Source organism: Maritimibacter sp. 55A14 (genome assembly GCF_003122205.1).
Classification (GTDB): domain Bacteria; phylum Pseudomonadota; class Alphaproteobacteria; order Rhodobacterales; family Rhodobacteraceae; genus QEYE01.
This window is the reverse complement of record NZ_QEYE01000023.1, coordinates 1-52,588: the sequence shown is the minus strand read 5'-3', so window position 1 is coordinate 52,588 and position 52,588 is coordinate 1. Positions and strand designations below refer to the sequence as shown.

Below are 52,588 nucleotides of genomic sequence, written 5' to 3'. Positions count from 1 at the left end.
GCGTCAACGTGACCGGGGCGCTCAACCTGATCGAGGCGGCGCTGGCCGCCGGCTGCCGGCGCTTCGTCTTCTCGTCGACCTGCGCCACCTATGGCGACCAGGACGGGGTGATCCTGGACGAGGACACGCCGCAGTACCCGATCAACGCCTATGGCGGCTCGAAACGCGCGATCGAGGACATGCTGCGCGATTTCGGCGCCAGCGACGGGCTGGAATCGGTGATCTTTCGCTATTTCAACGTCGCCGGGGCCGACCCGGAGGCCGAGATCGGCGAACAGCACCGGCCCGAGACCCATCTCATCCCGCTGGTGCTCGACGCCATCGCGGGACGGCGCGGGGCGCTGACGGTCTTCGGTCGCGACTATGACACGCCCGACGGCACCTGCATCCGCGACTATGTCCATGTCAGCGATCTGGCCCGGGCGCATCTGGCGGGGCTGACCCGGCTCCTGGCGGGGCAGGGGGGCGGGGTCTATTGCCTGGGCACCGGCCGCGGCTTCTCGGTGCGCGAGGTGATCGCGGCGGCCGAGAAGGTGACCGGCGCGCCGGTGCCGCTGGAGGAGGGGCCGCGGCGTCCGGGCGACGCGGCGCGCCTGGTCTCGGGTTCGGCGCGGGCGCGGGCGGAGCTGGGCTGGACGCCCGAGCGATCGGACATGGAGACGATGATCGCTGATGCCGCGGCCTGGCTGAACGGCCCCGGCTACGCTCACTGATCCCGGGCCGCCGCCAGCGCGGCGATCCCCGCTGCCCCGACGGCGCGCGCGGAATCCGGGTCCGCAACCGCCGGGGCCTTCCATTCGAGTTCAGGCACGGCGCTTCCCGTCGATCAGCGCACGGGCTTCGCGCACCACTTGGTCATGCGGCGTGACCGGGCGGGTGTTGTTTGACACTTAGACCTGGCATCGGCGGGAAAAGGTGGGATTTGGTGAGAAAGCGTGAGAAGGAAAGCGAAAACAGGGCGGTAGAGCTAGAGAGCGCGTGCGGGCGCCGAGGTGGCGTTGACACTTGAACTTGGCATCGAGGCGCGAGTCTGACACTTGAAGCTGGAATCCGGGACGAAGGGGCCGAAGCGTTTTAAAGGCGCATTAGAACGGCTGTAGAGGACCGGAAAGGCCGTTTTAACAGGCGCTTAAAGCAGATGCGGCGAGAGGCGGGCGGACTGAAAAGGACGCTCGCGGGTGCCAAGAATGCGGCACTGCGGAAAATGATTGAACCGTTAAACCAGTTTTAGGGCGCGATGGTCGAAAAAACTATCAGTACAGAGGTTTACGGCAAATCCGGCCGAGGTCCGCCGCGGAACTGATTTCGGGTCGGATTCGAGCCGCTGAGGCGCGCTTGCAAGCCGCCCAAAATGTCGCCACGATGGGGCACCCAAAACCGGAAGGATCGGACACGCCATGCCGTCGCTGAAGCTGCTTGCCTGGATCGCTTATGGACTGGCCGCCTTGTGCGCCCTCGCCGGCCTTGGAACCGAAGACATTCTATTCGTCGTGCCCGCGGTCGCGGCGGCAATCAGCGGTGTCCTCTTCACGGCGCTTGAGAAGATCATCGAGGCGCTGCATGCGATCCGCGATGCGCTTCAACCAGGTATCGCGGCGCCGAGCGAAGACACCAACGGTCAGGTCGACCGTGCGCCGACGAAGAGTCTTGAGGAACTCAAAGGGGATATCGATCGCCTGAAGGCTAAAGCCTCCGCCGGGTGATCGCGAAGGCCGGGAGGCGACCTAGTGTTCGCCACCTGACAAAAGGTTCCCAGGCTGCCTCTGGGGCGCCCTCGGTCGCTATGCGCTCAGATCGCTTCGATCCACTGCGCGATGGTCAGCAAATGGTTCAGATAGGTCCGACCGTAGAGTGCCAGCACATTCCCGAGATAGGTCCAGACCAACCAGAAAAAGCAGTAGAGCGCCGTGAACGGCAAGAGCAGCGCCACCCCGGCTGCGCAGGGGGCAAGGACCGAGGCAATCCCCGGGTCCCGGGCTTGGCGGATCAGTTTGGCGAAGGGCTGGCGTAGAAATGGCAGAGCCATCCGCTCCAGGCTAATGAGGGTCAGGACAAGGTGGAACAGGGTCGGTACCAGCGTCGAGAAGACCATAAAATAGGCCCATGCGATCGTGGTTGACCACCCCTGGCTGATTTGTCCGAGAATGCCGCCGATATCGGCGATTTGCCCGCTAGACAGTCGATTGAGCAGGGCGGTCGTAACGACCAATGCCGCGCCAAGGGCGAAGAACAGGGCGCCGGCGATAAACAGGTCCAAAAGGCCCAGAAGGAACGCGGGCCAGCGTTTCATCCGCAGCCCAAGGCGCACCAGCGCAACAGTCACCGCGTAGGACAACAGGTCGAACAGTGCGTTCAGAATAGGAAAGACCCCGAAGAACAGGAAAACGGCGGTCTTAAACGGCGGCACATCCGCCCAGGGCAGGGTGTAGGCTGCCATCGCCAGGACCGCCACGAGCAAACAGGTCAGTGCGCGATGGGCCAGTGCCGGATACCCGCGGAGATACATCCACCCGAGTGCGGCTATGACTGCGACAGTGACTAAGACCGTGACTGCGGCTGCAGCTGCGCTTGGGACTGAGACTTCGGCTGCGGCTATGACTGCGGTTGCGGCTGCGACTGTTACTGCGGCTGCGCCTGCGACTGTGACTGCGGCTGCGCCTGCGGCTGTGATTGCGGCTGTGACTGCGATTGCGGTTGCGCCTGCGGCTAGGACTGTGATTGCGACTCCGCCTGCGGCTGTGACTGCGGCTGTGACTGCGGCTGGCACAATTTCCAACCATGCCAAACCAAACGTCACAGCAAGAGCGGCAAAAAGCAGAATATCAGTGCGGGTCACACCCTTCGCGCGCCGATATTCTGGCCGAAGCCAATAAACGATCGCGACGAAAAACATGGCAATTATGCCAAGTGTCGCGATATGCGACAAGCTATAGCGCGGAATCGCCTTTAGCACTGGCACGGCGCCCAACCCGGTTTCCTTCCCGGTCACTGCCCAGGGCAGGACCAACGCCAAGATCGGGTATAAGACGGCGATGAGCAGCGCCAGGTCATACAGTCGCCAGGTCAGCGCCGCCCAAAGCGTGCGCAAGAACCCGGTACCCGACGGCGCCGGGTCGCAAAGACGGGTCCAGATGCGGGCCAGGCGCGGGGCGACGACCTGCCAATAGGCATTGCCGTATCCATCCCCTTCGATCCAGTCCACAAGGGCCGCGTGCTGCCGCTCGTTCTGCGCCACAGCCAGCATCAGGATTGCACCGATTGCAAAGATCGATAAGCCCAGCTTCACCGGCAGCGGCCCTTGGGTCGTCCAGGCAACAAGCGACCCGACCACACCCAGGACGAGCGTGACCGTGATGTTCAGATCCATCGATGTCTTGCCCGATCCCTCTGACACGCCTGCTTTCTTATCCGTCCGACATTCCCCCAAGTAGTGTGCGACTTGACGGTAAGTTCGCCCAATCACGCAACCGGCGCAAAGCACCGTCTTATGTCCATGCTCCGCTGTTCACGCTGAAGCGCGCACGATCGGCAGGATTGGGCTGACAACCGCCCACTGCACCTGCATCATCCGCAGACTATCCGGCCGGCAAGTAAGGGCTCCTAGCCGTCAGCTGACTGTTTCGCTCAAGGATGCTGGACCAATGCCCGATACCCTGCTTCCATCGGGTACCCTATGTCAGGTGGCGAACACTAGACAAGCTGGAAGACGTGATCAATTCTGCCCTTCTGGCGGGCCGTCTTGAGGTTGTTCACTTATCTGTCTCTGCAATCGTCATGAACTGCACGGTGCATCTGGTAAAGTTGACCACCACCATGAAGACATTGAAAAGCCAAAAGAAAACAACAAAATGCATAATCGAAAAGGCCGCAAAATCAGATGGATCGACTATCATCATTGCGTATGAGTAGCCAACCACGATAACCGACCAGACGATGGTGAACTTCAGCAACCTTAGCACCATAGAGAATGTTTTCGTGGCGGCAATCTTCTCTAGGAATCGGTTACCCTTCGTGACAATGAATACGTAGAAGGTAGCTAAGAACCCGGTAAAGATCGACGCGAGATCAAATACCCCCGCATAGATGGCGTTGGAATTGAACATCTGATCTCCCGACAGATAAAGCACAAGGAAAGACGTGGCTGCTGCGAGGATGCAGGCCTTTAAAATAGGGGCGAGAGACAGGAACGTTCCTGTGATAACTGATATGTTTCTGGAAGCTATGGCGGTCATCCGTACAACCTCTCTATGATAGGTAGATAGTCGTCGAACGCCCTCCTGAGAAGGTCGCGGCGGGCCTCATAGTTCGCATCGACATCAAGATTCTGTATCCCCGGCAAGTCCTGAACGACCTTAATTTGCTCGGAAAAAACGTCAATTGGTGATTCCTCCTCGCTGATTTTAACTGCAAATTTTTCCACGTGGTCACGGTTCCCGGTGGCCCAACGAATAGCTCTATTGAGCGATCCTCTGACCAGTGCCCTATCGTTGTTCCCCCGCGGAAAGCCAACAGATACCTCCACGCTCAAGCCGCCAAAGTTGTTTGCCATCCTAGTAAGATTCTCTTCAATTTGGCGCTCATCCGCCTCAACTGCGTCCATATTCCCTGGGCTGGCGACCCGGAAGGTCACCCGCCTTGGAGTCCCATTCCGAAGCCGATCAAGTGCGTCCTCTGTTACGACTGGAGTAAGGTAAAAGCCTTTGTGCGGTCGCAACACAGTCTTGACCAATCCATCCATGCGCATGGGCGTTACCCCGTTCTGCCTGCTCTCCAACAGGAGTGCGCGGGTCCGAGGGTGGTATCGAAACGCGCACCGATGTCCTAAAGGCCTGTCCATTCCTTCAAGTGGCTGCCCCTGCTCTGCGATGGGCGGTATGTTTTCCGTCTGCTGTCGAACGAGTTCGCCATCGACAAAGCCCCGTCTGGCCGCGTCATGGTTAGATTCATAGCGCTCCAAACGAACTCGGATGCCGCCGTGAATCGTTTGGTATCTGACGCGATCGGGGTGATCCCAAAGTTGCTCTAAGCAGTGGTAAAGAGGATCGTCATTCCCGTTGACGTTCTCCACCTGATAAAATCGCGCCTTGATCTTACTGTCCATTTCGTCCTCCCCTGAACACTAGGGCAGCCTTTCAACCTTTGCTTGATTCCTCAATGCGTGTGCTGAGAGGGCATACCACAGGCTGGCTACCTCAACTCGTGACCGGACCAGACCACTTCTCCCAGCACATTCAGGCGGTTCATGTCGCGGCCCTTGCGGCGCTCGGTCGGATAGGCCGCGTTGTCGGACTGGAGGAGCAGCTCGCCGCCGGCGCGCAGGAGGCGCTTGACGCGGGCCTCGCCATCCTCGGTGAAGGCGTAGATTCGGTCATCGCGGATATCGTCGCGGCGGGAGCGGTCGACGAGGACCAGGTCGCCGTCCTGGAGCGTGGGCGCCATGCTGTCGCCACGCACCTTGAGAAGGCAGGCCTTGTCGGCGGTCACGCCCATCTGGCGGAGCCAATCGCGTCGGAAGGCCAGGAGCTCCATCGCAACGCCGTCGCCATTTGCGCGGCCTGCGCCAGCGGCGAGCTCGGCCTCGAAGCGCGGGATCGTGGCGAAGTGGTCTTCGTCGCGCGCGGCCTGCGCCGGCGGCGTGGCGAGACGTGCGGTCTGGACGATCCGACGAACCGCGGCCGGCTCGCCGTGCTCGTCCATGACCTGTTGCACCGCTGATCGCCGCGCCGGCCCGATGTGAAGCTCAAGGCCGAGCGCGTCACATATGGCATTCACATTGCGGAAGGTCGGATCCTTGCCCCTGCGAATGTTCTGGATGAGAGCTGTGCCCGTGCTGCTCGCACGGCCAGCGCGCGCAGCGACCTCGGCCTGAGTAAGCCCAAGATCACTCCGCCTGTTCTCGATGATCCGGAGCAACTCATCCAGTTCCATAGTGCATTTATGCATTGATTCGGACTTTCGGGGTAGAGGGGGAAATTCCTACCTCGAAAGTGTACAAAGGCATTGTCGCGGAGGTGGAGTTGTGGAATAGTGTATTTATGCACTCCCATGATCTCATATCGCTCGTTCAGAAATATGCGCCGGCAGTGCGCCGGAGCGAAGCGACCGTGAGCAACTGGATTGTCGGAAACGCACGCCTCTTTCAGCGGCTGCGGGACGGTCACGGGACCACGATCCGAACCTACAACAAGGTCCTGCAATGGTTCTCGGATCACTGGCCCGAGGATCTCGACTGGCCGTCCGACATTCCCCGCCCCCGAAAATCCAAGAAGAAGGAGCAGTTCCAATGAAGGACCTTTCGAGCAGTGAGTCAGGCACGGAAGAAACGAGCGCCGACGGCAGCCAGCGGATGCTGGTCGCGATCGTCATGGCGACGGCGGCATTCTGGAGCGTGATCGCGGCCATCGCGATCCGGTGGGCGATATGAGGGCGCTTCGGGCCGTTCGCGCCTGGGTGGACCGCGTCGAGGACAGCCTGGCGGGCGATTGTCTCGGCGGGGCCTGCCTGATGGTCTTTTTCTGGCTTCTGACCGTCGTCGCGGGGGTGCTGCAATGAGCGCGTTCGACGTGAAGCGTGCCGGCCACCACCGTTATTCGGTCTACCGCAAGGCCGATGGCGCAAGGGTCTCCGGCGAGTACAGCCAATTCAGCCTGGCCGACGCCGCGCGGCTCCGGATCGAGCGCGAGTCAACCCGCCGCGCCAAGTCGCGGGCGCGGGACTGCATGACCTGCGGCACGACGTTCATGAGCGAGGGCGCCCATAACCGCATGTGCGACCCCTGCCGGACGCGCGCCGGCCGTCTGGATGCGCAGATCATGGCCCCCGCGGCCTGGCCGGAGTGGTGAGCCCATGCACCACGCATCGCTTTCCACCAGCCCCCGCCTGCAGCGCGCCCTGCATGTGCTGCAGGAGGCGCAGGGCTGGCTATCCACCCGCACGCTGATCCGCCGCGCCCATATCTGCGCGGTCAATTCGGTGATCGCCGAGTTGCGCGAGAACGGCGCGGAGATCGAGTGCGAGCAGCGCGTGGGCCCGGACGGCACGCATCGCTGGTGCTACCGCCTGACGAAGAGCCCGGAGGTCCCTAATGGCTGACTTCCGGAAGGTACCGACGCATCTTGTCGAGATGCCGGGCGACCGGCTGCGCGGCGTCGATGAAAACCATGCCAAGGCAATCGCGCTCGATGTCGAAAAACATGGCCTGATCAACCCCATAACCGTGCGCGGCCCGTTTGGGGCGAAAGGTGGGACATATTCCCTGCTCGCCGGCGCGCACCGGCTGCGCGCCGTGCAGATGCTTGGCCTCGAAGAGGTCGAGACGATGGTGGTCCATGTCAATGGCGGCTGGTCGAGCCTGCTGATCGAGATCGGCGAGAACCTTTTCCGCAACGACTTGTCGAAGCTCGACCGGGCGATGTTCGTCTCCAAGTACCGCGAAGCCTGGGAGGCGAAGTACGGCAAAGTCGGTCGCGGACGTAATTCCGCAAACATTGCGGAATTTCTCGATCAGGCCGGACTCGTCAGTTTCTCGGACCATGTCGCCACGCGAATGGGGCTCTCCAAGCGCTCGATCGAGGCGGCGCAGGAGATCGCGCAGAAACTGCATCCCGAGCTTCGGCGCGCACTGTCGGGCACGCCGGAGGCCGACAATCAGGCCGTTCTGCAGAGGTTCTGCAAGGCCTCCAGCGATGCGCAATGCGATGCGGCACGACGAATTCGCAGCGGCGCCAAGGCCAAGGACGAGCTTCGGAATGTCGGCGTTGTCCCCGACCAGAACGGATCGGCCGCTTTGGAGCGGCTCACCGCGGCGTGGGGCCGTCTGAGCAAGAAGGACCGCCGGGAATTCGTGCGCGACCATCGCGCCGAGCTGGCGGCGTTCATCGCCGAGGCGGGTGCCGATGAGTGAGTGGTTGAGCCTGGCCGAACTGCTCGATCTCGGGCATCCGTCCCTGCCGGGTTCGGATCGGGGCCTGCGCAAGCTCGCCGCCGAGAAGTGGCGGGCCGACCCCGGCCGCTACCGCGTCGAGGCCGGCGGCGTTCACTACCATGTCAGCCTGCTGCCCGGCGACGTGCGGGCCGCGTTGGCCGTCAAATCCGCGGAGGAGGCCACCGACAAGACGGCCGCGAACCCCGTTTGGGCGGGGTTCGAGCGGCTCTCGAAGCGGGCTCAGGCGGAGGCGCGCGAACGCCTCGGCGCGGTTGAGCAGATCGTGGCCCTGGAGCGGACCTCCACCCAGGCGGTGGCGATCGAGCGGGTCTCGCGGATCGTGGGCAAGTCGCCCTCCACGCTGCGCAATTGGCGTGCCCTGGTGCGCGGCGTGCCACGGCCGGACTGGCTGGCGGTGCTGGCCCCGCGCCGGGCGGGCCGCAGTGCGGTGGCGGCCTGCGATTCGCGCGCCTGGGATTTCCTGGTGGCCGATTATCTGCGGCCCGAGCAACCGGCCTTCACGGCCTGCTTTGCGCGGCTTTGCGAGGCCGCGGCCGAACACGGCTGGGCGCCGATCCCGGCCGAGCGGACGCTCAGGCGCCGGATAGAGCGCGAGATCCCGCGTGCCGCCCGCAAGCTGGCGCGGTCGGGCCGCGAGACGGCGGCGCGCATCTACCCCCATCAGACCCGCGACCGGTCGCATTTCGCGCCGCTGCAGGCCATCAACGCCGACGGGCACACATTCGACGTCTTCGTGCGCGAACCGGGCCGCGAGAAGCCTTTCCGCCCGGTGATGGTCGCGATCCAGGACCTCTATTCCGGCATGATCGTGGGCTGGCGCCTGGGACAGTCGGAATGCTGGCCGCTCGTGCGCCTGGCTTTCCTGGACATGATGAAGACCCACGGCATCCCTGAGGAAGCCTGGCTCGACAACGGGCGCGCGTTTGCCTCGAAGTGGATGACCGGCGGGCAGGTCAACCGCTTCCGCTTCAAGGTGAAGCCCGGCGAGCCCGAGGGGCTCCTGACCGATGTCGGCGTGCGCGTCCACTGGACCACGCCCTATCACGGCCAGGCCAAACCGATCGAGCGCGCCTTCCGCGATCTTTGCGAGACGATCGCCAAGCATCCCGCCTGCGCCGGCGCCTACACGGGCAACAGCCCGATGGCCAAGCCCGAGAATTACGGCAGCCGCGCAATCCCTTTTGCCGAGTTCGAGGCGCTGGTGGCCGCGGAGATCACCCGGCACAACGCGCGACCCGGCCGGCGCGCCGCCAACTGTGCCGGACGGTCCTTCGCCGAGACCTACGCGCAGGCCGCGAAGGACGCGATCATCGCGCGCGCCTCCGAGAGCCAGCTCCGGCTCTTCGCGCTGGCCTCCGACCTGGTGAGCGCGCATCGCGAGAATGGCGAGGTCCGCCTGGCCGGGAACCGGTACTGGGCGCCGCAGCTCGTGGAGCATGCCGGGCGCCGGCTGATCCTGCGCTTCGATCCGCAGGCGCTTCATGACGGTGTCGCGGCCTATGCCGTGGACGGGCGGTTCATCTGCGAGGCCGAGCTGCTTGAGGCCGGGCGTTTCGACGACATGGAGGCCGCGCGGACGCATGCCAAGGCGCGGCGTGCCTACGGGCGCGCGATCGAGGAGGTGCTCGCGGTCGAGCGGCGGCTCGATATCTCGGACGTAGCAGAAATGCTGCCCAAGGGCACGCCGGAGGCGCCGCGTGCGCAGCCCGCTGCGGTGCGGCTCGTGGCCGGCGGCGGTACCGCGCAGGCCACCGCCGCCTGGCAGGGCAACGAGGCGTTCAGCCGGGCAATCGACATGATGGATCGTGGCGTGTTGCGCATGCCCGACCGTGAGGATCGGGGCGACGAGGGGCCCTGATGGAGCTGCGGCCCGAGGCGCGTGAGGGCGCATCGGGCCGCTGGAAGCAGGCCACGGGTCACCCGCGGCCATTCGAGATGAGGAGAGCATATCAGATGACCGAGAAAGAACAATCCGCCAAGGTGGTCGAGGACACGCACAAGTGGACCCCGCCCGCGTTGACGCCCGATCTCGACTCGGCGGCGCTGGAGAACTGGCGGGTCCAGACCGAGCGGCTGCGCAAGATCGCCAAGGCCGAGGGCCTGACCATGTCCGGCGTCTCCAAAAGCTCCGGCGTGCCGGTGGGCACCCTCTCGCCCTGGTATTCGGCGAGCTACAAGGGCAAGTACGAGAACATCACCGAGCGCGTGAAGCGCTGGCTCGACAGCCATGACGAGAGCCGCCGGGCGCTGACCGGCATGCCGGCCGCACCCGAGTTCGTGGAGACGCCCACGGCGCGGCGCCTGATCGAGGCGCTGATCTACGCCCAGACGCTGCCCGAGTTCTCGGTGGTCACCACCGGCTCGGGCCTGGGCAAGACCGAGACCGCGCGCCATTACGTGGCCACCCGCCCGCATGCCTATCTCGTGACCATGCGCCCCTCGACTTCCGGCCGCCATTCGATGCTGCAGGAGCTGGCGATGGCGCTCGATGTCTCCGAGAGCAACCCCGCGCGGCTCGACCGCGCCATCGGGCAGAAGCTCCTGCGCAACGGGCGGCACACGCTCCTGATCCTCGACGAGGCGCAGAACCTCGTGGACGATGCGGTCAACCAGCTGCGCTATTTCAACGACGAGTTCGGCTGCGGCATCGCGCTTTTCGGCAACGAAGCCGTCTATCGCCGCTGGGGCAGCGCCTCGGGCGGCCGCGACAAGGACGGCTACGCCCAGGTCCACAGCCGCATCGGCCTGCGGATCCTGCAGCGGGTGCCGATGGCCGGCGATGTCGAGGCCATTCTCGACGCCTGGAAGATCACCGATCCGGAGATCCGCAAGCTCGCGACCGCGATCTCGCGCAAGCCCGGCGCCCTGCGCCAGGTCGACCGCGCTCTCAAGCTCGCCAACATGGTGGCGATCGGCGCGGGCACGGCCATGACGGCCGATCACCTCAAGCAGGCCTGGGCCAATCGCGGCGGCGAGGAGCTGAGGTCATGAGCGCGGGGGGCAAGGACTGCGAGCGCATCGTAGCGCTGGCCCTGGCGGGCGTGCCGCCGCGCAGGATCGCGGTGCAGGTGGACCGGCCGGTCAACACCGTGAGCTACGTACTCACAGCCGCGCGCAAGCGCGGGATCGCGGTGCCGCGCTTCACCGCGGCCGGCCGCCGGCCATCGAGCGGCATGACGCTGACCGTGCCGCCGCATGTGCTGGACCTGCTGCGTCCGCATGCCGAGCGCCGCCATGTCTCGCTCAGGGCGCTGATCCGCGACGTCTTGCTCATCACCGCCGAGGCGGCGCTCGTCGACGCGATCCTCGACGACGGCACGGTCACCGAGAGCATCCGGGAGGTGTGTGATGCCGATCACCGCTGACCAGTGCCGAGCTGCCCGAGGCCTGCTTGGGTGGAACCAGGCCCGCCTCGCCCGTGCCGCCGGCGTTTCCCGCGTGACCCTCTCGACCTTCGAGAGCGGCACCCGGACGCCCATTCCCAACAACCTGCGCGCCATAGCGGACTGCCTGCTCCAGGCCGGGGTCGAGTTCACCCCCGAGCAAGGCACCGCGGGCGTCGGTGTCAGGTTTCGTGCGCGCGACCGAGTCCAACAAGAGCCCCGAAAGGAGACCTCCGATGCCTAAACCGCTCACCGACGCCGAGCTGCTGGAGCGGATCCGCTCCAAGCGCCGCCACCCCGCGCCGGAGCGCTTCACCGCGCCCGGCATGCTGGTGCTGGCCGCCCGCGCCGTGGGCAAGATCGACCGCGACGGCATCCGCGGCGTGACCACGCTCAGCACCGAGGAAATCACCGCGATGGCCACGACGCTCGTGGCCTTCGGGCTGATCCCCATCCCGCCGGGCGCGGCGACCCCCGCCAAACTGATCATCGAGAGAGAGGAGACGACAGATGTCTGACTTCAAACCGCATCCGGTGCCCTCGGGCATCGTCGAGGAGAACGGCAAACGCCGGATGGTCGACGCCAAGGGCCGCGAGGTGCCGCTGGCCCTCGTGCGCCCCCAGGACCAGCTGCAGGACGAGACGGTGCGCCGGATCGCGGGCTATGCCCTCGCACTCAGCGACCAGCTCCGCCGGTTCAAGGAGCACACCTTCGACGATATCAGCGCGTTCGAGGCCATTCTGGCGCAGGAATACGAGACGCGGCTGGGCGGGGCCAAGGGCAACAAGACGCTGACCACTTATGACGGGCTCTACCAGGTGCAGGTGCAGGTGCAGGACCGGATCGACTTCGGCCCCGAGCTGCAGATCGCCAAGGGCCTGATCGACGAATGCCTCAACGAGTGGTCGGCCGACTCGCGCCCGGAAATCCAGGCGATCGTCACGCGGGCCTTCAACACCGACAAGGAGGGCCAGATCAACCGCGCGGAGATATTCATGCTCCTGCGGCTCGACATCGACGATCACCGCTGGACGCGCGCGATGGATGCGATCCGCGATGCCATGCGCGTGGTGGGCAAGGCCACCTATGTGCGCGTGAAGCACCGGCCCAATACCGAGGCGCCGTGGCTGACCGTCCCGCTCGATCTGGCGAAGCTGTGAGGCGGTCTGATGCTCAACGCGAAACCGGCCACCACGCGCCACACCGATCTGGCCGAGGCGATCATGGACACGATCACCGAGCACTCGGGCGGGCTCTCGCCCGTCGAAATCCTCGCCATCGTCGCCCAGGTCACCGGCCGCATGGTCGCGTTCCAGGACGCCCGCGCGCTGACCAGCGAGGAGGTGATGGAGGTGGTCAACGTGAACTTCCAGGCCGGCAATGTCGAGGCCGTCAAGCAGATCGAGACGCTCGGCCAGCGGCCCAACTGAGGTGAGATCATGACTTCAACACTTCAATATTGCGACGAGTACCCGGTCGAGCCCTTCGACCATGTCGAGTTGCACAAGGACGGCGCGGTCTTCCGGGGCCAGATCACGCGCATCTTCCCCCGCAAGGGCGAGGTCCGCGTGCGCTTTGCCGATCACGCCAATTGCCGCCGCGATGGCGAGCCGGTGATGCGTTCGGCTATCGCCCTTGTCCAGCAGGTCGATCTGATCGGGAGGGACGGATGAGCGCGGTCAAGACGATCTATGCCGGCGTCCGGCAGCTTGGGCTCGATGCCGAGGAGGACCGGCGCGATCTCTACGAGCGGGTGACGGGCAAGCGCCGGCTGCGCGACATGCGCCCGCGCGAGAAGGACGCCGTCGTGGAGGAGCTGCGCCGGCTGGGGTTCCGCCGTGTTTCGCGCCGGCGCAAGCTCGACGGGCCCTACGCGCCCAAGCTGCAAGCGCTCTGGATCGCGGCCTGGAACCTCGGCCTGACGAAAAGCCGGGACGACGGCGCGCTGCTGGCCTTCGTGCGCCGGCAGACGGGCATCGACCACACCCGCTTCCTGCGCGACCCGAAGGATGCGGCCCGCGCTATCGAGGGGCTCAAGGCGTGGCTCGCGCGCGACGGCGGGGTCGACTGGTCGGAGGCGAAGGATATCCCGGCCTGGGCTCGCCCGCCGGGTGCCAAGGTGGCGCTGGCGCAGTTCGCAAGGCTCAATGGCGGCAATCGCGAGCAGTTCCCTGCGTTCTGGCGCGCGGTGCAGGACGTGCTGGGACCGCGAAGCAATCCCGGCCACCTGGGCCGCACCGACTGGCAGAAGGTGATGAACGCGCTCGGGGAACGGGTCCGGGCGGAGAGCGATCCGGCATGACGGACTGGCCCTTCGACACGCTCACGCCGATGAAATACGGCGCGATCCTGGCCGATCCGCCTTGGGCCTATGCGATGCGATCGCCCAAGGGCTACGGGAAATCGCCCGAGGCGCATTACGAGACCATGCCGATCGAGGCGATCCGCGCGCTGCCGGTCTCGCAGCTGGCCGGGCCGGATTGCCTGCTCTTCCTGTGGTCGACCTGGCCGCATCTGGACCAGGCGATGGGCGCGATGGCCGCCTGGGGTTTCCGCTACATCACCGGCGGCGCGTGGATCAAGCGTACCCCGAAAGGCAAGCTCGGCTTCGGCGGGGGCTATGTCCTGCGCTCGTCGAGCGAGCCCTTCCTGGTCGGCCGGATCGGCGCACCCCAGACCGCCGACAAGGCGGTTCGAAACGTGATCGAGACCTCCGAGATCCCCGATCACATCGACGCAATTCGCCGTGAGCACTCGCGCAAGCCCCCGGAAATGCGTGACATGATCGCCCGGCTGAGGCCGCGATCCTTCGCCTGCGAGCTCTTCGCGCGGGAGCCCTGGCCCGGCCATGATGTCTGGGGCTTTGAGACGGGGAAGTTCGTGGAGGCCGCGTCGTGATCTACCCGCCCTCGCCACCGGCCAATATTGCGCCTTACGTCGAGGTGCTGGGCGCGCAGGGCGCGGTGGAGTTCATCCTGGAGTTCGGCGGCGCCGAGCTTTATCTGGCGCCAAACCCCAAGCGGCGCTCGCGCCTGGTCACGCTGGTGGGGCACGACAAGGCGCGCCGGCTGGCCGCCGCGGCCGAGTATCTGCCGGCGCGCGTGCCGCTGGCAAAACCGTGGTGCGCCGCGGTTCTTCGATCTCAGAACTTGTCAGTCGCGGAAATAGCCCGCAAACTGCATGCCAGCGACGTCTCGGTGCGCGGCTGGCTCAAGCGCTACGACACGCCCGGCGGCGATCCCCGCCAAATGTCGCTCCTCTAACAGCATTTCCGAACCCGCCCCCGCAGACCCTTGCGGGTGTTTTGCACGGCCCCGCCCGGTCATTCTGGGCGCAAGCTGGCCGGAGGATGTCGTGAGATGCAAATGAGCGCGAAGGGCCGCGTGTTTCTCAAGCGCGAAGAGGGCGAGGTGCTGCGCGCCTATCGCGACCCGGCGGGTGTCTGGACCATCGGCGTGGGCCTCACGGCCGCGTCGGGCGTGGTGACGCCCAAGGCCGGCATGGAGATCACGCGTGAGCGCTCCGACACGCTGCTCGCCCGCGCGCTGCGCAAATACGAGGCGCGCGCCGGGGCGGCGATGCCCAGGGCCGCGCAGCACGAGTTCGATGCCGGGGTCAGCTTCGATTTCAACACCGGCGGCATCCACCGCGCGAGCTGGGTCAAGGCCTGGAAGGCCGGCAACTGGGCCGCCACGCGGGCGGCCTTGAGCAAATGGGTCAAGGGCGGCGGGCGCGTCCTGCCGGGGCTCCAGCGCCGCCGCGAGGCCGAGTTCGCGCTGCTGCGCGATGCCGATTACGGCCGCGTCGGCACCGCCACCCGGCCGGGGCGCGCGCGCATCGCCCTGCCGATGACCGAGGGCGAGATTGCAGCGCTCGTCCGCGCGCTGGCGAGCCTGGGCTACGGCGATGCGGAGCCCGCGACCCATCCGACCTCGGTCGCGGTGCGCGGCTTCCAGCACGATCACGGGCTCATCGTGGACGGCATCGTGGGGCGCGCGACGCTCAGTACCGTCGAGCGGATGCTGGCAGCCCGCCGCAAGGCAGGCCAGGCCGCCGCCGCCGGGGCCGCGGGCGGTGCCGAGAGCGCCACCGGCACGGTCGCCGGCGCCGCGGGCGGCGCCGATTGGGTCGGCTGGGCCATGCTGGTCATTGCCGGGCTCTGGGCCGCTTGGCTGATCTGGACCTACCGCGATGCCGTGGCGGCGCGCCTCCAGCGCAGGCTCCCCGGTGCCGCCGCCATTCTGAGGCGGTTCTGAACGATGGAGGAAGACCTGACATGAGCGTGGCTCTGATTTCCCTGGCGGCCGCGATCGGCGCGCCGCTGATCGAGAAGATACTGGCGGGCCGCATCGGCGCCCAGGGCGCGGGCCTGGCCCGCGAGGTGGTCGAGACGATCGCGCGGCGCGCCGGCACCACGCCCGACGGGCTGGAGGCGCTGGCGCGCGACGATCCCGAGATGGTCAAGACCGCCATGCGCGAGACCGAGCAGATGAGCCCGGAGCTGATCGCGCTCTATGCCAGCGGGCTGGAGGGGCAGTTCAAGGCGCTGCTGGCCGAGCGCGGCGACCCGGTCTGGGTGCGCGCCTGGCGGCCGATGGCGATGTACGGCTTCGGGGCGCTGTGGTTCTGGAACGTGATCTTCATCCATGTCGCCAACGCGATCTGGAAGATATCGCTGCCGCAGACCGACCTCTGGCTGCTCTTCCAGCTCAACTCGGTCTACATGGGCCTCTACATGGGCGGGCACACGCTCAAGGACATGGCCAAGACCAGGTGGGGCGCCAATGGAAAGGCGGCGCTTTGATCGAGGTGACGGACGCAATCGTCGTCGCGGCGGGGCTCTCCACCGTTCTGTCGCTGGCCACGACGATCTGGAACATGGTGACCTCGGGCCCGCGGCGCAATCTCAAGCGGATCGCCGAGCTGGAGGGCCGCGTCGACGGTCTGGAGCGGCAGATGCAGAGCACCGGCGACCAGATCGCGCAGATGCCCAACCGCGACATGATGCACCGGCTCGACCTGTCGCTGGCGCGGATGGAGGGACATATCGACCGGCTCGACGAGCGCCTGAAGCCAGTGGCCGCGATCGCCGACCGGATGCAGGAGCTGATGCTGCAGGAAGCGAAGGCAAGGAAGTGAGTAACTGATGGACATGGCAACCCTGATCCGCGAACAGGCGCGGCTGATCGTACTCAAGGCGCTCTCCGAGGAGGTGGGCGAGTCGCTCAATTCCGACATCCTGGTCGAGCACCTCCGCGCCTTCGCGATCCGCAAGGACCGCGCCTGGCTGCATGACGAGCTGCGCTGGCTGGCCGATCACGGCGCGGTGCGGCTGCTGGAGGCCGGCAGCGTCCTGGTCGCGATCCTGACCGAGAAGGGCCAGCGGCATCTGGACCGCGAGATTGTCATCGAGGGCGTGAAGCGCCCGTCGCGGCCGGTGTCGTGATGGCCGGCGCGGCAGATGCCGTGAAGGGCCGGGGCTGGCTGTCTGCGATGAGCATGCTGCCGGAGGCCTGCGACGGCATCGTGAGGGAAGCCGCCTCCGACCTGGCCGAGCACAAGCGCACCCAGACCGACATCTACGCCGAGTTCGTGGAGCGCTGCGAGGCGCTCATGCGCGAGTCGAACGGCGAGCTGGAGTTCGATATCCCGAGCTTCTCGTCCTTCAATCGCTACTCGATCCGTCTGGCCCGCACTGCGCGGCAACTCGACGAGTCGCGAGAGATGTCGAAGATCCTGGTCGAAAAGTACGACGCCAAGACCTCCGACGATCTGACCATCGTGCTGGCGGAGACGCTCAAGTCCATCGCGCTCTTCATGCTAAGCGACCTCGACGCGAACCCGATGCTGCCCAAGGACCTGATGCACCTGGCATCGACCCTGAGACAGCTGCAGCAGGCGCAGAGCGGGTCGACGGCGCGGCGTCGGGAGCTCAACAGCGAGATCGAGGACAAGCTGAGCGAGGCGGTCGACGTGGTGGCCAAGGCCAAGGGGATCACGTCCGAGACGGCCGACACGATCAAGGCGCAGATCCTCGGCGTCGCGGCGTAGGGGGGCGAGATGACCGCCGGCATTGTCTTCGTGTTTCTCGGACTGCTGACCCTGCTCTTCGGGCTGATGATCATGGCGAACGCGGCGTTCGCGGAGCGCGCGACGATGGGCTTCCTGGTCGCGGCCCTGGGCGCTTTTCTGCTGGTTTTGGGAGTCATCGACGTGGTGATCCGCGCGGTGTTCTGAACGGGAGGACGCGATGAACCTGACTGTGTTTCTTGTGCTGGCGCTGGCGGCCGTGGTGGTGCTGGCCTGGCTCGCGCTGCGCAGCGGCGGCGGCTGGGGCGGCTGAGCCATGCACATGGCAGCCGCCGAAAAGCGCCTCGTCGTCCTGCGCACCTGCGCCGCCTGGGACAGCGCCGGGCCCGCGCGTCGGGCGCTCGCCTGGACGTTCGGGCGGCGCCGGGTGCTGACCATCGACCGGCACGATCATGTGCTGGCGCGCTGGCGCGGAGAGTGGCTGCATCTTTCGGTGCGGGAGGCGAGATGACCGCCCCACTGACACGCGAGGAATGGGAGGCGCAGCGCCGCGCGGCGATGAACGGCATGCCCGAGATCGCCCGGCAGGTCGGCCTGCCGGCGGTGCTGCTGCCCTACCAGGCCAGCACGGTGCGGATGCTAGAGAGCACCACCTGCCGGGTGCTCTTCGTCGAGAAATCGCGCCGCATCGGCCTGACCTGGGGGTTAGCTGCCTATGCCGCCCTGCGCGCCGGTCGGGCCAAGGACGCGGGCGGCATGGACGTGATGTACATCTCCTACAGCCAGGAGATGACGCGCGAGTTCATCGACGCCTGCGCGATGTGGGCGCGGGCCTTCTCCACCGCCGCGCGCGCGGCCGAGGAGTTTCTCTTCCCCGACGGCGACGCCGAGGGCGACCGCGCCATCCAGGCGTTCCGCATCCGCTTCGATTCGGGCTTCGAGATCATCGCGCTTTCCTCGGCCCCGCGGTCTCTGCGCGGCAAGCAGGGCGTGGTGATCATCGACGAGGCGGCCTTCGTGGACCACCTGCCGGAGCTCCTGAAGGCCGCGCTGGCCTTCCTGATGTGGGGCGGTCAGGTGGTGGTCTGCTCGACGCACGATGGCGCGGAGAACCCGTTCAACACGGCGGTCCAGGACATCCTGGCGGGCCGGTCGCGCTACGATCACATCCGGATCGATTTCGACCAAGCGCTCAGCGACGGGCTCTACCAGCGCATCTGCCTGGTCACCGGCTCTGACTGGACGCCCGAGGGCGAGGCCGCCTGGCGCGAGGAGATCATCGACTTCTACGGCGACGGCGCCGACGAGGAGCTCTTCTGCGTGCCCGCGATGGGCACCGGCGCCTGGCTGCCCGCGCCGCTCATCGAGGCGCGCATGACGGCCGAGGCGCCGGTCCTGCGGCTGGAGCTGCCCGCCGACTACCTGCACCGCTCCGCGCTCGACCAGGCGGTGCTGATGGCGCCCTTCCTGGAAGAGCTCAAGGCCGCGCTCGATGCGCTGGACCTCGGCCCGCAATACGCCTTCGGCTTCGATTTCGCGCGCGTCTCGGACCTGACGGTCGGCGTTCTAATGGCCATCGAGCAGCGTTTGAGGCGCCGTGAAGCGCTCTCTTTCGAGCTCAGGAATGTGCCCGGCGCCGAGCAGAAGCAGATCACCAAGGCGGTACTGGATCACGTCCTGCCGCGCCTGGTGGGTGCGGCGTTCGACGCCACCGGCATGGGCTGGACCGTGGCCGAGGACATGGGCCGGCATTACGGGCTGCGCGAGACCGAGGCCGATCCGGGCCTCGTCTGGGCGATCAAGTTCAGCGAGGAATGGTACCGGCTGCACATGCCGCCGCTCAAATCCGCCTTCGAGGATGACGCGATCGCGCTGGCGCCCGACAGCGACCACGTCTCCGACCTGCGCTCGGTCAAGCTCGTGCGCGGGGTGCCGCGGGTGCCGCCGGTGCGCGAGGGCGAAAAGGGCAAGAAGCGCCACGGCGACTATGCCATCGGGCTGGCGCTGGCGCATTACGCCTCGCGCCAGCGCTACGTCGAATTCGGCTACCGGCCGGTGCCGCGCGGCGGGCCGCCCGAGGGCCGGATGCGCGAGCGTCCCGACGACGACGATCTGGACAACGGGCGCGGCTGGTGGAACGGGCCACTCGGCGCCGACTTGAGAGGAGGCATCTGATGGAGCCGTCACGCGTGCTGGACCACCGGGGGCGCCCGATCGAGCGCCGCCAGCTGACCGAGGAGATCGCCGCGCCGACGCTGACCGGCGTGCGCAGCCCGCTCTCGGGCAATCCCGGCGACGGGCTGAACCCGGTGCGCCTGGCCAACATCATGCGCGAGGCGGACCGGGGCGAGCCGGTGCGCTACATGGAACTGGCAGAGGTGGTGGAGGAGCGCGATCCGCATTACCTGTCGGTCATCTCGACGCGCAAGCGGTCGGTCAGCCAGATCGAGATCACCGTCGATCCCGGCGGCGAGGACGCGCACGATCTGGAAATGGCCGAGATGGTGCGCGACTGGCTCAAGCGCGACGAGCTGGCCTCCGAGCTCTTCGATATCCTCGACTGCATCGGCAAGGGCTATTCCTTCACCGAGATCATCTGGGACAGCTCCGAGGGCCAGTGGCGCCCGGAGCGGCTGGAATGGCGCGATCCGCGCTGGTTCCGCTTCGAGCGCCGGGACCTGGCCACGCCGCTGATGCTCGACGAGCACGGCCGCGAGCTGCCGCTGCCGGCTTTCAAGTTCATCTTCCCCGCACTCAAGGCCAAGAGCGGGCTCCCGCTGCGCGGCGGGCTTTCCCGCGTCGCCGCCTGGGGCTGGATGTTCAAGGCCTACACGGCCCGCGACTGGGCGATTTTCACGCAGACCTACGGCCAGCCGCTGCGCCTGGGCAAGTATCAGGCGGGGTCGAGTGAGGAGGACAAGTCCACGCTCTTCCGGGCGGTGGCCAACATCGCCGGCGACTGCGCCGCGATCATCCCCGAGAGCATGTCGATCGACTTTGTCGAGACCCAGAACGTGGGTGCCTCGATCGACCTCTACGAGCGCCGCTCGGACTGGCTCGACCGGCAGATCAGCAAGGCGGTGCTGGGCCAGACCACCACCACCGACGCGGTCTCGGGCGGACACGCGGTCAGCCAGGAACACCGCCTGGTGCAGGAGGATATCGAGCGCGCCGACGCGATCGCGCTGGCGGGCGTTCTGAACCGCGACCTGATCCGGCCCTGGATCGACCTGGAATACGGGCCGCAGGCGCGCTATCCGCGCGTCCGGATCGCCCGCGAGGAGCCCGAGGATGTGCAGGCGCTTTCGACCGCGCTGGCCGCCCTCGTGCCGCTGGGCCTCAAGGTCAGGGCGGCGGAGGTGCGCACGCGCCTGGCGCTGTCCGAGCCCGGAGAGGGCGACGAGGTGCTGGGCGCCGCGCCGGTCGCGGACGCCCCGCCGGTCGAGGCCGCGCCGCCTGCGCTCCAGGCCGAGGGCGATATCCGGCCGGCGCGCGAGCATATCGCGGGGCTCGCCGAGCGGCTGGAGGCCGAGCTGCAGCCGGAGGTCCGCGACCTGCTGGAGCGCATCGAGACGATGCTCTCCAAGGCCGGCTCGCTGGAGGAGTTCCGCGAGATGCTGCTGGCGGGTTTCCCCGATCTCGACACGTCGGAGCTCACGCGGGCTCTGGCGGGCGGGCTGATCGCGGCCGAGGCGGCCGGGCGCCTGGCGCTGGAGGACGAGAGTGGCTGACCGCGTCGCGGGCGCGCTGCGCCAGCCCTTCCGCGATCAGATCGCGGCCTTCCGCCTGCGGCTGGGCAACCTGGTGCCGACGCGACGCTGGGATGAGATCAGCGGGGCTGCGCATGACCGCGCCTTCATGGTCGCGGGCGCCACCAAGGCCGATCTGCTGGCCGACCTGGCCGAGGCGGTGGAGAAGTCGATCTCGCAGGGCACCGGGCTGGAGGAGTTCCGCCGCGACTTCCGCGAGATCGTGACCAGGCGCGGCTGGCACGGCTGGACCGGCGAGGGCACGAAAGCGGGGGAGGCCTGGCGCACCCGCGTGATCTACCGCACCAACGCCGCCACCACCTATGCCGCCGGGCGGCACGCGCAGCTGACCGAGGGTGGCTTCGCTTGGTGGGTCTACCGGCACGGCGGATCGCTGGAGCCTCGGATCATCCACCTGGGCTGGGACGGGCTGGTGCTGGCCCCCGATCATCGCTTCTGGGCCTCGCATTACCCGCCCAACGGCTGGGGCTGCTCGTGCTTCGTGATCGGCGCGCGCAGCCTCGCCGGCGCGCGCCGCGTGGGCGGCGATCCCGGCAAGCCGCTGCCGCCGGGCTGGGACGCCACCGATCCGCGCACCGGCGCGCCGCCGGGCATCGACCGGGGCTGGGATCACGCGCCGGGCGCCAGCGCCACGCGGGCGATCCTGGCATTGCGCGACAAGCTCGATTTCCTGCCCGAGCGACCCTCGATCGACCTGATCCAGTCCTGGCTGGCGCTGCCGGCCTTCGCCGAATGGCTGGCCGCGCCGAACGGCGCCTGGCCGCTGGTGCGCCTTTCCGCGACTGACGCGAAGCGGATCGGGGCGAAGCGGCGGGTTGCGGACCTCTCGGCCGACACGGCCGTCAAGCAGCGCCGCGAGCACCCGGAGATCACGGCGGTCGATTACGCCCGCGCGCAGGACACGATCAGCCAGGCCGACCAGGTCATCCGCGACGGCGCGACCGCGCTGGTCTATGTCCGGCAATTGCCGGCCACGGAGAGCCAGGGCGGGTTCGTCCTGGTGGTCAAGGCCACCCGCACGGGCGAGGGCCTCTTCATCACCAGCTTCCGGCGTCTGAGCCGCGACGAGGCCGCCCGCGACCGCGAGCTGCGGCGCCTGATGCGCAAGGGGGGCTGAATGCAGGTGGCGAGGCCTCCCACCCGGTTGCCCGGAAACCTCGCATTGCGCTCCGCCCGTTGGGGCGTGCTACGGCCGGGAGAATATCACCGTGTCGCACCTGCACAGGGAGCATAGCACATGATCGCCGTGACCTTCAACGCGGACGAGGTGACAGACGCGCTGGACCGGATCGCGGCCGGCCTCACCGACATGACCGACCTGATGGAGGAGCTGGGCGAGTTGCTTGTGGCCTCCACCAAAGACCGCTTCACCGAGGGCAAGGCGCCCGACGGCACGCCCTGGGCGCCGAAGTCGCAGGCCACCATCGCGGCCTACCTGGCGCGCGGCGACCGGGTGGCCTTCCGCCCGCTCTTCGGCCCGTCGGGGCGGCTCTCGTCGGAGATCGCGCATCGCGCCGGGCCGCAGAGCGTCGAGGTGGGCTCGTCGCTGATCTACGCGGCCGTCCAGCAGTTTGGCGCCGCCAAGGGCGCGTTCGGCACCAACGCCATCGGCCGGCCGATCCCCTGGGGCAACATCCCCGCGCGGCCCTTCCTGGGGCTCTCGGAGGAGGACGAGACCAACATCCTGGCGACGATCGACGAGTGGCTGGCGCGATCGGCCGGCGAATGAGCCCCAAACGGGCCGGGTGGCCGAGGCGCTGAGCGGCCCGCTGAGCGGCATCTCGGCCTCTCGCGGGTGGTGAGACCCGAAAAGACCGGTCTCCGTTCTAATTCGCAATTTCCTCCGTTCAAAAATCGAATGGGACCGGAGGGGTGGGTGCGCCTCCGCGCCGCCGGGGCGATAACGTGCCTTGACGGCCCCGACCGGCCCGGTCAGCATGGTCGTATCCCCGTCATTTTGGTCGCCGCCCCGCAATCCCTTGCGGGTGTTTTTGCCTGTCCGGACCGCGCAGGTTGGCGGCATGGACAAGACCCTTGCAAAGATCCTCAGCGACGCGATCGCGGCCAAGGCCAAGTCGCCCGAGGAGGAAACCGACCTGGTGGCGCGCATGGGCCGCGCCGCCGGGATCGAGCCCGGCACCGTGCGCCAGATCCTGCGCGGCGAGATCGACACGCCCCCCGAGGAGCGGCTGCGCGGCTTTGCCGAGGTGCTCGACATCTCGCTCGACAGCCTGAAGGCCGCCGTCCAGTTCATGCTGGGCGATACTGGCCTCGCGATGATGGCCCAACAGGCCCTCGCCGAGCCCGGCGCCGATGCCGAGGCGCCCGAATGGGTCCACCTGCTGCCGGCCGGGGCGATCCAGACGGCGGATGCGCGCGGGCCGTATTCCGTCGCCGATGCCGAGGCGCTGATCGCCGTCTCTTTCACGGATACCGACCGCCTGGTCCTCGACGAGAACCACGCCACCGACCTGGCCGCCCCGTCCGGCGCGCCGGCGCCGGCGCGCGGCTGGATCGTCGAGATGCAGGCCCGGCCGAGCGGTATCTGGGGGCGGGTGGAATGGAACGCGGCCGGGCGCGAGCTGGTCGCCACGAAGGCCTACCGGGGCATCTCCCCGGTGATCCTGCACGACCGTTCGGGACGGATCGTGCGGATCCTGCGCGCGAGCCTCGTCAACAAACCCAATCTGCGCGGCCTGACCGCGCTCAACCAGGAGAGTGACATGACACTCATGGAACGTCTGGCCGAGATCCTCGGCCTCGACAAGGCCTCGACCGAGGCGCAGATCATCGCCGCCGTGCGCGAGATGAAGGGCGGCAAGGCGCATGAGACCGCCGCCCAGGCGCAGCTGCCGCAGATCGCCGCGGCGCTGGGCCTGGAAGGCGACGCCACCCCCGAGGTCGTTCTGGCCGCGGCCCAGGCGCGCACGTCCGACACCGACGTCGTGGCCGCGCTGCAGGCCGAGCTCGGCACGGTGACCAAAGCCCTCAACGATGTGACCTCCGCCCAGGCCAACGATCGCGCCACCGCCTTCGTCGATGGCGAGATCAAGCGCGGCCGCGTCGGCGTGAAGGCGCTGCGCGACCACTACATCGCGATGCACATGGCAGATTCCGCGCGCGTGGAGAAGGAGATCGGCGCGCTGCCGCTGCTCGCCGCCTCCGGCACCACCATCCAGCCGCCCGCCCCGAAAGAGGGCGAGGTCGCGCTCAACGCCGAGCAGGCCCAGGTGGCCAAGCTGCTGGGCCAGGACCCCAAGGACTATGCCGCGACGCTTGAAGCCGAGCGCGCCAACGAGGAGACATTCTGATGGCTGCACTGACCGAAGGCCGCAACACGCCGCAGGCGCTGGGCGACATCCGCACCGGCCCGGTGGCCGCCGCGGCGCTGATCTTCGAGGGCGCGCTCGTGATGCGCAACGCCGCCGGCGACCTGGTCCCGGCCTCGACCGCGACCGGGCTCATGGGCGTCGGCCGCGCCGAGGAGCGCGCCGACAACAGCGCCGGCGCCGCCGGCGACCAGAACCTGGCCTATCGCCCCGGCGTCTTCCGCTTCGCCAATTCCGCCGGCGGCGACGCCATCGGCCAGGCCGATATCGGCAAGGTGGTCTACGCGGTCGACGATCAGACCGTGGCGCTGACCGACGGCACCGGCACCCGCTCGAAAGCCGGTTTCGTCGACGCAATCGACGCCCAGGGCGTCTGGGTCCGCTTCGACGAAGCCCTGACCCGCCTGGCCTGAAGGAGAAGAGCCAATGATCATCAACGCCGCCAACCTCGCCGCGCTTCGCACCGGTTTCTCGACCGCGTTCAACCGCGGCCTCGGCCAGGCCGAGACCCAGTTCGGGCGCATCGCCACCACGGTGCCCTCGACCACCAAGGAGAACAAGTACGGCTGGCTGGGCAAGGTGCCCAACATGTCGGAATGGATCGGGGCGCGCCATGTGCACGGCCTGACCGAGCACGACTATGCGATCAGAAACAAGTCCTACGAGCTCACGATCGGGGTCGATCGCGACGACATCGAGGACGACAACCTGGGCGTCTACCAGCCGCTCTTCGTGGAGATGGGCGAGAGCGTGGCCGCGCATCCCGACCAGCTCGTCTTCGCGGCGCTCAAGAACGGCTTCACCGAGCCGGCCTATGACGGTCAGAACTTCTTCGACACCGACCACCCGGTGCTCGACGAGAACGGCCAGCCCACCACGGTGGCCAACACGGATGGCGGCGCGGGCACGCCGTGGTTCCTGCTCTCCACCCGCCGCTCGATCCGCCCGATCATCTATCAGACCCGCCGCGCAGCGAACTTCGTCTCCAAGGACCGGCCGACCGACGACAACGTCTTCGACCAGAAGGAGTTCGTCTACGGCACGGACGTGCGCTGGAACGTGGGCTACGGCTTCTGGCAGATGGCCTGGGGCTCCAAGCAGACGCTCAACCAGGCCAATTACAAGCTGGCCCGCGAGAGCCTCTTGGGCATGAAGGGTGATCACGGCCGGCCGCTGGGGATCACCCCCAGCCTGCTCGTCGTGCCGCCCAGCCTGGAAGGCGAGGCGCTGGAGCTTCTGAACGCCGAGCGCAACGCGGCGGGTGCCACCAACGTCTACCGCAACACGGCCGAGCTGCTCGTCTCGCCGTGGATGGCGTGAGGGCCGCGCGATGGATGATCTGACGCGCATCAACGGCATCGGCAAGAAGACCGCCGGGATCCTGGCGGCGGCGGGGATCGGCAGCTTTGCCGACCTGGCCGCCGTCGATCCCAAAAACCCGCCCAAGGTCGAGCTGACCGCGCCTGCCTGGGCCGACTGGATTTCCGAGGCCGTTGTTCTGGTTGAGGCCGCGGCCGACGCCGCAAAGCTGCCGCAAGGACCCGCCGCCGGTGACGGCCAGGGGGCACAAGACCCCCGGCCCGATCCGGGCGGTGCGAAGGGTGGCGGCACGATTGCCGATGCGCTGATCGTGCGCGGCCCGCGCCGCGGGCGCTGGCGTGCCGGCCGCAAGTTCGGGCCGGAGCCGGTCACGATCCCGGTGGCCGACCTGAGCCTGGAGGAGATCGGCGCGCTTCAGTCCGACCCGCACCTGAGCGTGTCCGAGACGACAGTGGAAGACGCGGGCTGACCGGGACCAGGTCCGCGCATGCCCCCGAACGGGGCCGCGCGCCGGGCGGCGCTGATCGCGATCCGCCCGGTGCAACCCGAGATGCCAGGCGAAAGCCGGCCAGTGATCCGCAATCGGCCGAACGCCGGTGCGGGGAGGCCGGTGAGTAGGCCGCCGGGGGCGCCGCCCGGATGCGACGGGGGACAGCGACCGTGACAGCCGGAAGAGACCGGGACTTGCCACCGGAGACCGCACACGATGCCCTACACCGACCTGCCAAGCCTGATCGACCGCTACGGCGAGCGCATGCTGCGCCTGCTGACCGACCGCGCGCAGCCGCCGGCCGGGCTGATCGACCAGGCCGTGGTCGACCGGGCGCTGGCGGATGCCGACGCGATCATCGATGCGGCGCTCATGGTGCGCTACAAGCTGCCGCTGGCATCCGTCCCGGCGCTGGTCGCGGACCTGGCCCAGGCGATCGCGATCTGGAAGCTCCACACGGCCACGCCCGACCAAAAGATCGAGGCCGATTACAAGGACGCTCAAAAGACCCTCGATGACCTCTCGAAAGGGCTCAAGCGGCTCAACGTGGCGGGCGTCGAGCCGGCGTCGTCCGGCTCCAGCGGCGCGCAGATCACCGATCGCGAACGCCCGTTCACGGCCAAGAACCTGAAGGGCTTCATCTGATGATCGAGGATGTGATCGCTCGGCTGGAAGACAAGGTCCCCGATCTGGCGGGCCGCATCGAGGGCGCGGCGGAACTGGCCGACCTGATGCGCCGGGGCGCCCTGCCGCAGGTCACGCCGGCCGCGCATGTGCTGCCGCTGGGCCTTCGCGGGGGCAATGTCGACACCGGCAGCGGCCTCTACCGCCAGGAGACGCAGGAGGCGATCGGCGTGGTCATCACCTGGCGCAGCTACAACGCCGCCGCCGGCGTCGCCCTGGCCGATATCCGGACACTCGTCGGCGGCGTAATCGGCGCGATCGCCGGCTGGGCGCCGGCGGGCGCCATCGGCGACTTCCGCCTGATGCGCGGGCAGCTCGTGAGCATGTCCGCGGGCACCATCGTCTACCAGATCGACTTCTCGCTCACCGACCAGCTGAGGATTGCAACATGACCGACCGGAAGACCCCGCTGCCCCAGGCGGGCGGCAGTTACACCGCCAAGGACGGCAAGCTGACCCGCGTGGCCGGCACGAAGGAACCCGAGCCGGGCACGGCGCGCAAGCCGGCACCGCCCGCGTCCGCGTCCGCGTCCGCGTCCGCGAAGAAGGAGGGCTGATCGATGATCCGCTGGAAAGAGAAAGTTCTGCTGGCCGTCATCGAGTCGGTCTACGGCGTCGACGAGGGGCCCACGGGCGCGGCCAACGCGATCCTGGCCACGAATGTGAGCCTGACCCCGATGGACGGCAACGATGTCAGCCGCGAGCTGGAGCTTGCCTTCCTGGGCGCCCAGGCCACGATCCCGGCCGAGCTCTCGGCGGCGCTCAACTTCTCGGTGGAGCTCGCGCCCTCGGGCGCGGCCGGAACCGCGCCGGCCTGGGGGCCGATCCTGCGCGCCTGCGGCGTGGCCGAGACGCTCTCGGCCGGCGTCTCGGTGACCTACAACCCGGTCAGCACGGGCCATGAGAGCCTGACCATCCATCTCTGGATCGGGGCCACGCGCTACGTCATCCTGGGCACGCGGGGCACCGCGACGCTGCGCTGGAACGCCCAGGGCGTGCCGGTGATCGAGTTCCAGATGCGCGGGCTCTTCGTGCAGCCCGCCGAGCAGGCTCCGGCCGTGCCGACGCTGACCAACTTCCAGAAGCCCGCCCTGGTGAGCAGCGCCAACACGCCGACCTTCCAGATCGACGGCACGGCGCTCGTGATGCGCAACGCCTCGCTGGCGCTGGGCAACGCGGTCGAGGGCCGCTTCCTGGTCGGCTCGGAAAGCGTCCTGATCACCGACCGCGCCGACCAGATCGAGACCAGCGTCGAGGCCGTGCCGCTGACCACCTTCAACCCGTTCGCCCTGGCCGCGGCCCAGACACAGGTCGCCGTCGACCTGGCGCACGGGGTCGGGGCCGGCAAGATCGCCACGCTCGCCGTGCCGGCCGCGCAGATGCAGCGGCCCCAGGGGCTGGAGAACCAGCAGAACATCAAGGAATGGCCGCTGCGCCTGGTGCCGCTGCCGGTGACCGGCAACGACCAGTGGACCCTGACCCTGACCTGATCCCAAAGCCCGAGGAATTGAGATGTTCAAAGTGACCGAGACCCCCGAGTTCACCCACAAGGTTCCGGTGATGGTGCCCGTCGATGGTGGCCACCGGGAGGAGAGCTTCGACGTGCGCTACCGCGTCATCGACGGCGACGTGGACGAGCAGTTCGATCTGCAGGACCCCGAAGGGCTGAAGGCGTTCCTGCGCGCCGCGATCGTGCGCATCGGCGACATCGTGGACGATAACGACAAGCCGCTCTCCTGGAACGATGCGCTCCGCGATCGCATCCTCGGTCTGCCCTATGCGCGGATCGCGCTCCTGCGCGGCTACATGACCGCGATCACCAAGGCCCGCACGGGAAACTGAAATGGGCAGCCCGTGCCTGGGCCGACGGGACGCTGATCCGCGACGCGGGCGAGGGTCTGGCGGCGCTGCAAGCGGAGGCGCGCGCGTTCGGGCTGCCCGAGACCGAACTGGCCGGGCTGGCCGAGGAGCGCCGGGGCGAGGACGGCGTCTGGCCGGAGAACGTGACGCCGGTCTGCGCCTTCCTGGTCTCGACCACGCAGTGGCGCACCGCGCAGCTGGAGGGGCGGATCGTCTGCCTAGGGCTCGACTATGCGGGCGTGCGCGCGGGGCTTGAAGGCGCAGGTGTCGAGATCACCCCGGAGCTCTGGGGCGATCTGCAGGTGATGGAAGCCGCCGCGGTGGCGGCGCTCAGAGGAAGGCGAGGATGACGTTCCGGGCGAGCTTGCTGATCGAGGGCGATGCGACCGACGCGAAGCGGGCGCTCGACGAGACCGGCGCCGCGATGGGGCGCACGGCGCAGGCCAGCACGAAGCTCGGCGGCGAGAACCGCAAGGCGCAGGCCACGACGACCGGGCTTTCCGGTGCAGCCGGCACCGCCCAGCGTGAGGTGCAGCAGCTGGCCGGTGCCGAGGCCCGCGCCGCCGCGCAGGCCGCCAACCTGGCCCGCGCCAATCGCGGCGCGTCGTTCCAGACCGCGAACCTGGCCTCGCAGTTCAACGATATCGGGGTGCAGCTGGCGGCCGGTCAGAACCCGCTGCAACTGGCCCTGCAGCAGGGCACGCAGATCACGCAGGTGATCGGGCCCTTGGGCGCGGCGGGCGCCGTCAAGGCGCTGGGCTCGGCCCTGACCTCGCTCGTGAACCCGGTCAGCCTGATCACGATCGGCTCGATCGCGGCGGGTGCGGCGCTCTTCCAGGCGTTCACCGATGGCGCCGACGGCGGCGACGACATGCAGAAAGCGCTGGACGCGCTCTCCGACCAGGTCGACATCTACCGCAAGGCGGTGGAGGCTGCCGCGGCACCGACGGCCGAGCTGGAGGAGCGATTCGGCGGCGGCGCGTCGCGGGCCCGTGAGATACTGGCCGCGGTCGCCGGCATCGAGCTGCGGGAGACCCAGCGCCAGGTCGACGGGTTCGTGGCGTCCATTGCCGAGTTCTTCGATGTCCAGAACCGGCCGAACCAGAACCTCTTGGCCGAGACCTTCGATCTGAGCATCTGGTCGCGCGACAACCGACGCTCGATCAACACGGTCATTGCGGCGCTGGAGGATCTGGGCAACGCCCAGGGCCTCGATGCGCAGCAGGAGGCGCTCGACCGGCTGCGCGAGAGCTTCACCGCCGCGGCGGGTGCCTCGGGCGGCCTGTCCCCTGACGAAGACGCCTTCCTCAAGCAGCTCGCGGACCTGCAACTGAAGATCGCCCAGGCACGCAAGGGCGGCGCGGCCGGCGAGGAACAGCGCGTCGCCCAATCCATCGCTTCGATCCAGGAGGAGATCAACGCGCTGCGCAGGAGCGAGCTGGCGAATGCCCAGCTTCAGGCGGTGAAGAAGGCGGGGCTGGACGTCGACAGCCTCGAGGCCACCGCGCTGCGCGAGAAGGTGGCCGAGCTCTTCGCCGAGACGGAAGCGCGCGACGCCGTGCGCCAGGCGGCCGAGGACGAGGCGCGCGCGGCCGAACGCGCGGCCGAACGCCGGGCCGTGGCCGAGGAACGCGCGCGGGAGAGCGTCCAGGCGCTGCTGGTCACCCAGCGCGACGAGCTGGCGCTGCTGCAGGCCTCCGACCCGGTGCAGCGGGAGATGATCCGTCTGCGCGCGCAGCTGGCGAATGCGACGATCGACCAGGCCGACGCCATCCGCCAGAACATCCAGGCGATCCTCGACGAGCGCGCGGCGCAGCGCGCCGGCGACGTGATCGAGGACCTGGACGGCCGGATCGCCGCGCTGGGCCGCTCGGCGCGCGAGAATTTCGTGCAGCGCCAACTCGATCTCGCCGGCGTGGTCGATCGGTCGAGCGCGCGCGCGATCGACATCATCGAGCGCGCCGAGAAGGTCTTCGATGGCGAGGAGGCCCGCCGCAAGGCCCGGCGTGGCGGATCGTCGGCCGCAAAGGAAGCCGACCGGGAACGCGAGGCGGTCGAGAAGCTGATCGAGGGGCTCCGGATCGAGCGCGATCTGCTGGGCGAGACCGATCCGGTGCAGCGCGAGCTGATCCGCCTGCGCGGCGTGCTCTCGGGCGCGACGGACGAGCAGCGCACGGCCGTGGAGGCGCTGATCGCCGCCAACCAGGCCGAGGCCGCCGAGATCGAGGCGCTCAATCGCGCCTGGGACGGGTTCTCGGATATCGCGGGCCAGGCGCTGGAGGACGTGATCCTGAACGCCGAGTCGGCCAGCGACGTGATCGATGGGCTGGCGCGGGCGATGGCGCGCGCGGTCCTGCAAGCCGCCCTTCTGGGCCAGGGGCCATTCGCGGGCATCTTCGGCGGCGGCGGCGGAATTTTTGGCGCGATCGGCGCGGCGATCGGGATACCGCAAAAGGCCGATGGCGGGCTGATCTCCGGCCCCGGCGGGCCGCGCGACGACCGGGTGCTGATCGCGGCCAGCGATCAGGAGTTCATCGTGAATGCCGATGCGACGCGGCGCAACCGGACACTGCTGGAGGCGATCAACAGCGGCCGGATCGACACTTCCGGCGGGCTGCCGGCCTTTGCCCGCGGCGGGCTGGTGGGCGCCACGCCGCCGGTCTTCGGCGGCAGCGCCGCGCCGGCCGCGGGCGCGGCAGCGCGTGACCAGCTCGAACTCACGGTGCGGCTCAGCGACGATCTGGATGCGCGGATCACCAGCCGGTCGCGTGACGTCGCGGCCAATATCACCCGCGAGGGGCTGGAGGCCTTCTCGCGCCGAGTGCTGCCTTCGCGGATCAGAGAGATCGACGGCGACGAGAGGATCATCGGATGACCGCGCTGGCCTATCCGCTCTCGCTGGCTGAGTTCATGGACCGGCTGCTGATCAGCTCCGCGCCCTTCGATCTGCCCGAGCAGGTGGAGATCGCCGGGACCGCCGGCGGCGAAATCCTCAAATCCGAGATCGCGGCGCGGCTCTGGACCGGGTCGGTACGGCTCGGGCGGATGACGGCGGAGGAGGCCCGGCCGATCCGGGCGCGGATCAACCTGCTGCGCTCGGCCGGCGCGTCCTTCCTGGCCTACGACCCCAAGCGCGCGTTCCCGGCCGGCGATCCCGGCGGCACGATCCTGGGCGCCGCCACGCCGGTGATCGACACGCTCGACGCGGACGCGCGGCTGATCGCGCTCGGCGGCCTGCCGGTGGGCTACGTGCTGGCCGCGGGCGACATGCTCTCGTTCCAGTACGGCACGAACCCGGTACGCTACGCGCTCCACGAGGTGGTGGAGGACAGCGCCACCGCAGACGGCACGGGCGTGACGCCGCTCTTCGAGGTGCGCCCGGCGATCCGGCCGGGGGCCGTCACCGGCACCGCGGTCGCGCTGACCTGGGCTCACTGCAAGGCCACGCTGGTGCCGGGCGAGATCGAGGTCGGCACCACGCGCCGGACGATCACCGAGGGCGTGGCCTTCCGTTTCATCCAGACGCTGAGGTGAGCTGATGCGCGATCTCGATCCCGCCACCGTCGCCCATCTCGCCACCCGCCCGGCGATCGCGGCCTACACGCTCTTCTGGCTCAGCGCCACGAACCGGACCACGGGCGCGGTCGAGAACATGGGGCTCTGGTCGGGCGACGATCACCAGAGCTTCGATATCGGCGGGCAAATGCGGCTCTACCACGGCGCGGGCACGATGCTCGACCAGCTGACCGTCCGCTACCAGAGCGGCACGCAGGTCCAGCGCCAGAAACTCAAGCTCGCCGCGATCGCGCCGGAGGTCGAGCAGGCGCTGAAGATCTACGAGCCGCGCCTGGCCCCCGTCGAAATCCACCGCGCGATCTTAGATGCCGACACCCGCCAGCTGATCGGCGCGCCGCACCGGGTCTTCGCTGGCACGCTGGAGCAGCTCAAGACCACCCGGCCCAAGCCCGGCGAACAGGGCGGCGTGGCCGCCACGCTGGCCAGCGCAATGCGCCGGCTGACGCTGCGGCTCAGCACCACCAAGTCGGACGAGGCGCAGCGGCGGCGCGGCGACGACCGGTTCTACCGCTACGCCGATGTCTCGGGCAACTACGTGACGATATGGGGGGAGAAGAAGGCATGAAGCTGCCCGATTGGCGCCCCCGGCTTCTGGCCTATGTCACCGCGGCGGCGCGCGAGCCTTTCGTGCCCGGCACGCATGACTGCGCGCTTTTCGCCGCGGGCGCGGCCGAGGCGCAGACCGGGCGCGACCCGGCCGAGGGGCTGCGCGGCACCTATTCGACGCTGACCGAGGGGCTCAGGCGGCTCGGCGCGCTGGGTCATGCCGACCATGTCGAGATGGCGGCGGCGCATTTTGCGGAGGTGCCCGCGTCGTTTGCGCAGGTGGGCGACCTGGCCGTGGTGGCGACCGACGAGGGCGACGCGCTGGGCGTCGTGCAGGGAGAGGCCGTGTACGTGCTGCAGAAGAGCGGGATCGCGATGGTCCCGCTGACGGCGGCGCACCGCGCCTTCCGGGTGGCCTGAGATGGCGGCGGTGGGCTTCGCAATCGCAGGTGTCGCGGGCGCGATCGCGGTCGACTCGGCGATCGTCTTCCTGACCCAGACGCTGGTCGGCCGGCTCCTGGTCGCGGTCGCGGTTTCGGCGCTGAGCCGCGTACTGGCCAAGAAGCCCAAGATCACCGAGCCCGGCCTGCGCACGCGGGCCACACAAACGGGCGGCACCAACCCGCAGAGCTTCATCCTGGGCACCTACGCGACCTCGGGCGTGCACGCCGCGCCGCGCCAGACGGCGAGCACGCCCGGCCGCAGCAACAACGAGCTGCTGAACTACGTCATCACGCTGGGCAGCCTGCCGGGCCACGACCTGTCGCGGCTGATCGTCGACGGCGATTACGTGGCGCTGGACCCCACCGAGGACCCGACGCTGGGCTTTCCGGTGGCGGGGCGCCTGAACGGCAAGGCCTGGATCAAGCTCTACGACGGCACGCAGACCGCCGCCGACCCGCTGATGCTGAACCGCTACCCCGTGGTCACGCCGCCACTCTCCCGGCCGGCGGATTTCCCCTGGGACACCGACATGGTGGCGACCGGCGTCTCCTACGCGGTGCTCTCGTTCAACCTCGACCGCAAGCTCTTCAAGGGCTTCCCGGATGTGCGTTTCGAGGTTGACGGCATCCCGCTCTACGACCCGCGCAAGGACAGCAGCGTGGGCGGCAGCGGCGCCCATCGCTGGGCCGATCCTGCGACATGGGAGAAGACGCTGAACCCGATCGTGATGGTCTACAACGTCGCCCGCGGCATCGCCTTTCCCGACGGCAATGTCTGGGGCGGAGGCTGGGCCGAGGCCGACCTGCCGCTCTCGAACTGGTTTGCCGGCATGAACGAATGCGACGTGCTGGTCACGCGCTCGGACGCTTCGCAGGAGCCGCAATACCGCGCCGGGCTGGAGGTCTTCGTCGATGACGAGCCGGCCGACGTGATGGACGAGCTCCTGAAAGCCGCCTCGGCCGAGGTGGTCGACGTGGGCGGCACGCTCAAGGTCCGCGTCGGCCCGCCCGCGCTGCCGGTGTGGTTCTTCACCGACGACGACATCGTGGTGACCGAGGAGGACAGCGACACGCCGTTTCCGGACCCCGGCGCCACGCACAATGCCGTGGCCGCGAAGTACCCCGAGCCCGCGAGCCTCTGGGAGGCGCGCGAGGCGCCGATGCTGGTGCGCGCCGATCTGGAGGCCGAGGATCAGGGACAGCGCCTGGTGGCCAACCTGAGCCTGCCGGCCGTGCCCTATGGCGAGCAGGTGCAGCGCCTGATGGCGGCCTGGCTGGAGGATGACCGCCGGTTCCGGCGCCACAGCCTGGTGCTGCCGCCCGACGCGCTGATCCTGGAGCCGCTCGACACCGTGGCCTGGACGAGCGCCCGGCACGGCTACGCCGACAAGCTCTTCGAGATCGCCACGCTCGATGACAGCCAGCGCTCGGGGCGGGTCAGCGTCTCGATGCGCGAGCGCGACCCGGCGGATTTCGTGCCGCAGCCCGGCGCGATCCTGCCCTCGGAGCCGGCGGCGCCCGTGACCAATGTTTTGCCCGCGCAGGTGGTGCCGAATTTCGGCGTCGTGGGCACCTCGATCGCGGATGCCGGCGGCACCGCCCGGCGCCCGGCGCTGGAGCTGACCTGGGACGGCACCGACCCGGACGTGCGCGCGCTGCAATTCGAGATCCGGATCGCGGGTGCTGCGACGCCGGTGATCACCGGCTCGACCACCGGCGTGGAGGACGGCCGCCTGATCGTCTCGCAGGGCGTCCTGCCGGCCGAGAATTACGAGGCGCGTGCGATCTACGTGGTCGACCGGCCCGTGGACTGGACCGCCTGGCTGCCGGCCACGACGCCCGACGTGCGGATCGGCGCGGTCGACATCTCGGTGGTGGTCACGCAGTCGATCGACGACGCCAATGCCGCCGCCGCCGCGGCCGCCGCCGACGCGCTGACCGCGAACGCCCGGATCGACACGATCGACACCGAGAGCGCGGCCGCGCTCGTCTTCCGCAACATCGGCGGCGAGTTCGGGCTTTTCGGCTGGCAGGACGTGGGCGGGACCAGCGGCGCATTCCGGGTCAAGGCGGACAACATCCTGCTCGACGGCACGGTGGCCGCGAAGAAACTGACGGTGACCGACTTCTCCGGCAACCTGGTGGTGAACGGGAACTTCGGGACCGGTGATTTTTCTGAATGGGCCGCCGTTCCGGCGCAGTTCCTGGTCACGCCAAAAGACCCGGCCGCACCGCGAAATGCACAGCGGCTCATCCCGGCGGCCTTCGCGCTGGAGATGACGTCCGATCCCGGCACGTCCCATCTTACGCACGGCGCCTCGCAATTCCCGATCGTCGAGGGCGAAGCATATGTGCTGGAGTTCGACGAGGTTTCCACGGCCGACGCCGACGGCACGTTCGATGTGGTGGTGCAATATTTAGATCAAGCGGGGGTATTCATCTCCGCCGATGGGCTCAGCAATCTGGCACCCGGCGCGCTCCAGCACCGATCGACGGCTATGGCGGGCGCACCTACGGGAGCGGTTTCAGGTCGAGTGCTCGTGCGTCGCGACGGCAACGAGACCGGCGGCGAGATATTCGTCACCAACATCGAGGTGCGCCGCAAGAAGCCGGGCTCGACCCTGCTGACGCCCAATTCGGTGACCGCCGACCTGGCCTTCTTCGAGAGCCTCACCGCGCTCGGGATCACGGTCGCCTCGGCCGAGATCGAAGACCTGGCGGTGACCTCGGCCAAGATCAACACCGCCGCGATCACCAATGCGAAGATCGGCGACCTGGCCGTGGACACGATCAAGGTCTCCGACAATGCGATCACGACAACGCGTAGCGCGAGCGGCGGTCTGAGCGCGGCTGTGAGTTGGACCCCGCCCTTCGATGGGGATGTGTCGATGTTCGCGTTCGGAAAAGGCACCGCCGGTGGTCAGAGCGGCGCGACGTTGCTCGTAGGTGTCGGGGACGGGAGCACGTCGTTTTCGGCGAGCCAACAGCTTGGAGACTCCGAAGCCGGATCGGCGGCGGTGATGGGCAGCATTTCGGTGTTGGCGGGCGTGCCGATCACTGTGACCGCAACAGTCGGTGGCGGTACTTCGAATTCCATCCAACTCGTCGTGCTGGAGACCTTCAAATGATCGATGTCACGTTTCATGACGCCGCCGGCCGCATCGCGCAGATCGCGCGGCTCCGCAACGTCGACGATGCCAATGCCACGGCGCTTGCGCTGGGCCGCTTCTGGGTGCCCGGCCGGGCCGATCTGGCGGCGGATTACGTGGACGTGGTCGCCGGCACGATCCTGCCGCGGCCCGCGATCCCGTCCCTGCCTGCCGCAGGCACGGTGCCGCTTGCGATCGACCTCAGCGTCTACCCGTCGGGCAGCGTGGTGAGCGTGCTGAGCGAGGCCGGCGACGCGCTGACGATCTCGGACATGGGCCAGACGCTCAACCTCACTGGCCCCGGTCTCTACACCGTCGCCGTCGACCCGCCTTTTCCGCATCTGCCAGTGCAGGAGGTGATCCCCGTTGATTGATTTCGCCCAGGACCCCGAATTCCGCCGGCGCCGCGATCACGACGCGGTCAATGCCGAGCGCACCCGCCGCCTGGAGGCCGGATCGATCTTCACCGTGCCGGGCTATGGAGACGTGGCGCTACAGGCTCGATTGCAGGACATGGTGACCTTGAGCGGACTGCTTGATGGCGCGCAGGCGCGCATCGCGGCGGGCGACGTCACGACGATCAAACGCTTCCGGGACCGCGACAACACCGACCACCTGCTCACGCCGCCTCAGATCGCGCAGATGGTCCAGATCGGCACAGCCTGGGTGGAGGCGGTCTACAACGCCTCCTGGGACATTAAGAAGCTCGACCCGGTGCCCGCGGATTTCACCGATGACGGCCATTGGCCGCCAGTCAGATAGATCGAGCAGAGAGGAGGGAAACCCATGCTCAAGACCATCTGGAAGACGCTTCAAACGGCGTTCAAATCGCCCTCGGCCTTCGAGGGCGCGCCGTGGAAGTTCGCCATCAACCAGGCCGGCCACATGGCCGTGGTGGGCCTGATCGGTGGCTTCATCCTTCCCTGGTGGTTGGCGCTGGCCGCCTATGCCGCCTGGGAGGCCGCGCAGTGGTGGTGGTCCGAGGCCGATGCCTGGGACGGGGTGCAGGACGTGGCTTTCGTCGCCGCCGGCATCCTGGCCGCCGTCACGATGACCTGGCCGCCCCTGGCGGTGGCGGGTCTCTTCCTCCTGGCCGGCACCCTGCGCCGCGCCGCAACCCCCCTGAAGGAGATGCAAGATGGCTGACCTTGAGAACTGGATCAACCCGCGCCTCTGCTCGCTCAACGAGTGCGTGCGCATCGAGCGCGGACCGCAGACCGTCACGCTCACCTGCAGCGACGAGACGCTCTCGGACGCCGTCACCCACCCCAAATACCGCAAGGGCGGGCGGGACGCGGCAGGCCGGCTGATCTGCCCCGACGACGCCGTCAAGGCGATCGAGGCCGCCGGCGGCGATCCCCGGCCACTGCGCCGCGCGATGGTGCGCGACCGCGACCTCGGCCGGGCGTCCGTCGAGACCGGCGGCGAGATGCGCGTGGTCGATCGCGCCGGCCAGCACGCGCCCTGGATGTGGAAGCTCTACAAGCTGGCGCAGACGACCGACATCAACCGAGAGACCGGAGAGGAAGAGCAGGTTCAGCGCTGGGTCTGGGTGGGCGAGTTCGAGGGCCGCGACGCCGCGCTCAAGGCTGCCCGGAAGCTCTATGAGAAGGAGTACGCCTGATGGCCTTTTTTGCCGACACCATACTCGACGCCGGCCTGCAGTATCTGCGGGACAAGGTCAACGAGATGCACATCACCTCCGCCGAGGCGACGACCTACACCGAGGCCACATCGACCCTGACGCTCGCCAACAAGGCCGCCCCGGCGCTGAGCGCCCAGGCCGATTACGGCGGCGCCGGCGCGGGCCGCAAGGTGGAGGTCGCGACCTTCACCGACGGCACGGTCACCGCGACCGGCACCGGCTCGCACTACGCGCTGGTCGACACTGTCGGGCTGGAGCTGGTCGCCACCGGTGCGCTCAGCGCCACGCAGGCACTGACCAACGGCAACCCGCTGAGCCTGACCCAAGCCCTGCCGCTCGTCTTGAACGACGCCGTGGCGATCTGAGGAGACCTGAGATGAGCACCCTGCGCTGGAAGAGCAACAACCAGGCGGTGGCGGACCGGAAGTTCACGATTGCCGAAGTCGAGAACGGGGAGATCAGGATCATGCCGGATCCCGCCGAGGGCCGCCTGGTGCCGGTCTACATCCACGCCGCGGCGCAGGCGGCCCCGGCGCCTTCCACGATCAACTCCGACACGCTGCCCCAATTCGCCCCGGTGGCCGACTTCAGCCGCGCGGGCGACGGGGTGCGCTCGGACGCGACGTTCGACCGGCACTTCATCAACGGCATGACCGAGGCGGAGGCCGTGACATATCTCCTCCAGGTCATCGAGCTGATGATGCACGCCCGTCTGGAGCGCCTCGCCCTGTTGATCGACGCCGCCGGCAAGACCCCCGAGGGCAAGAACTACATCGACCGCGCCACCGGGCAGACCTTCCTGATCCTCTGGGACGGACAGGGGCGGACCCTGACCTACGACTATATCTCCACCCGCCTGGAGCAGGAGATGGGGTCATTCTTCGACAGCACGGGTATCGCCAGCCGGGTCAAACGGCTGCGGGCCGCGATCACCGCTCTGGAATGGCCGGTGGAGATCGAGACGTCGGTCGGCGTCGGATACAAGATGACCGCCCCGACGGAATGGATCGTCCCCTGGGACGCGAGGCAACCTGCGGCCCTGGCGGTCGGCTGAGGACGTGGTTCGGGCCGGATAGGGGATAGAGATGGTTCTTTCACTGGTCGGCAGCATTGAGAGCCTGAACAGCACCGGGCATACGTCCCACAGTTTCCCGTTCACGCTCTCTGCGGGGGCCGACCGCCTTGTTGTTCTGCTGGTCGCGGCCCGCTCGCAATCGTCAGACGGGGGCGGCCTGGCCAGCGCGACAATTGGCGGCCAGCCGCTGTCCCAAATTACCCAATGGACACATGGAGCGCGCCGCCCTTGGGTCGCGATTTGGGCGATCAGAGAGGCCGATCTCGTAGGGTCCGGATCGCAGACGGTTCAGGTCGACACGAACTCTCTGGCCTCCGATGCTTTCTATGTCGTGACCGAATGGTCCGGAGCAGACGTGTCGGCTGCGGCGAGCTTCTTTGAGGACGCCAATTTCAGCAGCGATGCGTCGACCGGAACCTTCACGAGCGCGGCTCCGGCGCTCACAGTCGGCAATGATGGCGGGGCCATGCTGGGCGTGTGTTCTACCGAGCACGGCGGCGATACGATGTCCGTGACCGGTGCCACCGAGATCGCCGCCGATAGCGCCGGAAACCTTACCGGTAGCGTTGCCTACGAGGTCATCGACCCGCTGGGACCTGCGGGCTGGACATGGAACTGGGGCACGGCGGATCAATTCGCTTTCACATCCCTGGCGTTGGTGCCCGCCGCCACCGCAGGCGACTCCGTCACCGCCTTGGGCCTCGTCGCCGGCGGCCGCACCGGCCTGGCCGCGGCGGGGCAGACGCACCAGGTCGCGGCACCGGGCCTCAGTGCGCCGTCCAGGGTCGGTCAGGCGGTCTTGCAGGCCACCGATCAGGTTGCCGCGCCGGGGCTAAGCACGGCCGCACGGACAGGGCTCGGGGCGATCGGGCAGGCGCACAGCCTGTCGGCCTCCGGACTGCGGTCCTTGACGCGCGTGGACGCCGCCCAGCTGCAGGCCACGGATCAGGTCGCGGCCGCGGGGCTGCGCGCCGGTGCTGGCGCGGGCAACGCGCCGCTCGCGCAGCTCCACCGCGTCTCGGCCCCCGGCATCGTCGCGCCGGGCGGGGTGGGCACGGCGCTGCTCTCGCAGACCCACAGCGTCTCGGCCGTGGCCCTGTCGGCAGGCGCGCGCGTCGGGCCGGCTGCGATCGGCCAGGTCCACGCCATCGTGGCCTTGGGGCTCGGCGCCGCCGCGCGGCTGGCCGACGGCTCGATCATGCAGGTGCACGAGATCGCGGCCGACGGCCTAGCGGTGCCTGCATTGGTTGGGACCGCCGACGCGATCGGGGACAGCCCGACGGACGAGTTCCTGATCGAGGCCGAGTGGACGGCCGAGTACCGCTTGCAGGCGGACTGGGCGTCCGAATTCCAGCTCGACGCCCAATGGTCGGCCGAGCATCTGATTGCCGCAGAATGGAGGAGCGCATGACCGACCGCACCCCCTGTGTCGTGCCCGGCTGCCGCCGGACCGTCGCCCTAAAGACGCTACCGCCCGGCGACGATGAATGGATTTGCGCCAGACATTGGGCGGCGGTGCCCAAGCGCAAGCGCCGTATCTATTTTCGGGCCCGGCGCCGCCTGCGCCGCGGCGAGATCGAGCGGAAGCGCGCGGATTGGGCGTGGAACCGGCTAAAGAAGATCGCCATCGAGGAAGCCCTGTTGGGACTGGAGATATGAACCCCGTCGAAACCTATGAGTCGAACAACCCCCGCATCCGCATCGCGGTGACCGATCCGGTGACCGGGCAGCCAAAGGATATGAGCGGCGGCACCATCACCGCCCGCGCCGCCGCCCGCGACGGCACCGTGACCCAACTCGCAGCCTCGATCGAGGGCACCGACGCGGTGGTGCAGCTCGCGCCCGGCGTGCTCGCGCCGGGTCGCTTCAATGTCCAGGTGACGGTGACCAAGGGCGCTGATATTGTCACGCTGCGCCGGCCGTTCCTGATCGACATGAGGGCCAGCCACTGAGGTGCCGCTTAGAGCGCCCTTCGAGCCCCGTTGGAGAGCCCTTTTAGGCCGGCTGGAGTTGTGACAAGTTCAAGTGTCAAAATGCGCAAGTTCAAGTGTCACGCTACAGCGGGAATCGGCCAGAGCTTCCTGCACCTTGGCGCGGAACCAGGCGTCATAGGCCTCCGGGTCTGCGGTCAGCCCGGCGGGCAGACCGCCTTCGGCGGCAACGCGGGTCAGCAGGATGCGCACGGCATCCGAAAGCGTCAGGCCGACACCAGACAGAGCGTCGGTTGCTTGTGCCTTGAGGTGGTCGTCCACGCGGACGTGGAGCATCGAGGTCTGGGCGGGCATGGCATATCCTCCTGTTTCTGAGGATAGAATGTATCTCAATTGAGATACATACAAGTGGCCTTGGCGAGAGGTGGTTCGGTTTATCTGAATAGGTTCCGGGCATTTCTTAAGTGGTTTTCCGCCTTTGCCTGATCAATCTCTGACCCCGCCGCCCGGCCCGATCAGGGTCCGCAGGTAGCGTCCGTAATCGTTCTTGGCATAGCGCGCGGCGCGCGCCTCTAGGTCGGCGGCGCTGATCCAGCCCATGTGATAGGCGATCTCGTCGGGGCTGCCGGTCTGCAGGCCCTGCCGCTTCTCCAGCGTGCGCACGAAATTGCCCGCGTCGAGCAGGCTGCCATGGGTGCCGGTATCCAGCCAGGCATAGCCGCGGCCCATCCGTTCCACCGCCAGTTGGCCGTCGGCCAGGTACATCTCCAGCAGCGTGGTGATCTCCAGCTCGCCGCGGGCCGAGGGCCGGACCTGCTGGGCGCGCGCAGGCGCGGTCCCGTCGAGGAAATAGAGCCCCGTCACCGCGTAGTCCGAGGGCGGGCGCTCGGGCTTCTCGACAATCGCGCGCACCGCGCCCCCGGCGTCGAAATCCACCACCCCGTAGCGTTCCGGGTCCGAGACCCGGTAGCCGAAGACCGTGCCGCCCTCACGGGCCGCATCGGCGCGCTGCAGCAGCTCCGGCAGGCCGTGGCCAAAGAAGATATTGTCGCCCAGCACCATCGCCGAGGGCGCCCCGTCGAGAAACGCCTCGGCCAGGATATAGGCCTGCGCCAGCCCGTCCGGCGTGGGCTGCACGATCCAATCGAAGCTGAGCCCCCATTGCGACCCGTCGCCCAGCATGCGGCGGAACTGCTCCTGGTCCTGTGGCGTGGTGATGATCGCGATCTCGCGGATGCCGCCCAGCATCAGCACCGAGAGCGGATAATAGATCATCGGCTTGTCGTAGATCGGCAGAAGCTGCTTGGAGATGCCGATGGTGATCGGGTAGAGCCGGGTGCCGGAGCCCCCGGCCAGGATGATGCCCTTGCGGTCGGTCATGTCAGCGCTCCTCAAGCTCCTCGATCACCCGCGCCAGCCCGGTGCGCCAGTCCGGGCGCGGGATGGCGAAGGCGGTTTCCAGGCCGGAACAGTCCAGCCGCGAATTGGCCGGGCGCGCGGCCGGGGTGGGGTAGTCCGCGGAAGGGATATCCGTCACCGCGCAGGACAGGCCGGCCTGCGCGAAGATCGCGCGGGCGAAACCCGCCCAGCTTACATCCGGGGCGCCCGCGAAATGGTGGATGCCGCTCTTGGCGGGGTCGCGCGCAAGCTGCGCCGCGATCGTCAGGCAGGCCGCGGCGATGTCGCCCGCCCAGGTCGGCCCGCCCACCTGGTCGGCCACCACGGCCAATTGGTCGCGCCCGGCCCCCAGCCGCAGCATGGTCTTCACGAAATTGCCGCCATGCGCGGAAAACACCCAGGAGGTGCGCAGGATCGCGTAACAGCCCCCGGCCGCGCGCACCGCCGCTTCGCCCGCCAGCTTGCTGCGCCCGTAGGCGCCGAGCGGCGCGGGCGCGTCGCCGGGCCGCAAGGGCGCGGCGCCACTGCCGTCGAAGACGTAATCGGTGGAGACATGTACGAAAGGGATGCCGCGCGCCGCGCAGGCGCGCGCCATCGCGCCGGGGGCGGCGGCGTTGACGGCGGTGGCCAGCGCCTCTTCGGTTTCGGCGCGGTCCACGGCGGTATAGGCGGCGGCGTTTATGACGGCGCCGGGCGCATGCGTCTCGATGGCCGCGGCGCAGGCGGCGGGATCGGCCAGGTCGGCCGCGTCCCGGCCCAGGAAGACCGCCTCCGGCGCGCGGCGCGCCAGTTCGCGCGCCAGTTGCCCCGTCCTCCCGAAGACCAGCAGCGTCACGATCCGGCCCCCAGCCGCCGGCCGACGCCGTCGCGCCCCTGCAGCGCCCGCCACCAGGCCTCGTTGTCGAGATACCACTGCACCGTCTTCTCCAGCCCCTCCGCCAGCGTCACCGAGGGCCGCCAGCCCAGTTCGCCGCGGATCCGCGCGGGGTCGATCGCATAGCGGGCGTCATGGCCCGGACGGTCCGCCACGAAAGTGATCAGCCGGTTATGCGGCGCGCCCTCGGGCCGCTTGTCGTCGAGGATCGCACAGATTCGGTGCACCAGGTCGATATTGCGGGCCTCGTTCTCGCCGCCGATATTGTAGCTGCGCCCCGGCCGCCCCTTCGCCAGCACGCAAAGCAGAGCGTCGGCGTGATCCTCCACATAGAGCCAGTCGCGCACGTTCTCGCCCGCGCCGTAGACCGGGACCGGCTTGCCCGCCAGCGCATTGAGGATCGCCACCGGGACGAGCTTCTCGGGAAAATGGTAGGGGCCGTAATTGTTGGAGCAGTTGGTCAGCAGCACCGGCAGGCCGTAGGTCTCGGCCCAGGCGCGCACCAAGTGGTCGCTGGCCGCCTTGGAGGCCGAATAGGGCGAGCGCGGATCATAGGGCGTGGTCTCGGTGAACTTCCCCTCCGGCCCCAGCGAGCCATAGACCTCGTCGGTGGAGATATGGTGGAAGCGGAAGCCTTCGGGACACCCGGCGCGCAGCCAATGGGCGCGCGCGGCCTCCAGCAGGTTGTAGGTGCCGGTGACATTGGTGTCGATGAAGGCGCCGGGCGCGTCGATGGAGCGGTCGACATGGCTTTCGGCGGCCAGGTGCATCACCGCGTCGGGCGCGTGTTCGGCGAAGATGCGCTCCAGCGCCGCGCGGTCGCGGATATCGGCGTGCTCGAAGGCATAGGCCGGGCTGCCGGCCACGGCGGCCACGTTCTCCAGGCAGGCGGCATAGGTCAGCGCGTCGAGATTGACGACCTCGTGGCCGCGCGCCACGGCCAGCCGCACCACGGCCGACCCGATGAACCCGGCACCGCCGGTGACGAGCAGTTTCATGTCTCCTGCCCTCCATAGGTGAACGGCGTGTCGAAATCCTTCAGCAGCGGCGCGGCGGCGTCCTTGTCGGACAGGATCGCGGCGCCGGGCGCGAGCCCCCAGTCGATGCTGATATCGGGGTCGTCCCAGCGCACCGCGCCGTCGCAGTCGGGCGCATAGTGATCGGAACATTTATAGACGATCTCGGTGTCGTCCTCGCGGGTGACGAAGCCGTGCAGGAAGCCCTCGGGCACCAGGAGCTGGCGGCCGTTCTCGAAGCTCAGCTCCGCCCCCACCCACCGTCCGTAGAAGGGGCTGCCGCGACGGATGTCCACCGCCACGTCGAAGAGCCGCCCGCGCCCGCAGCGCACCAGCTTGGCCTGGGCATGCGGCGGGGCCTGGAAATGCAGCCCGCGCACCGTGCCCGCCCGCGCCGAGAGCGAATGGTTGTCCTGCACGAACTCCGTCCCGATGCCATGCGCCGCCAGCGTCCTGCGATTCCAGCTCTCGCTGAAGAAGCCGCGGGCGTCGCCGAAGCGCGCCGGGGTCAGGATTTTCACGCCCGGAAGGCTTGTCTCTTCGATCTGCACTCTACTGCCCCGTCAATCGCACGCCTGGAATGTGGCCCTATTTAGCAAGAGCCCATCCGGATGTCATTGGCCGACAGCTTTGAGCGGCGAGACTCGTTGGCGACCGGAGAATTCATCAAACCTGCGCGCGAGACATTTTTTCATTTCATCCCAGGGGATGTTCATGGCTCAACGCGGTTACACCCAGTAAACCATATTGACTCATCTCAGCGTCCGACGCTGTCATAGGCCTCGAACCCGGCCCGCTTCGCGTCCCCGGCATTGTAGATGTTGCGCAGATCGGCCATGCGCGGCACCGTCATCTTGCGCGCCAGCCGCTTCAGGTCGAGCGCGCGGAACTCGTTCCATTCGGTCAGGATCACCACCAGGTCGGCCTTGTTGACCGCCTTGTAGGCATCCTCCACCCAGATCACGCCGGGCAAGAGCGCCTCGCCCTCGCGCCGGCCCTGCGGATCGGTGACGCGCACCTTCGCCCCGCCGCCCACCAGCGCCGGCACGATGGTCAGCGCCGGCGCCTCGCGCATGTCGTCGGTATTGGGCTTGAAGGTCACGCCCAGCACCGCGACGGTCTTGCCGTTGAATGAGCCGTCGCAGAGATCGCGCAGCTTCTCCACCATCCTTAGCTTGACCGCGTCATTGACCGCGATCACCGCCTCGGTGATGCGCTGGGGCACCGCGTGGTCCTGGCCGATGCGGGCCAGCGCCTGGGTGTCCTTGGGAAAGCAGGAGCCGCCATAGCCCGGACCGGCATGCAGGAACTTGTTGCCGATCCGCCCGTCGAGCCCCATCCCCTTGGAGACCTGCTTCACATCCGCGCCGACCCGCTCGCACAGCGCCGCGATCTCGTTGATGAAGGTGATCTTGGTGGCCAGGAAGGCATTGGCCGCGTACTTGATCATCTCCGCGCTTTCCAGGTCGGTGGTGATGATCGGGAAGTCGCGCAGGAAGAGCGGGCGGTAGATATCCGCCATCACCTGCGCGGCGCGCTCGCTGTCGGTGCCCACCACCACCCGGTCGGGGCGCATGAAATCGTCGATCGCCGCGCCCTCGCGCAGGAATTCCGGGTTCGAGGCCACGTCGAGTTCCAGATCAGGCCGGGCCTTGCGCACGAGCTGCTTGACCTTGCGGTTGGTGCCGACCGGCACGGTGGATTTGGTCACCACCACCGCATAATGGTCGAGCGTGGCGGCGATCTCCTCAGCGGCGGCGAAGACATAGGTCAGGTCGGCATGGCCGTCGCCGCGCCGCGTCGGCGTGCCCACCGCGATGAAGACCGCGTCCACGTCCCGCAACGCGCCCGCCAGGTCGCCGGTGAAGGACAGCCGCCCGGCGGCCACGTTCTTGGCCATCAGCTCGTCCAGACCGGGCTCGTAGATCGGCACCTCGCCGGCCTCCAGCTTGGTGATCTTGCGCGGATCCTTGTCGACGCAGACGACTTCATGCCCGAAATCGGAGAAACAGACACCCGAGACGAGCCCCACATAGCCCGTGCCGATCATCGCAATACGCATGCCCGATATCCTCCGCCTGATCCGGCCCCTGACTTGCAGGGCGTCCTGCGCGGCTGTCAAGCGAAACCCGCCGCCGCGGGGGGCTTGGAAATCCCGCGCCGGAGCGGCTAGGCACAGGCCGGGCGCGGGGCGCGGTGACAGGCAAGGGACGGAACATGCACGAACTGAAGACGCTCGGCGCGGCGCTGGCGCTGGGAATCATGGCGACGGCCGCCGGGGCTTGCCCGCGGGCGCTGCCGCCGGGCACCGGTTACAGGTCATCGACCGCGCGCGCTGCCGCTTCACCGCGGAGGGCCGCGCGGTGGAGCCGCACAGCTATGCCAGCCTGGCGCGGCTGGCGGTGACGATGTGGATGAATTCTCGCGGCCACCGGCGTAACCGGATGCGCGGGCGGGTCCGGCTGACCGCCACCGCGGCAGCCATCGAGCCCGGCGGGCGCTATTGCGGGCGCTACTGGCTGACCCATGATTTCATGGGCTGAGCGGCCCGGCTCAGACCCCGTAATAGTCCCGGTACCAGGCCACGAAGCGGCGCACGCCTTCCTCGAGCCCGGTCTTCGGCGCATAGCCGGTCAGCCGGGTCAGCAACCCGCCATCGGCCCAGGTGGCGGGCACGTCGCCAGGCTGCATCTCCATCATGATCTTCTCGGCCCGGCGGCCGGTGGCGGCCTCCACCGCGGTGATGAAATCCAGCAGCCGCACCGGAGCGGAATTGCCGATATTGACCACCCGCCAGGGCGCCACCGGCGACAGGCTGTCGCCGGGCGCGATCCCCGAGGCGTCGGCGGGGCGCTCGGGCGGCACGTCGATCAGCAGCCGGATCCCCTCCACCAGGTCGTCGACATAGGTGAAATCGCGCATCATGTCGCCGTGGTTGTAGACCTCGATCGGCCGGCCCTCGAGAATGGCGCGGGTGAACCTGAAAAGCGCCATGTCCGGCCGCCCCCAGGGCCCGTAGACGGTGAAGAAGCGGAACATGGTGGTGGGCAGGGCGTAGAGATGGGCATAGGCATGCGCCATCGCCTCGCCCGCCTTCTTGGTGGCGGCATAGAAGGACATCTGCATGTCCGCCTTCATGGTCTCGGCATAGGGCATGTCGGTATTGGCGCCGTAGACCGAGGAGGTCGAGGCCAGCAGCATATGCGCCGGCGGATGCGCGCGCGCGGCCTCCAGCAGCTCGAACGTGCCCACGAGGTTCGACTCCACATAGGAGCGCGGCGCCTCGATCGAGTAGCGCACCCCGGCCTGCGCGGCCAGGTGGACGACGATCTCGGGGGCTTGGTGGGCCATCAGACCGGCCAGCAGCCCCGGCTCCTCCAGGCGCGCCTCAACGGCGGTGAAGCCGGGCCGCTGGTTGAGCATCGCATGGCGCCGCGTCTTCAGCGCCACGTCGTAATAGTCGGTCATCGCGTCCAGCCCGATGACGGTGAACCCGTCCTCCAGCAGCCGCGCGCAGAGATGGTAGCCGATGAACCCGGCCGAGCCGGTCACCAGCGCCGTGCGGGGGGCGGGGGCGGTCTGGGGCATTGAACCTGTCTCCGGAGCGGATCGGATGCCCGCCCCGCCTAGCAGAGCCCGCGCGGGCGACCAAGCCAAATTCGTGGAACATATGCATCAGGCGCGATGCTTGCGAAACAAACGTTGGGTGTTTCGCGCGCGAAACAAAATCCACATAAACTATTGATAATCAATAATGTTAGCTGCGAAATTCCGGAAAAGATTGCCGTCATTCGCCGCTCCACGACCGCCAAGAGAACTTTATGGCGTATACCCGCGTGCAACTCATCCTACACTGATATCGATTATTCTGGCACCGCATCTCGACCGAACTGACGACCGGGAGCCGAGAGGCGGGTTTGGAACTTACAGCTACCAGAGAAGCAACTGGCAGGTGCCCCGGCCGACAAGTTAATGAAATATATTCCAATATATGGAGCGCCCGATCTATGTCTTCATCTATGGTCTATCAGGGCTATCAGGTGGAAGAAGCTGTCCGGAGATCCCTGCTATCACAAAATCCCGCGAGCATGGCCGTTTCAACGGAATCAAGCTTGTCGACGCTTGCGTGGCCTTTTTTGCACAAAGTTGCAGTTTCCGGCGAGTTTTTGAGTTGGAAAGGCGGCGCCGGGCTGCGTAGGATCGGTGGGACACCGGGGGGCGGATGAACCGAGACGGGGCGGATATGGACAGGACCACTGAAATCACGCCGGTTTTGCTGTGCGGGGGCTCGGGCACGCGGCTCTGGCCGCTGTCGCGCAAGAGTTATCCCAAGCAATTCGTGCCGATGCTGGGCGAGGACAGCCTGTTCCAGCAATCCGCCCGGCGGGTCTCGGGGGCGGGATTCGGCGCCCCGCTGGTGGTCACAAACTCCGATTTCCGCTTCACCGTCACCCAGCAACTGGCAGCGGCGGGGATCGATCCCGGCCCGGTGCTGATCGAGCCCGAGGCGCGCAACACCGCACCGGCGCTGCTGGCCGCGGCGCTGCTGGTGGCGGCCGACGATCCCGACCGGCTGATCCTGGCGACACCCTCCGATCACTACATCACCGACGATGCGGGCTTCCGCGAGACCGTGGCGCGCGGTGTGGAGGCCGCGCAGGCGGGCCGGCTGGTGACCTTCGGCATCACCCCCGACCGGCCCGAGACCGGCTATGGCTACCTGGAGCTTGGCGACGCGGTGCCGGGGCAGGCGCCGCCGCCGCTGCGCCGCTTCGTGGAGAAGCCCGATCTGGCCCGCGCCGGGGAGATGCTGGCGGCGGGCGGCTATCTGTGGAATGCGGGCATCTTCCTCTATACCGCAGGCGCGCTGATCGCCGCCTTCGAGACCCATGCGCCGGAGTTGCTGGCGCAGGTCCGCCCGGCGGTGGACGGGGCCGAGGCCGATCTGGGCTTCCTGCGCCTGGCGCCGGAGCCCTGGGCGCGGGCCGAGGATATCTCGATCGACTTCGCGATCATGGAGAAGGCCGGCAACCTGTCGGTGGTGGCCTATGACGGCGACTGGTCCGATCTGGGCGGCTGGGACGCGGTCTGGCACCACAGCGCGCCCGATGCCGACGGCGTGGCCACCGGCGGCGCGGCGCACGCCATCGACTGCCGCGACACGCTGCTGCGGTCGGAGGCGGAGGGGCTGGAGCTGGTCGGGCTGGGGCTGGAGCACGTGGTGGCCGTGGCGATGCCCGACGCGGTGCTGGTGGCCGACAAGCGGCGGCTGCAGGACGTCAAGTCGGTGGTTGCCACCCTGCGCGCGGCGGGCGTGGCCCAGGCCGACACCTTTCCCAAGGATCACCGGCCCTGGGGCCATTTCGAGACGCTCGCCCTGGCCGACCGGTTCCAGGTCAAGCGCATCGTGGTCAATCCCGGCGCGGCGCTGAGCCTGCAGAGCCATGTCCACCGGGCCGAGCACTGGATCGTGGTGGCCGGAACCGCGAAGGTGACGATCGACGACGAGGTGAAGCTGGTGACCGAGAACGAGTCGGTCTTCATTCCGCTGGGCGCCCGGCACCGTCTGGAGAATCCCGGCAAGTTCGACATGGTGCTGATCGAGGTGCAGACCGGCAGCTATCTGGGCGAGGACGACATCACCCGCTACGAGGATGTCTATGCCCGCGGCCAGGGCGCCAGGGGCTAAGGCGCGGGGGGATCTTGTCAAAAGAAATTGGCTTGAGCTGGGGCACGGGCTGTCTGGACTCTGCATATGACGAAACGCAGCCCTTTCAAGTCCTTATGACCAGCCCCGAATTCATCCGCCTGGTGGTGGTGGTGATGTAAGTATGTCTTGCGTTCTCACTTCGGAGTATTTGAGACATGCTCCATAATCGGGTTTCGGCCTTTCCGTACAAAAATGTGGTGGAATATTTTTCACGAGACACGCGCGAACGTAAGCCAGTTCGCTGCGGCCGGTGAATGGGAAGGTTGGTATGTTTCAAATCAATGATTTAGGGGGTAGAGAACGTTGGACCCCGGTCCCGCCCCCTCCGCCACTTGCCCTCGCGAAAGCGTTCTCCCGATCCGGCTGCGGCCGGATTTTTCCGTTGTTTTCGAGGGTTATGCGGGAGGGGCTGAGCACCGGCCCCGTCGTCGGGAGGCCCGAAAGCGTTCTCTCAGGGCCGATATTCTCCGGACCTCATGACTGCGCCAGTTTGGTGAATTTTTTGCAAGCCTCTGGAATTGCAGGGAGTTTTCAAGTCCATGGCTGAGCACTTCGATGCCGGTCGCGCTCAACCCATTGGAACTGAAATCCAACGCACGTCGGCTTGAACATCGAGCATCGACACGGACTCGGCCAATCGCAGCAATCGCCATCGAACACAACCAGCCACGGATTGTGTATCCGGACTCTTTTGTCCATTGTGACCCAAAGCGGGGAGCAATGCCATGAAGGCCATGTCCGCACGGGACGCCAAGCACCAGTTCGGCCTGCTCATCGACACCGCCCGAGCCGAACCGGTGGTGATCGAGAAACACGGCCGCCCGGTCGTGGTGGTCGTGGCCGTGGAAGAATTTGAACGGCTAAAAGCGCTGGATGACGCAGCGACTGACAAGCTGCGGGAAACTTGAGGGGAAGAGATGATGGTCGAGCAGGCGCAAAAGGACGGGTTTCTGGCTGCTCTGACCGGGCTTGGCGGCTCGGCAGGGAACGGAAAACTGCGCGAAACGCTCGGCTGGGATGAAGGCGCCTACGACGAGGTCAAGCAGGCTCTGATTGACGATGGGACAATCGTCCCCGGTCGTGGACGTGGCGGCTCGGTCGCCATCGCAGCCGAAGTCAAGGCCCTCCCGGCGGCCGCGCAAGCCGCCCAGGTCGACAGGCAGGTGCGGGCGGCACGTCCCAACACTTCGGCTGCCAATGTAGGGTACGAAGCCGAGTTCTGGCGCATGGCCGATGCCCTGCGCGGCAGCATGGACGCGGCGGAATACAAGCACGTCGTCCTCGGGCTGATCTTCCTCAAATACATCTCCGACGCCTTTGAGGAGAAGCACGCGGCACTGGAAGCCGAACTTGATCAGGGCGCCGATCCGGAGGACCCAGACGAGTACCGCGCGGAGAACATCTTTTGGGTGCCACCCGAAGCGCGCTGGGCGCATCTCAAGGCTCAGGCACGGCAAAGCACCATCGGCCAATTGGTCGACGACGCGATGACGGGGATCGAGCGCGACAACGCCGCGCTTAAGGGCGTGCTGCCGAAGGACTACGCGCGCCCCGCGCTCGACAAGACCCGGCTCGGTCAGCTCATCGACCTGATCTCGAACATCAAGGTCGGCGATGCCGAGGCCCGGGCAAAGGATGTGCTCGGCCGCGTCTATGAATACTTCCTGTCCCAGTTCGCCAGCGCTGAGGGAAAAAAGGGCGGCGAGTTCTACACACCCCGCTGCGTCGTCAAGCTACTGGTCGAGATGCTGGAGCCTTATCGCGGCCGGGTCTACGACCCCTGCTGCGGCTCGTCGGGCATGTTCGTGCAGTCGATGGAGTTCATCCACGCCCACCGGAACGGAAACGGAAATGGCGGGAAGGCGAAGGCCGATATCTCGATCTACGGGCAGGAATCGAACTACACGACCTGGCGGCTGGCAAAGATGAACCTCGCCATCCGGGGCATCGACGGGCAGATCGCCCATGGCGACACTTTCCACAACGACCGCCACCCGGACCTGAAGGCCGACTTCATCCTCGCCAATCCACCCTTCAACATCTCCGACTGGGGCGGCGAGCGGCTGCGCGGCGACAAGCGCTGGCAGTATGGCGACCCGCCCGCGGGCAACGCCAACTACGCCTGGGTGCAGCACATCGTGCATCACCTCGCGCCCGCGGGCGTTGCGGGCTTCGTGCTGTCGAACGGCTCGATGTCGTCGAACCAATCTGGCGAAGGGGAGATCCGCAAGAAGCTGATCGAGGAGGATGTGGTCGACTGCATGGTCGCCCTTCCAGGGCAGCTGTTCTGACCAGCCCCACCTGAGTGGTCCGGTTTGAGTGTTAGTGCATGATCGGCCTCTGGTCCATTGGCAGGATGGTTTCCGGGGCCGGTGGGCGGTAGCCCAAGGCACTGTGGGGTCGTCTGGTGTTGT

General features: G+C 67.8%; 69 protein-coding genes (1 of these 69 cut by a window edge). 58 read left to right on the top strand and 11 right to left on the bottom strand.

All coding sequences use genetic code 11. The features are described from left to right. Together galE and DDZ14_RS16295 are read left to right on the top strand one after the other, a co-directional pair. Nucleotides 1-713, top strand: the 3' portion of a protein-coding gene (gene galE / locus DDZ14_RS16300; RefSeq protein ID WP_109426046.1) for a UDP-glucose 4-epimerase GalE. It extends 271 nt beyond the left edge of the window; the window shows 713 of its 984 coding nt (coding positions 272-984); its start codon lies beyond the left edge, outside the window; its stop codon occupies nt 711-713. 684 nt (nt 714-1,397) lie between these two features. Beyond that, the gene (locus DDZ14_RS16295) at nt 1,398-1,703 is read left to right on the top strand and encodes a hypothetical protein (RefSeq protein WP_109426045.1); all 306 of its coding nucleotides are present in this window, start codon (nt 1,398-1,400) and stop codon (nt 1,701-1,703) included. An 86-nt stretch (nt 1,704-1,789) separates the two neighbouring features. On the opposite strand, the gene DDZ14_RS16290 is transcribed toward DDZ14_RS16295, so the two are convergent. The 4 genes from DDZ14_RS16290 to DDZ14_RS16275 all read right to left on the bottom strand — a co-directional run bounded on the left by DDZ14_RS16290 (nt 1,790) and on the right by DDZ14_RS16275 (nt 5,928). Then, complete coding sequence (locus tag DDZ14_RS16290) at nt 1,790-3,367, bottom strand: hypothetical protein (RefSeq protein ID WP_109426044.1); 1,578 nt, start codon at nt 3,365-3,367, stop codon at nt 1,790-1,792. Between the two features lie 382 nt (nt 3,368-3,749). After that, nucleotides 3,750-4,232, bottom strand: coding sequence for a hypothetical protein (locus DDZ14_RS16285; protein ID WP_109426043.1), 483 nt, complete (start codon nt 4,230-4,232; stop codon nt 3,750-3,752). Next, nucleotides 4,229-5,101 (bottom strand): hypothetical protein, encoded by an 873-nt coding sequence (locus tag DDZ14_RS16280; RefSeq protein WP_109426042.1) that lies wholly within the window; start codon nt 5,099-5,101, stop codon nt 4,229-4,231. The genes DDZ14_RS16285 and DDZ14_RS16280 overlap by 4 nt, the downstream gene beginning before the upstream one ends. A gap of 86 nt (nt 5,102-5,187) precedes the next feature. Further along, nucleotides 5,188-5,928: a S24 family peptidase gene (locus DDZ14_RS16275; protein WP_158275548.1), complete on the bottom strand. Its 741-nt coding sequence runs from the start codon at nt 5,926-5,928 to the stop codon at nt 5,188-5,190. A 176-nt stretch (nt 5,929-6,104) separates the two neighbouring features. On the opposite strand from DDZ14_RS16275, the gene DDZ14_RS19470 reads away from it, so the two are divergent. The 52 genes from DDZ14_RS19470 to DDZ14_RS16035 all read left to right on the top strand — a co-directional run bounded on the left by DDZ14_RS19470 (nt 6,105) and on the right by DDZ14_RS16035 (nt 41,197). Continuing rightward, a complete protein-coding gene (locus tag DDZ14_RS19470; RefSeq protein ID WP_146193168.1) occupies nt 6,105-6,287 on the top strand; it encodes a hypothetical protein in 183 nt (60 codons plus the stop codon). Continuing rightward, nucleotides 6,284-6,424, top strand: coding sequence for a hypothetical protein (locus DDZ14_RS19760; protein ID WP_158275547.1), 141 nt, complete (start codon nt 6,284-6,286; stop codon nt 6,422-6,424). The genes DDZ14_RS19470 and DDZ14_RS19760 overlap by 4 nt, the downstream gene beginning before the upstream one ends. Beyond that, a complete protein-coding gene (locus DDZ14_RS20160; protein ID WP_255417511.1) occupies nt 6,421-6,552 on the top strand; it encodes a hypothetical protein in 132 nt (43 codons plus the stop codon). The genes DDZ14_RS19760 and DDZ14_RS20160 overlap by 4 nt, the downstream gene beginning before the upstream one ends. Beyond that, the gene (locus DDZ14_RS16265; RefSeq protein WP_109426039.1) at nt 6,549-6,842 is read left to right on the top strand and encodes a hypothetical protein; all 294 of its coding nucleotides are present in this window, start codon (nt 6,549-6,551) and stop codon (nt 6,840-6,842) included. Before DDZ14_RS20160 ends, DDZ14_RS16265 begins: the two co-directional genes overlap by 4 nt. Nucleotides 6,843-6,846: 4 nt before the next feature. Beyond that, on the top strand, nt 6,847-7,092 hold the full coding sequence (locus tag DDZ14_RS16260; RefSeq protein ID WP_109426038.1) for a hypothetical protein: 246 nt from the start codon (nt 6,847-6,849) through the stop codon (nt 7,090-7,092). Then, nucleotides 7,085-7,903, top strand: coding sequence for a ParB/RepB/Spo0J family partition protein (locus DDZ14_RS16255; RefSeq protein ID WP_109426037.1), 819 nt, complete (start codon nt 7,085-7,087; stop codon nt 7,901-7,903). Before DDZ14_RS16260 ends, DDZ14_RS16255 begins: the two co-directional genes overlap by 8 nt. Continuing rightward, nucleotides 7,896-9,803 (top strand): transposase domain-containing protein, encoded by a 1,908-nt coding sequence (locus DDZ14_RS16250; protein WP_109426036.1) that lies wholly within the window; start codon nt 7,896-7,898, stop codon nt 9,801-9,803. The genes DDZ14_RS16255 and DDZ14_RS16250 overlap by 8 nt, the downstream gene beginning before the upstream one ends. Nucleotides 9,804-9,898: 95 nt before the next feature. After that, nucleotides 9,899-10,936, top strand: a complete 1,038-nt coding sequence (locus DDZ14_RS16245) for an AAA family ATPase (RefSeq protein WP_109426052.1) — start codon at nt 9,899-9,901, stop codon at nt 10,934-10,936. Then, the gene (locus DDZ14_RS16240) at nt 10,933-11,310 is read left to right on the top strand and encodes a hypothetical protein (RefSeq protein WP_109426035.1); all 378 of its coding nucleotides are present in this window, start codon (nt 10,933-10,935) and stop codon (nt 11,308-11,310) included. Before DDZ14_RS16245 ends, DDZ14_RS16240 begins: the two co-directional genes overlap by 4 nt. Then, a complete protein-coding gene (locus DDZ14_RS16235; protein WP_109426034.1) occupies nt 11,294-11,572 on the top strand; it encodes a helix-turn-helix domain-containing protein in 279 nt (92 codons plus the stop codon). Before DDZ14_RS16240 ends, DDZ14_RS16235 begins: the two co-directional genes overlap by 17 nt. Continuing rightward, nucleotides 11,565-11,846: a hypothetical protein gene (locus tag DDZ14_RS16230; RefSeq protein ID WP_109426033.1), complete on the top strand. Its 282-nt coding sequence runs from the start codon at nt 11,565-11,567 to the stop codon at nt 11,844-11,846. The genes DDZ14_RS16235 and DDZ14_RS16230 overlap by 8 nt, the downstream gene beginning before the upstream one ends. Continuing rightward, complete coding sequence (locus DDZ14_RS16225; protein WP_109426032.1) at nt 11,839-12,489, top strand: DUF3164 family protein; 651 nt, start codon at nt 11,839-11,841, stop codon at nt 12,487-12,489. Before DDZ14_RS16230 ends, DDZ14_RS16225 begins: the two co-directional genes overlap by 8 nt. A 9-nt stretch (nt 12,490-12,498) precedes the next feature. Then, nucleotides 12,499-12,759, top strand: coding sequence for a hypothetical protein (locus tag DDZ14_RS16220; RefSeq protein ID WP_109426031.1), 261 nt, complete (start codon nt 12,499-12,501; stop codon nt 12,757-12,759). 9 nt (nt 12,760-12,768) lie between these two features. Further along, a complete protein-coding gene (locus DDZ14_RS16215) occupies nt 12,769-13,002 on the top strand; it encodes a hypothetical protein (protein ID WP_109426030.1) in 234 nt (77 codons plus the stop codon). Next, nucleotides 12,999-13,631, top strand: coding sequence for a regulatory protein GemA (locus DDZ14_RS16210; protein ID WP_109426029.1), 633 nt, complete (start codon nt 12,999-13,001; stop codon nt 13,629-13,631). Before DDZ14_RS16215 ends, DDZ14_RS16210 begins: the two co-directional genes overlap by 4 nt. Beyond that, a complete protein-coding gene (locus DDZ14_RS16205; protein ID WP_109426028.1) occupies nt 13,628-14,227 on the top strand; it encodes an MT-A70 family methyltransferase in 600 nt (199 codons plus the stop codon). Before DDZ14_RS16210 ends, DDZ14_RS16205 begins: the two co-directional genes overlap by 4 nt. Beyond that, nucleotides 14,224-14,592, top strand: a complete 369-nt coding sequence (locus tag DDZ14_RS16200) for a helix-turn-helix domain-containing protein (protein ID WP_109426027.1) — start codon at nt 14,224-14,226, stop codon at nt 14,590-14,592. The genes DDZ14_RS16205 and DDZ14_RS16200 overlap by 4 nt, the downstream gene beginning before the upstream one ends. Before the next feature lie 102 nt (nt 14,593-14,694). Then, on the top strand, nt 14,695-15,585 hold the full coding sequence (locus tag DDZ14_RS16195; RefSeq protein WP_158275546.1) for a glycoside hydrolase family protein: 891 nt from the start codon (nt 14,695-14,697) through the stop codon (nt 15,583-15,585). A gap of 20 nt (nt 15,586-15,605) precedes the next feature. Further along, nucleotides 15,606-16,133, top strand: a complete 528-nt coding sequence (locus DDZ14_RS16190) for a 3TM-type holin (RefSeq protein WP_109426025.1) — start codon at nt 15,606-15,608, stop codon at nt 16,131-16,133. Between the two features lie 5 nt (nt 16,134-16,138). After that, complete coding sequence (locus DDZ14_RS16185; protein ID WP_233252620.1) at nt 16,139-16,468, top strand: DUF2730 family protein; 330 nt, start codon at nt 16,139-16,141, stop codon at nt 16,466-16,468. Between the two features lie 7 nt (nt 16,469-16,475). Beyond that, nucleotides 16,476-16,775 carry a hypothetical protein gene (locus DDZ14_RS16180; protein WP_109426024.1) on the top strand — a complete coding sequence of 100 codons (300 nt, stop codon included), beginning with the start codon at nt 16,476-16,478 and terminating at the stop codon, nt 16,773-16,775. Continuing rightward, nucleotides 16,775-17,380 (top strand): DUF3486 family protein, encoded by a 606-nt coding sequence (locus tag DDZ14_RS16175; RefSeq protein ID WP_109426023.1) that lies wholly within the window; start codon nt 16,775-16,777, stop codon nt 17,378-17,380. Before DDZ14_RS16180 ends, DDZ14_RS16175 begins: the two co-directional genes overlap by 1 nt. A 9-nt stretch (nt 17,381-17,389) precedes the next feature. Next, the gene (locus DDZ14_RS19755) at nt 17,390-17,566 is read left to right on the top strand and encodes a hypothetical protein (protein ID WP_158275545.1); all 177 of its coding nucleotides are present in this window, start codon (nt 17,390-17,392) and stop codon (nt 17,564-17,566) included. Between the two features lie 109 nt (nt 17,567-17,675). Further along, the gene (locus DDZ14_RS16170; protein WP_146193167.1) at nt 17,676-17,870 is read left to right on the top strand and encodes a hypothetical protein; all 195 of its coding nucleotides are present in this window, start codon (nt 17,676-17,678) and stop codon (nt 17,868-17,870) included. Next, nucleotides 17,867-19,534: a hypothetical protein gene (locus DDZ14_RS16165; RefSeq protein ID WP_109426021.1), complete on the top strand. Its 1,668-nt coding sequence runs from the start codon at nt 17,867-17,869 to the stop codon at nt 19,532-19,534. Before DDZ14_RS16170 ends, DDZ14_RS16165 begins: the two co-directional genes overlap by 4 nt. After that, nucleotides 19,534-21,090: a DUF935 domain-containing protein gene (locus DDZ14_RS16160; RefSeq protein ID WP_109426020.1), complete on the top strand. Its 1,557-nt coding sequence runs from the start codon at nt 19,534-19,536 to the stop codon at nt 21,088-21,090. The genes DDZ14_RS16165 and DDZ14_RS16160 overlap by 1 nt, the downstream gene beginning before the upstream one ends. Further along, nucleotides 21,083-22,246 (top strand): phage minor head protein, encoded by a 1,164-nt coding sequence (locus DDZ14_RS16155; RefSeq protein WP_109426019.1) that lies wholly within the window; start codon nt 21,083-21,085, stop codon nt 22,244-22,246. The genes DDZ14_RS16160 and DDZ14_RS16155 overlap by 8 nt, the downstream gene beginning before the upstream one ends. A gap of 120 nt (nt 22,247-22,366) precedes the next feature. After that, on the top strand, nt 22,367-22,858 hold the full coding sequence (locus DDZ14_RS16150; RefSeq protein WP_109426018.1) for a phage virion morphogenesis protein: 492 nt from the start codon (nt 22,367-22,369) through the stop codon (nt 22,856-22,858). A gap of 292 nt (nt 22,859-23,150) precedes the next feature. Further along, nucleotides 23,151-24,440, top strand: coding sequence for a phage protease (locus DDZ14_RS16145; RefSeq protein ID WP_233252618.1), 1,290 nt, complete (start codon nt 23,151-23,153; stop codon nt 24,438-24,440). Further along, nucleotides 24,440-24,871 carry a hypothetical protein gene (locus tag DDZ14_RS16140; protein WP_109426017.1) on the top strand — a complete coding sequence of 144 codons (432 nt, stop codon included), beginning with the start codon at nt 24,440-24,442 and terminating at the stop codon, nt 24,869-24,871. The genes DDZ14_RS16145 and DDZ14_RS16140 overlap by 1 nt, the downstream gene beginning before the upstream one ends. 13 nt (nt 24,872-24,884) lie before the next feature. Continuing rightward, complete coding sequence (locus tag DDZ14_RS16135; protein ID WP_109426016.1) at nt 24,885-25,778, top strand: Mu-like prophage major head subunit gpT family protein; 894 nt, start codon at nt 24,885-24,887, stop codon at nt 25,776-25,778. Nucleotides 25,779-25,788: 10 nt separating this feature from the next. Beyond that, nucleotides 25,789-26,247, top strand: coding sequence for a helix-hairpin-helix domain-containing protein (locus DDZ14_RS16130; protein ID WP_109426015.1), 459 nt, complete (start codon nt 25,789-25,791; stop codon nt 26,245-26,247). A 237-nt stretch (nt 26,248-26,484) separates the two neighbouring features. Then, a complete protein-coding gene (locus DDZ14_RS16125; RefSeq protein WP_109426014.1) occupies nt 26,485-26,913 on the top strand; it encodes a gp436 family protein in 429 nt (142 codons plus the stop codon). Beyond that, nucleotides 26,913-27,344, top strand: a complete 432-nt coding sequence (locus tag DDZ14_RS16120) for a hypothetical protein (RefSeq protein WP_109426013.1) — start codon at nt 26,913-26,915, stop codon at nt 27,342-27,344. Before DDZ14_RS16125 ends, DDZ14_RS16120 begins: the two co-directional genes overlap by 1 nt. Continuing rightward, entirely contained in the window at nt 27,341-27,508 is a 168-nt protein-coding gene (locus DDZ14_RS19750; protein WP_158275544.1) for a hypothetical protein, read from the top strand. The genes DDZ14_RS16120 and DDZ14_RS19750 overlap by 4 nt, the downstream gene beginning before the upstream one ends. A gap of 3 nt (nt 27,509-27,511) precedes the next feature. Next, on the top strand, nt 27,512-28,441 hold the full coding sequence (locus DDZ14_RS16115; RefSeq protein WP_109426012.1) for a hypothetical protein: 930 nt from the start codon (nt 27,512-27,514) through the stop codon (nt 28,439-28,441). A gap of 22 nt (nt 28,442-28,463) precedes the next feature. Beyond that, a complete protein-coding gene (locus DDZ14_RS16110) occupies nt 28,464-28,793 on the top strand; it encodes a hypothetical protein (protein WP_109426011.1) in 330 nt (109 codons plus the stop codon). Beyond that, nucleotides 28,688-29,161 carry a DUF1799 domain-containing protein gene (locus DDZ14_RS20280; RefSeq protein WP_369915213.1) on the top strand — a complete coding sequence of 158 codons (474 nt, stop codon included), beginning with the start codon at nt 28,688-28,690 and terminating at the stop codon, nt 29,159-29,161. Before DDZ14_RS16110 ends, DDZ14_RS20280 begins: the two co-directional genes overlap by 106 nt. Then, nucleotides 29,158-31,686 carry a phage tail length tape measure family protein gene (locus DDZ14_RS16100; protein ID WP_109426009.1) on the top strand — a complete coding sequence of 843 codons (2,529 nt, stop codon included), beginning with the start codon at nt 29,158-29,160 and terminating at the stop codon, nt 31,684-31,686. The genes DDZ14_RS20280 and DDZ14_RS16100 overlap by 4 nt, the downstream gene beginning before the upstream one ends. Then, a complete protein-coding gene (locus tag DDZ14_RS16095) occupies nt 31,683-32,345 on the top strand; it encodes a hypothetical protein (RefSeq protein ID WP_109426008.1) in 663 nt (220 codons plus the stop codon). Before DDZ14_RS16100 ends, DDZ14_RS16095 begins: the two co-directional genes overlap by 4 nt. Nucleotides 32,346-32,349: 4 nt before the next feature. Continuing rightward, complete coding sequence (locus DDZ14_RS16090; RefSeq protein WP_109426007.1) at nt 32,350-32,952, top strand: hypothetical protein; 603 nt, start codon at nt 32,350-32,352, stop codon at nt 32,950-32,952. Beyond that, nucleotides 32,949-33,353: a hypothetical protein gene (locus DDZ14_RS16085; RefSeq protein ID WP_109426006.1), complete on the top strand. Its 405-nt coding sequence runs from the start codon at nt 32,949-32,951 to the stop codon at nt 33,351-33,353. The genes DDZ14_RS16090 and DDZ14_RS16085 overlap by 4 nt, the downstream gene beginning before the upstream one ends. A gap of 1 nt (nt 33,354) precedes the next feature. After that, a complete protein-coding gene (locus tag DDZ14_RS16080) occupies nt 33,355-36,504 on the top strand; it encodes a phage tail protein (RefSeq protein ID WP_109426005.1) in 3,150 nt (1,049 codons plus the stop codon). After that, nucleotides 36,501-36,899, top strand: a complete 399-nt coding sequence (locus DDZ14_RS16075) for a hypothetical protein (protein ID WP_109426004.1) — start codon at nt 36,501-36,503, stop codon at nt 36,897-36,899. Before DDZ14_RS16080 ends, DDZ14_RS16075 begins: the two co-directional genes overlap by 4 nt. Further along, on the top strand, nt 36,892-37,287 hold the full coding sequence (locus DDZ14_RS16070; protein WP_109426003.1) for a hypothetical protein: 396 nt from the start codon (nt 36,892-36,894) through the stop codon (nt 37,285-37,287). Before DDZ14_RS16075 ends, DDZ14_RS16070 begins: the two co-directional genes overlap by 8 nt. 24 nt (nt 37,288-37,311) lie before the next feature. Further along, nucleotides 37,312-37,671 (top strand): hypothetical protein, encoded by a 360-nt coding sequence (locus DDZ14_RS16065; RefSeq protein ID WP_109426002.1) that lies wholly within the window; start codon nt 37,312-37,314, stop codon nt 37,669-37,671. After that, nucleotides 37,664-38,149: a hypothetical protein gene (locus tag DDZ14_RS16060; protein ID WP_109426001.1), complete on the top strand. Its 486-nt coding sequence runs from the start codon at nt 37,664-37,666 to the stop codon at nt 38,147-38,149. The genes DDZ14_RS16065 and DDZ14_RS16060 overlap by 8 nt, the downstream gene beginning before the upstream one ends. Next, nucleotides 38,149-38,535: a hypothetical protein gene (locus DDZ14_RS16055; RefSeq protein ID WP_109426000.1), complete on the top strand. Its 387-nt coding sequence runs from the start codon at nt 38,149-38,151 to the stop codon at nt 38,533-38,535. The genes DDZ14_RS16060 and DDZ14_RS16055 overlap by 1 nt, the downstream gene beginning before the upstream one ends. Before the next feature lie 11 nt (nt 38,536-38,546). Beyond that, nucleotides 38,547-39,224 carry a helix-turn-helix domain-containing protein gene (locus tag DDZ14_RS16050; protein WP_109425999.1) on the top strand — a complete coding sequence of 226 codons (678 nt, stop codon included), beginning with the start codon at nt 38,547-38,549 and terminating at the stop codon, nt 39,222-39,224. A 31-nt stretch (nt 39,225-39,255) separates the two neighbouring features. After that, the gene (locus DDZ14_RS16045) at nt 39,256-40,656 is read left to right on the top strand and encodes a hypothetical protein (RefSeq protein WP_109425998.1); all 1,401 of its coding nucleotides are present in this window, start codon (nt 39,256-39,258) and stop codon (nt 40,654-40,656) included. Then, entirely contained in the window at nt 40,653-40,904 is a 252-nt protein-coding gene (locus tag DDZ14_RS16040) for a hypothetical protein (protein ID WP_146193166.1), read from the top strand. The genes DDZ14_RS16045 and DDZ14_RS16040 overlap by 4 nt, the downstream gene beginning before the upstream one ends. After that, a complete protein-coding gene (locus tag DDZ14_RS16035; protein ID WP_109425996.1) occupies nt 40,901-41,197 on the top strand; it encodes a hypothetical protein in 297 nt (98 codons plus the stop codon). Before DDZ14_RS16040 ends, DDZ14_RS16035 begins: the two co-directional genes overlap by 4 nt. 69 nt (nt 41,198-41,266) lie before the next feature. Here DDZ14_RS16035 and DDZ14_RS16030 read toward each other — a convergent pair whose 3' ends face one another. From DDZ14_RS16030 to DDZ14_RS16005, 6 genes are all read right to left on the bottom strand, one after another. Then, complete coding sequence (locus DDZ14_RS16030) at nt 41,267-41,530, bottom strand: type II toxin-antitoxin system RelB/DinJ family antitoxin (protein WP_109425995.1); 264 nt, start codon at nt 41,528-41,530, stop codon at nt 41,267-41,269. 132 nt (nt 41,531-41,662) lie between these two features. Next, nucleotides 41,663-42,556, bottom strand: a complete 894-nt coding sequence (gene rfbA, locus DDZ14_RS16025) for a glucose-1-phosphate thymidylyltransferase RfbA (RefSeq protein WP_109425994.1) — start codon at nt 42,554-42,556, stop codon at nt 41,663-41,665. A 1-nt stretch (nt 42,557) separates the two neighbouring features. Continuing rightward, nucleotides 42,558-43,409, bottom strand: coding sequence for a dTDP-4-dehydrorhamnose reductase (gene rfbD / locus DDZ14_RS16020; RefSeq protein ID WP_109426049.1), 852 nt, complete (start codon nt 43,407-43,409; stop codon nt 42,558-42,560). Then, nucleotides 43,406-44,446 carry a dTDP-glucose 4,6-dehydratase gene (gene rfbB / locus DDZ14_RS16015; protein ID WP_109425993.1) on the bottom strand — a complete coding sequence of 347 codons (1,041 nt, stop codon included), beginning with the start codon at nt 44,444-44,446 and terminating at the stop codon, nt 43,406-43,408. Before rfbB ends, rfbD begins: the two co-directional genes overlap by 4 nt. Further along, nucleotides 44,443-45,015 (bottom strand): dTDP-4-dehydrorhamnose 3,5-epimerase, encoded by a 573-nt coding sequence (rfbC, locus tag DDZ14_RS16010; protein WP_109425992.1) that lies wholly within the window; start codon nt 45,013-45,015, stop codon nt 44,443-44,445. Before rfbC ends, rfbB begins: the two co-directional genes overlap by 4 nt. Before the next feature lie 206 nt (nt 45,016-45,221). Next, nucleotides 45,222-46,526 carry a UDP-glucose/GDP-mannose dehydrogenase family protein gene (locus DDZ14_RS16005; protein WP_109425991.1) on the bottom strand — a complete coding sequence of 435 codons (1,305 nt, stop codon included), beginning with the start codon at nt 46,524-46,526 and terminating at the stop codon, nt 45,222-45,224. 220 nt (nt 46,527-46,746) lie between these two features. On the opposite strand from DDZ14_RS16005, the gene DDZ14_RS16000 reads away from it, so the two are divergent. Next, the gene (locus tag DDZ14_RS16000; RefSeq protein WP_109425990.1) at nt 46,747-47,007 is read left to right on the top strand and encodes a hypothetical protein; all 261 of its coding nucleotides are present in this window, start codon (nt 46,747-46,749) and stop codon (nt 47,005-47,007) included. A gap of 10 nt (nt 47,008-47,017) precedes the next feature. Here DDZ14_RS16000 and DDZ14_RS15995 read toward each other — a convergent pair whose 3' ends face one another. Beyond that, nucleotides 47,018-48,052, bottom strand: a complete 1,035-nt coding sequence (locus tag DDZ14_RS15995; protein WP_109425989.1) for an NAD-dependent epimerase/dehydratase family protein — start codon at nt 48,050-48,052, stop codon at nt 47,018-47,020. A gap of 655 nt (nt 48,053-48,707) precedes the next feature. Between DDZ14_RS15995 and DDZ14_RS15990 the strand changes: the two genes are divergently transcribed. From DDZ14_RS15990 to DDZ14_RS15980, 3 genes are all read left to right on the top strand, one after another. Next, nucleotides 48,708-50,153, top strand: coding sequence for a mannose-1-phosphate guanylyltransferase/mannose-6-phosphate isomerase (locus tag DDZ14_RS15990; RefSeq protein ID WP_109425988.1), 1,446 nt, complete (start codon nt 48,708-48,710; stop codon nt 50,151-50,153). A gap of 746 nt (nt 50,154-50,899) precedes the next feature. Further along, the gene (locus tag DDZ14_RS15985) at nt 50,900-51,082 is read left to right on the top strand and encodes a type II toxin-antitoxin system prevent-host-death family antitoxin (RefSeq protein ID WP_109425987.1); all 183 of its coding nucleotides are present in this window, start codon (nt 50,900-50,902) and stop codon (nt 51,080-51,082) included. Between the two features lie 9 nt (nt 51,083-51,091). Further along, the gene (locus DDZ14_RS15980; RefSeq protein WP_233252617.1) at nt 51,092-52,465 is read left to right on the top strand and encodes a class I SAM-dependent DNA methyltransferase; all 1,374 of its coding nucleotides are present in this window, start codon (nt 51,092-51,094) and stop codon (nt 52,463-52,465) included. The last annotated feature ends 123 nt before the right edge of the window (nt 52,466-52,588 follow it).

Bases quoted from the DNA above. Each gene is read 5' to 3' on its own strand.
- DDZ14_RS16245 (WP_109426052.1), top strand. From the start codon at position 9,899: ATGACCGAGAAAGAACAATCCGCCAAGGTGGTCGAGGACACGCACAAG.
- DDZ14_RS16280 (WP_109426042.1), bottom strand. From the start codon at position 5,101: ATGGACAGTAAGATCAAGGCGCGATTTTATCAGGTGGAGAACGTCAAC.
- DDZ14_RS16170 (WP_146193167.1), top strand. From the start codon at position 17,676: ATGCACATGGCAGCCGCCGAAAAGCGCCTCGTCGTCCTGCGCACCTGC.
- DDZ14_RS16215 (WP_109426030.1), top strand. From the start codon at position 12,769: ATGACTTCAACACTTCAATATTGCGACGAGTACCCGGTCGAGCCCTTC.
- DDZ14_RS16005 (WP_109425991.1), bottom strand. From the start codon at position 46,526: ATGCGTATTGCGATGATCGGCACGGGCTATGTGGGGCTCGTCTCGGGT.
- DDZ14_RS16115 (WP_109426012.1), top strand. From the start codon at position 27,512: ATGATCCGCTGGAAAGAGAAAGTTCTGCTGGCCGTCATCGAGTCGGTC.
- DDZ14_RS16140 (WP_109426017.1), top strand. From the start codon at position 24,440: ATGGCTGCACTGACCGAAGGCCGCAACACGCCGCAGGCGCTGGGCGAC.
- DDZ14_RS16210 (WP_109426029.1), top strand. From the start codon at position 12,999: ATGAGCGCGGTCAAGACGATCTATGCCGGCGTCCGGCAGCTTGGGCTC.
- rfbA (WP_109425994.1), bottom strand. From the start codon at position 42,556: ATGACCGACCGCAAGGGCATCATCCTGGCCGGGGGCTCCGGCACCCGG.
- rfbB (WP_109425993.1), bottom strand. From the start codon at position 44,446: ATGAAACTGCTCGTCACCGGCGGTGCCGGGTTCATCGGGTCGGCCGTG.
- DDZ14_RS19755 (WP_158275545.1), top strand. From the start codon at position 17,390: ATGACCGCCGGCATTGTCTTCGTGTTTCTCGGACTGCTGACCCTGCTC.
- DDZ14_RS16030 (WP_109425995.1), bottom strand. From the start codon at position 41,530: ATGCCCGCCCAGACCTCGATGCTCCACGTCCGCGTGGACGACCACCTC.
- DDZ14_RS16090 (WP_109426007.1), top strand. From the start codon at position 32,350: ATGCGCGATCTCGATCCCGCCACCGTCGCCCATCTCGCCACCCGCCCG.
- DDZ14_RS16250 (WP_109426036.1), top strand. From the start codon at position 7,896: ATGAGTGAGTGGTTGAGCCTGGCCGAACTGCTCGATCTCGGGCATCCG.
- DDZ14_RS16110 (WP_109426011.1), top strand. From the start codon at position 28,464: ATGTTCAAAGTGACCGAGACCCCCGAGTTCACCCACAAGGTTCCGGTG.
- DDZ14_RS16050 (WP_109425999.1), top strand. From the start codon at position 38,547: ATGAGCACCCTGCGCTGGAAGAGCAACAACCAGGCGGTGGCGGACCGG.
- DDZ14_RS16195 (WP_158275546.1), top strand. From the start codon at position 14,695: ATGAGCGCGAAGGGCCGCGTGTTTCTCAAGCGCGAAGAGGGCGAGGTG.
- DDZ14_RS16040 (WP_146193166.1), top strand. From the start codon at position 40,653: ATGACCGACCGCACCCCCTGTGTCGTGCCCGGCTGCCGCCGGACCGTC.
- DDZ14_RS16135 (WP_109426016.1), top strand. From the start codon at position 24,885: ATGATCATCAACGCCGCCAACCTCGCCGCGCTTCGCACCGGTTTCTCG.
- DDZ14_RS16150 (WP_109426018.1), top strand. From the start codon at position 22,367: ATGATCGCCGTGACCTTCAACGCGGACGAGGTGACAGACGCGCTGGAC.
- DDZ14_RS16220 (WP_109426031.1), top strand. From the start codon at position 12,499: ATGCTCAACGCGAAACCGGCCACCACGCGCCACACCGATCTGGCCGAG.
- DDZ14_RS19750 (WP_158275544.1), top strand. From the start codon at position 27,341: ATGACCGACCGGAAGACCCCGCTGCCCCAGGCGGGCGGCAGTTACACC.
- DDZ14_RS16290 (WP_109426044.1), bottom strand. From the start codon at position 3,367: ATGGATCTGAACATCACGGTCACGCTCGTCCTGGGTGTGGTCGGGTCG.
- DDZ14_RS20160 (WP_255417511.1), top strand. From the start codon at position 6,421: ATGAGGGCGCTTCGGGCCGTTCGCGCCTGGGTGGACCGCGTCGAGGAC.
- DDZ14_RS16175 (WP_109426023.1), top strand. From the start codon at position 16,775: ATGGCCGGCGCGGCAGATGCCGTGAAGGGCCGGGGCTGGCTGTCTGCG.
- DDZ14_RS16225 (WP_109426032.1), top strand. From the start codon at position 11,839: ATGTCTGACTTCAAACCGCATCCGGTGCCCTCGGGCATCGTCGAGGAG.
- DDZ14_RS16230 (WP_109426033.1), top strand. From the start codon at position 11,565: ATGCCTAAACCGCTCACCGACGCCGAGCTGCTGGAGCGGATCCGCTCC.
- DDZ14_RS16165 (WP_109426021.1), top strand. From the start codon at position 17,867: ATGACCGCCCCACTGACACGCGAGGAATGGGAGGCGCAGCGCCGCGCG.
- DDZ14_RS16125 (WP_109426014.1), top strand. From the start codon at position 26,485: ATGCCCTACACCGACCTGCCAAGCCTGATCGACCGCTACGGCGAGCGC.
- DDZ14_RS16035 (WP_109425996.1), top strand. From the start codon at position 40,901: ATGAACCCCGTCGAAACCTATGAGTCGAACAACCCCCGCATCCGCATC.
- DDZ14_RS16160 (WP_109426020.1), top strand. From the start codon at position 19,534: ATGGAGCCGTCACGCGTGCTGGACCACCGGGGGCGCCCGATCGAGCGC.
- DDZ14_RS16045 (WP_109425998.1), top strand. From the start codon at position 39,256: ATGGTTCTTTCACTGGTCGGCAGCATTGAGAGCCTGAACAGCACCGGG.
- DDZ14_RS16085 (WP_109426006.1), top strand. From the start codon at position 32,949: ATGAAGCTGCCCGATTGGCGCCCCCGGCTTCTGGCCTATGTCACCGCG.
- DDZ14_RS16265 (WP_109426039.1), top strand. From the start codon at position 6,549: ATGAGCGCGTTCGACGTGAAGCGTGCCGGCCACCACCGTTATTCGGTC.
- DDZ14_RS15980 (WP_233252617.1), top strand. From the start codon at position 51,092: ATGATGGTCGAGCAGGCGCAAAAGGACGGGTTTCTGGCTGCTCTGACC.
- DDZ14_RS16205 (WP_109426028.1), top strand. From the start codon at position 13,628: ATGACGGACTGGCCCTTCGACACGCTCACGCCGATGAAATACGGCGCG.
- DDZ14_RS16240 (WP_109426035.1), top strand. From the start codon at position 10,933: ATGAGCGCGGGGGGCAAGGACTGCGAGCGCATCGTAGCGCTGGCCCTG.
- DDZ14_RS16055 (WP_109426000.1), top strand. From the start codon at position 38,149: ATGGCCTTTTTTGCCGACACCATACTCGACGCCGGCCTGCAGTATCTG.
- DDZ14_RS15990 (WP_109425988.1), top strand. From the start codon at position 48,708: ATGGACAGGACCACTGAAATCACGCCGGTTTTGCTGTGCGGGGGCTCG.
- DDZ14_RS16255 (WP_109426037.1), top strand. From the start codon at position 7,085: ATGGCTGACTTCCGGAAGGTACCGACGCATCTTGTCGAGATGCCGGGC.
- DDZ14_RS19760 (WP_158275547.1), top strand. From the start codon at position 6,284: ATGAAGGACCTTTCGAGCAGTGAGTCAGGCACGGAAGAAACGAGCGCC.
- DDZ14_RS16100 (WP_109426009.1), top strand. From the start codon at position 29,158: ATGACGTTCCGGGCGAGCTTGCTGATCGAGGGCGATGCGACCGACGCG.
- DDZ14_RS16060 (WP_109426001.1), top strand. From the start codon at position 37,664: ATGGCTGACCTTGAGAACTGGATCAACCCGCGCCTCTGCTCGCTCAAC.
- DDZ14_RS16260 (WP_109426038.1), top strand. From the start codon at position 6,847: ATGCACCACGCATCGCTTTCCACCAGCCCCCGCCTGCAGCGCGCCCTG.
- DDZ14_RS16180 (WP_109426024.1), top strand. From the start codon at position 16,476: ATGGACATGGCAACCCTGATCCGCGAACAGGCGCGGCTGATCGTACTC.
- DDZ14_RS15985 (WP_109425987.1), top strand. From the start codon at position 50,900: ATGAAGGCCATGTCCGCACGGGACGCCAAGCACCAGTTCGGCCTGCTC.
- DDZ14_RS16285 (WP_109426043.1), bottom strand. From the start codon at position 4,232: ATGACCGCCATAGCTTCCAGAAACATATCAGTTATCACAGGAACGTTC.
- DDZ14_RS16130 (WP_109426015.1), top strand. From the start codon at position 25,789: ATGGATGATCTGACGCGCATCAACGGCATCGGCAAGAAGACCGCCGGG.
- DDZ14_RS16145 (WP_233252618.1), top strand. From the start codon at position 23,151: ATGGACAAGACCCTTGCAAAGATCCTCAGCGACGCGATCGCGGCCAAG.
- DDZ14_RS16120 (WP_109426013.1), top strand. From the start codon at position 26,913: ATGATCGAGGATGTGATCGCTCGGCTGGAAGACAAGGTCCCCGATCTG.
- DDZ14_RS16075 (WP_109426004.1), top strand. From the start codon at position 36,501: ATGATCGATGTCACGTTTCATGACGCCGCCGGCCGCATCGCGCAGATC.
- DDZ14_RS15995 (WP_109425989.1), bottom strand. From the start codon at position 48,052: ATGCCCCAGACCGCCCCCGCCCCCCGCACGGCGCTGGTGACCGGCTCG.
- DDZ14_RS16190 (WP_109426025.1), top strand. From the start codon at position 15,606: ATGAGCGTGGCTCTGATTTCCCTGGCGGCCGCGATCGGCGCGCCGCTG.
- DDZ14_RS16235 (WP_109426034.1), top strand. From the start codon at position 11,294: ATGCCGATCACCGCTGACCAGTGCCGAGCTGCCCGAGGCCTGCTTGGG.
- DDZ14_RS16275 (WP_158275548.1), bottom strand. From the start codon at position 5,928: ATGGAACTGGATGAGTTGCTCCGGATCATCGAGAACAGGCGGAGTGAT.
- DDZ14_RS16295 (WP_109426045.1), top strand. From the start codon at position 1,398: ATGCCGTCGCTGAAGCTGCTTGCCTGGATCGCTTATGGACTGGCCGCC.
- DDZ14_RS16095 (WP_109426008.1), top strand. From the start codon at position 31,683: ATGACCGCGCTGGCCTATCCGCTCTCGCTGGCTGAGTTCATGGACCGG.
- DDZ14_RS16080 (WP_109426005.1), top strand. From the start codon at position 33,355: ATGGCGGCGGTGGGCTTCGCAATCGCAGGTGTCGCGGGCGCGATCGCG.
- DDZ14_RS16065 (WP_109426002.1), top strand. From the start codon at position 37,312: ATGCTCAAGACCATCTGGAAGACGCTTCAAACGGCGTTCAAATCGCCC.